Source organism: Ruegeria sp. BF7, assembly GCF_056538605.1.
In genome coordinates this window covers 1-56,687 of sequence record NZ_JBQFTM010000004.1, presented here as the reverse complement: position 1 = coordinate 56,687, position 56,687 = coordinate 1, and the positions used below count along the sequence as shown (strand labels likewise).

General features: G+C 57.6%; 52 protein-coding genes and 2 pseudogenes (1 of these 54 running past the window's edge). 27 read left to right on the top strand and 27 right to left on the bottom strand.

Annotated elements, in window-relative coordinates; translation table 11 throughout:
* Together ACR0IK_RS11055 and ACR0IK_RS11050 are read left to right on the top strand one after the other, a co-directional pair.
* Positions 1-2,029, top strand: partial view of a type I secretion system permease/ATPase gene (locus tag ACR0IK_RS11055; RefSeq protein WP_480641524.1) — the 3' portion only. It extends 119 nt beyond the left edge of the window; 2,029 of the gene's 2,148 nt are visible here — the last part of the coding sequence; its start codon lies beyond the left edge, outside the window; the stop codon is at positions 2,027-2,029.
* Positions 2,013-3,323 (top strand): HlyD family type I secretion periplasmic adaptor subunit, encoded by a 1,311-nt coding sequence (locus tag ACR0IK_RS11050; RefSeq protein WP_480641523.1) that lies wholly within the window; start codon positions 2,013-2,015, stop codon positions 3,321-3,323. The genes ACR0IK_RS11055 and ACR0IK_RS11050 overlap by 17 nt, the downstream gene beginning before the upstream one ends.
* A gap of 61 nt (positions 3,324-3,384) precedes the next feature.
* Here ACR0IK_RS11050 and ACR0IK_RS11045 read toward each other — a convergent pair whose 3' ends face one another.
* From ACR0IK_RS11045 to ACR0IK_RS11030, 4 genes are all read right to left on the bottom strand, one after another.
* Entirely contained in the window at positions 3,385-5,172 is a 1,788-nt protein-coding gene (locus ACR0IK_RS11045; RefSeq protein WP_480641522.1) for an ABC transporter ATP-binding protein, read from the bottom strand.
* A gap of 284 nt (positions 5,173-5,456) precedes the next feature.
* On the bottom strand, positions 5,457-6,158 hold the full coding sequence (locus ACR0IK_RS11040; protein WP_480594843.1) for a response regulator transcription factor: 702 nt from the start codon (positions 6,156-6,158) through the stop codon (positions 5,457-5,459).
* Complete coding sequence (locus tag ACR0IK_RS11035; RefSeq protein WP_480641521.1) at positions 6,158-8,053, bottom strand: PAS-domain containing protein; 1,896 nt, start codon at positions 8,051-8,053, stop codon at positions 6,158-6,160. The genes ACR0IK_RS11040 and ACR0IK_RS11035 overlap by 1 nt, the downstream gene beginning before the upstream one ends.
* Positions 8,054-8,128: 75 nt before the next feature.
* Positions 8,129-9,661 carry a sulfatase-like hydrolase/transferase gene (locus ACR0IK_RS11030; protein ID WP_480641520.1) on the bottom strand — a complete coding sequence of 511 codons (1,533 nt, stop codon included), beginning with the start codon at positions 9,659-9,661 and terminating at the stop codon, positions 8,129-8,131.
* A gap of 275 nt (positions 9,662-9,936) precedes the next feature.
* Between ACR0IK_RS11030 and ACR0IK_RS11025 the strand changes: the two genes are divergently transcribed.
* The 4 genes from ACR0IK_RS11025 to ACR0IK_RS11010 are packed head-to-tail and all read left to right on the top strand — an operon-like array spanning position 9,937 to position 13,835.
* Entirely contained in the window at positions 9,937-11,049 is a 1,113-nt protein-coding gene (locus ACR0IK_RS11025) for an MlaE family lipid ABC transporter permease subunit (RefSeq protein WP_480641519.1), read from the top strand.
* Between the two features lies 1 nt (position 11,050).
* Positions 11,051-11,857 (top strand): ABC transporter ATP-binding protein, encoded by an 807-nt coding sequence (locus ACR0IK_RS11020; protein WP_480641518.1) that lies wholly within the window; start codon positions 11,051-11,053, stop codon positions 11,855-11,857.
* A 14-nt stretch (positions 11,858-11,871) separates the two neighbouring features.
* On the top strand, positions 11,872-13,188 hold the full coding sequence (locus ACR0IK_RS11015; protein ID WP_480641517.1) for an MlaD family protein: 1,317 nt from the start codon (positions 11,872-11,874) through the stop codon (positions 13,186-13,188).
* Complete coding sequence (locus tag ACR0IK_RS11010; RefSeq protein ID WP_480594832.1) at positions 13,185-13,835, top strand: ABC-type transport auxiliary lipoprotein family protein; 651 nt, start codon at positions 13,185-13,187, stop codon at positions 13,833-13,835. Before ACR0IK_RS11015 ends, ACR0IK_RS11010 begins: the two co-directional genes overlap by 4 nt.
* 48 nt (positions 13,836-13,883) lie before the next feature.
* On the opposite strand, the gene ACR0IK_RS11005 is transcribed toward ACR0IK_RS11010, so the two are convergent.
* The 3 genes from ACR0IK_RS11005 to ACR0IK_RS10995 all read right to left on the bottom strand — a co-directional run bounded on the left by ACR0IK_RS11005 (position 13,884) and on the right by ACR0IK_RS10995 (position 18,048).
* A complete protein-coding gene (locus ACR0IK_RS11005) occupies positions 13,884-15,869 on the bottom strand; it encodes a vWA domain-containing protein (RefSeq protein ID WP_480641515.1) in 1,986 nt (661 codons plus the stop codon).
* Entirely contained in the window at positions 15,866-16,405 is a 540-nt protein-coding gene (locus ACR0IK_RS11000) for an RNA polymerase sigma factor (protein ID WP_480594830.1), read from the bottom strand. The genes ACR0IK_RS11005 and ACR0IK_RS11000 overlap by 4 nt, the downstream gene beginning before the upstream one ends.
* A 62-nt stretch (positions 16,406-16,467) precedes the next feature.
* The gene (locus tag ACR0IK_RS10995) at positions 16,468-18,048 is read right to left on the bottom strand and encodes an FMN-binding glutamate synthase family protein (RefSeq protein ID WP_480641514.1); all 1,581 of its coding nucleotides are present in this window, start codon (positions 18,046-18,048) and stop codon (positions 16,468-16,470) included.
* Between the two features lie 198 nt (positions 18,049-18,246).
* Here ACR0IK_RS10995 and ACR0IK_RS10990 point away from each other — a divergent pair, with 198 nt between their 5' ends.
* The gene (locus tag ACR0IK_RS10990) at positions 18,247-18,654 is read left to right on the top strand and encodes a fluoride efflux transporter FluC (protein ID WP_480641513.1); all 408 of its coding nucleotides are present in this window, start codon (positions 18,247-18,249) and stop codon (positions 18,652-18,654) included.
* A complete protein-coding gene (gene crcB, locus ACR0IK_RS10985) occupies positions 18,651-19,013 on the top strand; it encodes a fluoride efflux transporter CrcB (protein ID WP_480641512.1) in 363 nt (120 codons plus the stop codon). The genes ACR0IK_RS10990 and crcB overlap by 4 nt, the downstream gene beginning before the upstream one ends.
* On the opposite strand, the gene ACR0IK_RS10980 is transcribed toward crcB, so the two are convergent.
* Genes ACR0IK_RS10980 through ACR0IK_RS10955 form a run of 6 tightly spaced genes read right to left on the bottom strand, consistent with a single transcriptional unit; the run spans position 19,010 to position 25,521 of the window.
* A complete protein-coding gene (locus ACR0IK_RS10980; protein WP_480641511.1) occupies positions 19,010-20,533 on the bottom strand; it encodes a DHA2 family efflux MFS transporter permease subunit in 1,524 nt (507 codons plus the stop codon). The two genes, crcB and ACR0IK_RS10980, sit on opposite strands and share 4 nt — an antisense overlap.
* Complete coding sequence (locus ACR0IK_RS10975) at positions 20,530-21,513, bottom strand: HlyD family secretion protein (RefSeq protein ID WP_480641510.1); 984 nt, start codon at positions 21,511-21,513, stop codon at positions 20,530-20,532. The genes ACR0IK_RS10980 and ACR0IK_RS10975 overlap by 4 nt, the downstream gene beginning before the upstream one ends.
* A gap of 22 nt (positions 21,514-21,535) precedes the next feature.
* Positions 21,536-21,862: a cytochrome o ubiquinol oxidase subunit IV gene (locus ACR0IK_RS10970; protein WP_170446781.1), complete on the bottom strand. Its 327-nt coding sequence runs from the start codon at positions 21,860-21,862 to the stop codon at positions 21,536-21,538.
* Positions 21,855-22,487, bottom strand: coding sequence for a cytochrome c oxidase subunit 3 (locus tag ACR0IK_RS10965; RefSeq protein WP_480594822.1), 633 nt, complete (start codon positions 22,485-22,487; stop codon positions 21,855-21,857). Before ACR0IK_RS10965 ends, ACR0IK_RS10970 begins: the two co-directional genes overlap by 8 nt.
* Positions 22,484-24,568, bottom strand: a complete 2,085-nt coding sequence (locus ACR0IK_RS10960; protein ID WP_480641509.1) for a cbb3-type cytochrome c oxidase subunit I — start codon at positions 24,566-24,568, stop codon at positions 22,484-22,486. The genes ACR0IK_RS10965 and ACR0IK_RS10960 overlap by 4 nt, the downstream gene beginning before the upstream one ends.
* Positions 24,565-25,521 (bottom strand): cytochrome ubiquinol oxidase subunit II, encoded by a 957-nt coding sequence (locus tag ACR0IK_RS10955; RefSeq protein WP_480641508.1) that lies wholly within the window; start codon positions 25,519-25,521, stop codon positions 24,565-24,567. Before ACR0IK_RS10955 ends, ACR0IK_RS10960 begins: the two co-directional genes overlap by 4 nt.
* A gap of 182 nt (positions 25,522-25,703) precedes the next feature.
* On the opposite strand from ACR0IK_RS10955, the gene ACR0IK_RS10950 reads away from it, so the two are divergent.
* From ACR0IK_RS10950 to ACR0IK_RS10920, 7 genes are all read left to right on the top strand, one after another.
* Entirely contained in the window at positions 25,704-26,942 is a 1,239-nt protein-coding gene (locus ACR0IK_RS10950; RefSeq protein WP_480641507.1) for a lytic murein transglycosylase, read from the top strand.
* A gap of 400 nt (positions 26,943-27,342) precedes the next feature.
* Positions 27,343-28,971 (top strand): peptide ABC transporter substrate-binding protein, encoded by a 1,629-nt coding sequence (locus ACR0IK_RS10945; protein WP_480641506.1) that lies wholly within the window; start codon positions 27,343-27,345, stop codon positions 28,969-28,971.
* A 65-nt stretch (positions 28,972-29,036) separates the two neighbouring features.
* Positions 29,037-29,960, top strand: a complete 924-nt coding sequence (gene oppB, locus ACR0IK_RS10940) for an oligopeptide ABC transporter permease OppB (RefSeq protein ID WP_480594812.1) — start codon at positions 29,037-29,039, stop codon at positions 29,958-29,960.
* 10 nt (positions 29,961-29,970) lie between these two features.
* Positions 29,971-30,900 carry an ABC transporter permease subunit gene (locus ACR0IK_RS10935; protein ID WP_480594810.1) on the top strand — a complete coding sequence of 310 codons (930 nt, stop codon included), beginning with the start codon at positions 29,971-29,973 and terminating at the stop codon, positions 30,898-30,900.
* Position 30,901: 1 nt separating this feature from the next.
* Positions 30,902-32,707 (top strand): ABC transporter ATP-binding protein, encoded by a 1,806-nt coding sequence (locus ACR0IK_RS10930; protein ID WP_480641505.1) that lies wholly within the window; start codon positions 30,902-30,904, stop codon positions 32,705-32,707.
* 305 nt (positions 32,708-33,012) lie between these two features.
* A complete protein-coding gene (gene galU / locus ACR0IK_RS10925; protein ID WP_480594808.1) occupies positions 33,013-33,906 on the top strand; it encodes a UTP--glucose-1-phosphate uridylyltransferase GalU in 894 nt (297 codons plus the stop codon).
* A 184-nt stretch (positions 33,907-34,090) separates the two neighbouring features.
* Positions 34,091-35,167, top strand: coding sequence for a DUF2793 domain-containing protein (locus ACR0IK_RS10920; protein ID WP_480641504.1), 1,077 nt, complete (start codon positions 34,091-34,093; stop codon positions 35,165-35,167).
* A 33-nt stretch (positions 35,168-35,200) separates the two neighbouring features.
* On the opposite strand, the gene fcl is transcribed toward ACR0IK_RS10920, so the two are convergent.
* The 3 genes from fcl to ACR0IK_RS10905 form a co-directional block, all read right to left on the bottom strand.
* Complete coding sequence (gene fcl / locus ACR0IK_RS10915) at positions 35,201-36,178, bottom strand: GDP-L-fucose synthase (protein ID WP_480594804.1); 978 nt, start codon at positions 36,176-36,178, stop codon at positions 35,201-35,203.
* Positions 36,179-36,188: 10 nt separating this feature from the next.
* Entirely contained in the window at positions 36,189-37,313 is a 1,125-nt protein-coding gene (gene gmd / locus ACR0IK_RS10910; RefSeq protein ID WP_480641503.1) for a GDP-mannose 4,6-dehydratase, read from the bottom strand.
* Between the two features lie 204 nt (positions 37,314-37,517).
* Positions 37,518-38,402 (bottom strand): phytanoyl-CoA dioxygenase family protein, encoded by an 885-nt coding sequence (locus tag ACR0IK_RS10905; protein WP_480641502.1) that lies wholly within the window; start codon positions 38,400-38,402, stop codon positions 37,518-37,520.
* Between the two features lie 103 nt (positions 38,403-38,505).
* Here ACR0IK_RS10905 and ACR0IK_RS10900 point away from each other — a divergent pair, with 103 nt between their 5' ends.
* A complete protein-coding gene (locus ACR0IK_RS10900; protein WP_480641501.1) occupies positions 38,506-39,396 on the top strand; it encodes a LysR family transcriptional regulator in 891 nt (296 codons plus the stop codon).
* Here ACR0IK_RS10900 and ACR0IK_RS10895 read toward each other — a convergent pair.
* From ACR0IK_RS10895 to ACR0IK_RS10885, 3 genes are read right to left on the bottom strand one after another with little or no spacing between them, the layout of a single operon-like run.
* A complete protein-coding gene (locus tag ACR0IK_RS10895; protein ID WP_480641500.1) occupies positions 39,369-40,448 on the bottom strand; it encodes a helix-turn-helix domain-containing protein in 1,080 nt (359 codons plus the stop codon). The genes ACR0IK_RS10900 and ACR0IK_RS10895 overlap by 28 nt on opposite strands.
* 59 nt (positions 40,449-40,507) lie before the next feature.
* A complete protein-coding gene (locus tag ACR0IK_RS10890) occupies positions 40,508-41,254 on the bottom strand; it encodes a hypothetical protein (protein ID WP_480641499.1) in 747 nt (248 codons plus the stop codon).
* On the bottom strand, positions 41,251-41,787 hold the full coding sequence (locus ACR0IK_RS10885) for an RNA polymerase sigma factor (protein ID WP_480641498.1): 537 nt from the start codon (positions 41,785-41,787) through the stop codon (positions 41,251-41,253). Before ACR0IK_RS10885 ends, ACR0IK_RS10890 begins: the two co-directional genes overlap by 4 nt.
* Before the next feature lie 83 nt (positions 41,788-41,870).
* On the opposite strand from ACR0IK_RS10885, the gene ACR0IK_RS10880 reads away from it, so the two are divergent.
* The 3 genes and pseudogenes from ACR0IK_RS10880 to ACR0IK_RS10870 all read left to right on the top strand — a co-directional run bounded on the left by ACR0IK_RS10880 (position 41,871) and on the right by ACR0IK_RS10870 (position 43,141).
* On the top strand, positions 41,871-42,011 hold the full coding sequence (locus tag ACR0IK_RS10880; RefSeq protein WP_480641497.1) for a hypothetical protein: 141 nt from the start codon (positions 41,871-41,873) through the stop codon (positions 42,009-42,011).
* Positions 42,012-42,048: 37 nt separating this feature from the next.
* Positions 42,049-42,195: pseudogene (locus tag ACR0IK_RS10875) on the top strand (IS6 family transposase); the annotation flags it as partial.
* A gap of 316 nt (positions 42,196-42,511) precedes the next feature.
* Positions 42,512-43,141 carry a helix-turn-helix domain-containing protein gene (locus ACR0IK_RS10870; protein WP_480597000.1) on the top strand — a complete coding sequence of 210 codons (630 nt, stop codon included), beginning with the start codon at positions 42,512-42,514 and terminating at the stop codon, positions 43,139-43,141.
* Here ACR0IK_RS10870 and ACR0IK_RS10865 read toward each other — a convergent pair.
* The 5 genes from ACR0IK_RS10865 to ACR0IK_RS10845 are packed head-to-tail and all read right to left on the bottom strand — an operon-like array spanning position 43,119 to position 47,481.
* The gene (locus ACR0IK_RS10865) at positions 43,119-43,616 is read right to left on the bottom strand and encodes a GNAT family N-acetyltransferase (RefSeq protein WP_480596969.1); all 498 of its coding nucleotides are present in this window, start codon (positions 43,614-43,616) and stop codon (positions 43,119-43,121) included. The two genes, ACR0IK_RS10870 and ACR0IK_RS10865, sit on opposite strands and share 23 nt — an antisense overlap.
* Before the next feature lie 27 nt (positions 43,617-43,643).
* Positions 43,644-44,711 (bottom strand): heme-dependent oxidative N-demethylase family protein, encoded by a 1,068-nt coding sequence (locus ACR0IK_RS10860; RefSeq protein ID WP_480596972.1) that lies wholly within the window; start codon positions 44,709-44,711, stop codon positions 43,644-43,646.
* Between the two features lie 13 nt (positions 44,712-44,724).
* The gene (locus ACR0IK_RS10855) at positions 44,725-45,687 is read right to left on the bottom strand and encodes a PDR/VanB family oxidoreductase (RefSeq protein ID WP_480641496.1); all 963 of its coding nucleotides are present in this window, start codon (positions 45,685-45,687) and stop codon (positions 44,725-44,727) included.
* Positions 45,684-46,280, bottom strand: coding sequence for a dimethylamine monooxygenase subunit DmmA family protein (locus ACR0IK_RS10850; protein WP_480641495.1), 597 nt, complete (start codon positions 46,278-46,280; stop codon positions 45,684-45,686). The genes ACR0IK_RS10855 and ACR0IK_RS10850 overlap by 4 nt, the downstream gene beginning before the upstream one ends.
* A gap of 55 nt (positions 46,281-46,335) precedes the next feature.
* Positions 46,336-47,481 carry an aminomethyl transferase family protein gene (locus ACR0IK_RS10845; protein ID WP_480641494.1) on the bottom strand — a complete coding sequence of 382 codons (1,146 nt, stop codon included), beginning with the start codon at positions 47,479-47,481 and terminating at the stop codon, positions 46,336-46,338.
* A gap of 339 nt (positions 47,482-47,820) precedes the next feature.
* On the opposite strand from ACR0IK_RS10845, the gene ACR0IK_RS10840 reads away from it, so the two are divergent.
* The 7 genes from ACR0IK_RS10840 to ACR0IK_RS10810 all read left to right on the top strand — a co-directional run bounded on the left by ACR0IK_RS10840 (position 47,821) and on the right by ACR0IK_RS10810 (position 54,694).
* Entirely contained in the window at positions 47,821-49,194 is a 1,374-nt protein-coding gene (locus tag ACR0IK_RS10840) for an ammonium transporter (RefSeq protein ID WP_480596980.1), read from the top strand.
* 11 nt (positions 49,195-49,205) lie between these two features.
* Positions 49,206-49,421: a hypothetical protein gene (locus tag ACR0IK_RS10835; protein WP_480596982.1), complete on the top strand. Its 216-nt coding sequence runs from the start codon at positions 49,206-49,208 to the stop codon at positions 49,419-49,421.
* A gap of 147 nt (positions 49,422-49,568) precedes the next feature.
* Positions 49,569-50,498 (top strand): class II glutamine amidotransferase, encoded by a 930-nt coding sequence (locus ACR0IK_RS10830; RefSeq protein WP_480641493.1) that lies wholly within the window; start codon positions 49,569-49,571, stop codon positions 50,496-50,498.
* 1 nt (position 50,499) lies between these two features.
* Positions 50,500-51,183, top strand: a complete 684-nt coding sequence (locus ACR0IK_RS10825; RefSeq protein ID WP_480641492.1) for a protein GlxC — start codon at positions 50,500-50,502, stop codon at positions 51,181-51,183.
* A gap of 20 nt (positions 51,184-51,203) precedes the next feature.
* Positions 51,204-52,532: an FMN-binding glutamate synthase family protein gene (locus ACR0IK_RS10820; protein WP_480597002.1), complete on the top strand. Its 1,329-nt coding sequence runs from the start codon at positions 51,204-51,206 to the stop codon at positions 52,530-52,532.
* A gap of 80 nt (positions 52,533-52,612) precedes the next feature.
* A complete protein-coding gene (gene glnT / locus ACR0IK_RS10815; protein WP_480596988.1) occupies positions 52,613-53,941 on the top strand; it encodes a type III glutamate--ammonia ligase in 1,329 nt (442 codons plus the stop codon).
* 81 nt (positions 53,942-54,022) lie between these two features.
* Positions 54,023-54,694: a type 1 glutamine amidotransferase gene (locus ACR0IK_RS10810; protein ID WP_480641491.1), complete on the top strand. Its 672-nt coding sequence runs from the start codon at positions 54,023-54,025 to the stop codon at positions 54,692-54,694.
* A gap of 43 nt (positions 54,695-54,737) precedes the next feature.
* Here ACR0IK_RS10810 and ACR0IK_RS10805 read toward each other — a convergent pair whose 3' ends face one another.
* Complete coding sequence (locus ACR0IK_RS10805) at positions 54,738-55,169, bottom strand: group II truncated hemoglobin (protein WP_480596992.1); 432 nt, start codon at positions 55,167-55,169, stop codon at positions 54,738-54,740.
* A 92-nt stretch (positions 55,170-55,261) separates the two neighbouring features.
* On the opposite strand from ACR0IK_RS10805, the gene ACR0IK_RS10800 reads away from it, so the two are divergent.
* Entirely contained in the window at positions 55,262-56,143 is an 882-nt protein-coding gene (locus ACR0IK_RS10800) for an EamA family transporter (protein ID WP_480641490.1), read from the top strand.
* On the opposite strand, the gene ACR0IK_RS10795 is transcribed toward ACR0IK_RS10800, so the two are convergent.
* Both ACR0IK_RS10795 and ACR0IK_RS10790 read right to left on the bottom strand, forming a co-directional pair.
* Positions 56,128-56,403 (bottom strand): hypothetical protein, encoded by a 276-nt coding sequence (locus ACR0IK_RS10795; RefSeq protein ID WP_480641489.1) that lies wholly within the window; start codon positions 56,401-56,403, stop codon positions 56,128-56,130. The genes ACR0IK_RS10800 and ACR0IK_RS10795 overlap by 16 nt on opposite strands.
* Before the next feature lie 191 nt (positions 56,404-56,594).
* Positions 56,595-56,687: pseudogene (locus ACR0IK_RS10790) on the bottom strand (bifunctional methylenetetrahydrofolate dehydrogenase/methenyltetrahydrofolate cyclohydrolase); the annotation flags it as partial.

Sequence of the window (56,687 nt, the reverse complement as noted above, 5' to 3'; positions counted from 1 at the left end):
AATCGGCGCATCAGATGAACTTACCCTTCGCCACGCCATTGAGGTGGCGCAAAATGCTGGATTGCAAGCCGGGTATGGCAAACGCAGGTTGCAGGACTTTGACACAATCCTATCACCTGCACTGCTGATTCTGGAGGATGACAAAGCCGTTGTTTTCCACGGTCGAACACGGGGCGGCAATCTACTGGTTTTCGATCCAGACCTCGGGGACGGGATCGGCGAAGTGTCCCAGGACAAACTGAGCCGCACTTATACCGGATTCGCAATCCTGTTTCGTCGGAACCATCGGGCCGAGGTCCCGGGCTGTGAGGTTCCCGCATCCGATCATTGGTTCTGGTCGGCGATGGCGGCGAACAAATGGTCCTATACGCAAGTACTCCTGGCCGCGGCGCTCGCGAATTTACTGGGCCTGTCCACCTCTATTTTCATTATGGTCGTCTATGACCGCGTACTGCCAAACGAAGCTACAGAATCTCTGATAGCCCTAACTGCGGGTGTCGCCCTCGCCCTGGGGTTTGATTTTCTTTTGAAACTGTTGCGCGCCGGGTTCATCGATCGCGCCGGACAAAAGGCCGACATGCAGATGGGGCGGCGCGTTTTCGACCACGTGCTGAACATCCGCATGAAATCTCGCACTGGATCTACGGGTGCCATGGCAAGCACCGTTCGGGAGTTCGAAACCCTGCGAGAGTTCTTTACCTCGGCAACACTGGTTGCATTGGTCGACCTTCCTTTCATTGCGCTGTTTGTGTTTGTCATCCATCTGGTCGGCGGGCCGCTGGCCCTGATCCCTGCCCTTGCGGTTCCGATCGTATTACTGGCCGGGGTGGCCGTGCAGCCGGTATTGTCGCGTCTGGCCGAGAAGAGCTTTTCCGATGGCCAGTCCAAGCAATCTGTTTTGGTGGAAACCGTCTCGGGGCTTGAGACGATCAAGACCACGGCAGCTGCCAGGCCAATGCGAACCCGCTGGGAAAGCGCAATTGAACGCCAATCCTCGCATGGTGCACGCAGCCGTATGGTGACGCAGTTCGCCCTGAACCTGACCGGGTTCACCCAGCAGGCGGCACAGGTTCTGATCGTTTTCTACGGCGTGTTTTTGATTACTGATGGTCAGGCAAGCATGGGGGCTCTGGTTGCTTCAGTGATGTTGACCGGTCGTGCACTGGCACCTCTGGGACAGCTTGCCCAGACCCTGACCCGTGTCAACCAGGCCCGCAGCGCGTATCGCAACCTTAACGCACTGATGCAGGCCGAAAGCGAAAGACCTCGTGGGCACAGCTGGATCAGCCGAAACAGCTTCGACGGGCGCATCAGATTCAAGAATGTCCACTTCGCCTATCCGGATCACACCGAGGACACATTGGCGGGGGTGTCATTCTCGATCGAGCCTGGTGAAAAGGTTGGGATTTTGGGTCCGATCGGTTCCGGAAAAAGCACAATCTCGCGCCTGCTGCTTGGGCTATATGAGCCGCGAACCGGGTCGGTGATGCTGGATGGCGTGGATATTCGCCAAATTGATCCGGGTGATCTGCGTCGCAATGTCGGGTCCGTATTGCAGGACATCTGGCTGTTTTCCGGGACCGTACGCGAAAACATAAGGAGCGGCACTGTCAGACCGCGCGATCAGGACCTGATCCGCGCAGGCAAGGTAGCCGGAGTTGAAGATTTTGTCGCCCGTCATCCCAACGGTTACGATCTGAAACTGGCCGAGCGCGGCGAAGGTCTATCTGGTGGACAAAGACAGGCCATTGCACTTGCCAGGGCCTTGATTGGACGGCCCCCGATTCTGCTGTTGGATGAACCGACCAGTGCGATGGACGTCAAAACCGAAGCTGAGGTGATCCGTCGTCTGAAGCAGTCAACGCAGGACGCCACGATGGTCATCATCACACATCGCACCAGCCTGTTGGAATTGGTGGACCGTGTCATCGTGATCGAGGGCGGACGCGTGTCCGCCGACGGACCCAAGAGTATGCTCACCCAACACGCCCGCAAAGCAGGGAGGCATCTGAATGTCGCGGCATCCTGACCTCGCCACCCTCGCGCGCGAGATGCGCGGGCGTTCACCGATACGTGGATCCCTGCTTTTACTAGTGATCTCCTCGTGCCTGATCGCACTAGGCCTTTGGGCGCATCTGACTGAGTTGGATGACGTGACCCGTGTGGACGGGCGGATTGTTCCCTCAGCTGACATTCAGGTGATCGAAGCCACGGAACCCGGAGTTCTGCAGTCTTTGAAAGTTCGCGAAGGACAGGTGGTCGACAAGGGCACGTTGTTGATGGAGTTCGACACAACTCAAATCGACAGCCAATTCAGTCAGGAACAACAGCGCGCCTTCGGCCTAATGGCGCGAACGCAACGATTGCAGGCGGAAATCGACGGTAGTGCTCTGAGTTTTTCACCTGACCTGATCAAAGGCGCGCCCGAAGTCGTGCGATCGGAGACCGCATTGTATAAGGGACGGCAAACCGAGCTTCAGGCAGAGATCTCCATCTTGGAACGTCAACGCCAACAAAGGCAGCAGGAATACGAAGAAGGCCTTGTGGATCGGATCACCGCCGACGAAACGCTCAGGCTTTTAGCGGAAGAGCGCGCGATGATGGAACCTCTGGTGGAAAAACGGATGGAGCCCGCAACAACGCTTTTGACGCTACGCCGCGGTATGGCCGAGTGGGAAGGCCGGAAAACCCGGGCTGTTGCCGCGACCAACAGGCTAAAGACTGGTTTGGACGAGATAGACGACCGCATCCGCGCGTCCCGCAGCCGATTTCGCAGCGCCGCGCTAACCGATCTGGCGATGGCAACCACCGAACTTGCGACATTGCAGCCGGTTTTGCCCGCGCTTCGGGATCGGGCCGACAGGGCGCAGGTGCGGTCTCCGGTGCGTGGCATCGTCAACCGGATACATCGCAGCACAATCGGGGGATTGGCCCGCGGCGGTGAGGAACTTGTTGAAATCGTACCCTTGAATGACACACTGCTTGTCGAAGCATACGTTCGACCGGAAGACATCGCATTCCTGCATGCCGGACAGTCTGTCAAGGTCAAGATCACCGCCTATGATTTTGCCCGATATGGGGCTCTGGACGGCCAGATTACTCGTATCGGTGCCGACACAATCACCCGGCCCGAGCGAAATGACGAGGAGGTTTTCGTCGTGGAGATTGAAACCAGCAATGCGATGCTGGATGCCGATGGTGTCGCCGTCGAAATCATCCCCGGTATGATTTCCGACGTCGATATCCTTTCGGGCCGCAAAACGGTATTCGAATACCTGCTGCAGCCCGTAGTCAAAATCAAGGACAGAGCTTTGCGAGAATAGGTACCTCTACAATCGGTACAGGCCTTGCATCTGCCGACCGCGTCGCCCTGACGCCCAAACGCTATTGCGGAGAGGTTACCCTTTCGGACACCGGTTGTTTGAACTGATGGTCGAACAACTGACGGAACACCCCGTCCTTCTCGATCAGGGTTTCAAGATTGCCTTCTTCAAGGACTTCGCCCTCCTGAATGACGACGATTTTGTCCGCCTCGAGCACGGTCGACAGCCGGTGGGCGATAACAATGGTCGTTACATTCTCGGTCAGCCTGTCCAAAGCCTTTTTTACAAGCGTCTCGGATTCCGCATCGAGGGCACTGGTGGCTTCGTCCAGCAACAGGATTTCCGATTTGCGCAGAATTGCGCGGGCGATGGCGAGCCGCTGTTTTTGTCCCCCGGACAAAAACGCACCATTCTCTCCGACCGGCGTATCGTAGCCATATTCCAACTTGCTGATGAAGTCATGCGCATGGGCAGCACGTGCTGCCTCCATCACTTCTTCATTGGTGGCATCCGGGCGCGCAAACCTCAGATTATCCAAAACCGAGGCCGAGAACAAAAAAGTTTCCTGGCCGACATAAGATATCTTCTGACGCAGTGAGGCAAAAGTCACGCCCTGCAAGTCCTGATCATCAATCTCGACAGTCCCGGAATCGGGGTCGTAAAACCGCATGATCAAACCGAAGATCGTCGATTTGCCACCGCCGGACTGGCCGACCAGAGCCGTTGTCTTACCGGCTTCAAAGGTCAGGTTCATATTCGAAATGACCGGCGTGCCCCCCTTATATCCGAAAGTAAGGTCCTTAAGACGGATTTCACCCGGCCCCGTAACCAGGGTTTTGGCATCGGGGCTTTCCCGCATGGGGTCTTCTTCGTCCAGAAGTTCGAACATCATGCTGATCGGAACCAGCGTGGTCTCGATGACTACGCGCATCTTCGACAGGCGTTTTGCCGGCTCGTAAGCCATCAGCAAAGCCGTAATAAATGACATCAACTGACCAGCCGAGGTTGGCTCGCTGTCTCCGAAGCCGATTGTGCTTATTACCAGAATACCCGCGATCGCTAGACCCGCCAGAAACTCCATCAAGGGGCTGGCGATCGACTGCAGCTTGGAAATCGAATTCGCCCGTTCCTCGACCGACCTGATCGCCCCGTTCATGCGGTTCGTCATATGGTTTTCAAGGCCAAAAACCTTGATGATTGTGATCCCGCCCGACGTTTCCTGAAGAACCCTTATGATTTCAGACAATGCCATCATCTCGGATTGCATGATCGCTTTCACACGTTTCAACAACATGCGCACGCTGACCAACGCAACCGGGCCAACGACGAAAAACAGCACTGAAAGCATTGGCTGCTGGTAGATCATGACGAATACCAAACCAACCAGGGTCAGCAAGTCACGAACAAAGCTTGTCACGACGACGTCTACCAGCCTTCTGGCCGCCTGCGCACCCTGCGTAACCCGCAGCAACAGCCCCGAGGATTCATTACGTGAGAAAAAGCCGACACCGCGTTTTATCAGCCTTGCGTAGAGACGTTCTTGCTGAACAGCAATAATGCGGTTGCCTGCGCGCGCCAGAAAGATCGACTGAATGTACGAAGCTAGCGCCTTGCCAAGAAACAGTCCAATAACGGCGGCGGCGATCAGTGCGACCTTGGATCGCATTTCAGGCTCGGTCATCGCGTTGACAATGTTTTCCATCATCCACGCGGTACCCGCCGTTGTTCCGGCGACCCCAACCATGGCCACCATCGCGATCCCGTACAGCCAGCCCTGATTTCGGAGACTTTCGAACAGCAAGCGGCCAATATTACTAGACTTCCAATTGGCCCAGGTTCTTTTGATCATTCTATTCTCCAAAACCTTCAGCGGTTCCGATACCTGCCAGCGTCGCGGTCTTACCTTGTTCCCAAGCTGCGCCGTTGAGGCGACGATTGAACGCGGTGTTGTTAGTTATGCGCGACCGCGCCAAGAATCCATAGGCAGCGCGCAGATATTGAGGTCGATGTGTCCCGGTTGACATCAGGTGCAACCCTTGTTGGTTCAGTTCGCGTATAACAATATGTAATTGCTTGCCTATTTCATTATTATGACAACAATGGCGACCTTCCGTCCAAACCCTGATCGGCGTTTTATTGCCACTCGACATCCCCTAGAAAAATATATCCTGCCCCATAGATCGTCTTGATAAGGCGCGGATTTTTAGGGTCTTCGCCCAGTTTCGTCCGAAGCCGGGATATACGCACATCCATGGCCCGGTCGAAACTCTCACCTGCAGCACCGCCCAGAGCTTCCTGCATCTGAGCCCGGCTAATCAGCCGTTTGGGGCTTTCCAGAAACAACCGCAAAACCTCGCCTTCCGCGTGGCTAAACGGTATTTCTGTTCCGCTACCATCCTCAAGAACGTAACGATCAAAATACGCGGTCCAGCCATTGAAAATCGCCACATCCGACTGCGACACCTGCGTTCTCGGGGAACGCAGCCTTGCCCGGATACGGGCGACGACCTCGGCAGGATCAAACGGTTTGGTGATGTAATCATCAGCCCCAAGTTCCAGCCCGGTAACGCGATCCTGCACCTGCGCCCGACCCGAGATAATGATCACCGCCGCCCCTTGTTCCAGCGCCAGCCGGTGAACAAGCGCCAGGCCGTCGGTGTCAGGCAAAGAAAGATCGACAAGGCAAACGTCCGGCGTCACGCGTTTCAGCGCAGCTTCGAATTCTCGCGCGCGGGCGAAGCTCTGAGTGCGGAAACCCGCCTCTTCCAGCGCGTCAGTCAGAACGCGCCGGATTTCGGGCTCGTCATCTACAATCGTGACCAGTGGTTGTGTCATCAGGCAGCCTCGGTTCGGATCAGGGCGGACAGTTGCGCTCGGGTAAAGGGCTTGCTCAGCACGGGTGCCAGTGTCAGGGCCTGCCGGTGCAGCGGGTCGGAATGGGGCAATGAAGTCATCAGAATGCACGGCAAAGCGGGTTTAAGCTGTGCCAACAAATCCAGACCGGTCCCCTGCCCTTCCAGCCGAATATCCGACAACACAAACACGATATCGTCGATATCCGCCGTCAGCGCCAGCGCTTCGTCAACAGATGTTGCCTCGATCACCGAGAACCCAAGTTCGACCAGCATATCCCGGAATTGCCAGCGCAGATCGTCATTGTCTTCGACCAGCAGCACTAAACCTTCCTGTATCGGCGGCGCCGGACGATAGGGCAAACGCATGGCCACTGTTGCGCCCGAAGGAGTATTGCGGAGGTTCAGGTCGCCACCGGCAAGTTTCACGGTGTCATAAACCATGGGCAGACCCAAGCCCGATCCCTTGCTGCCTTTGGTGGTAAAGAACGGATTCAGCGCTTTTTCCAATCCTTCTTGGGAAAAACCCGAGCCGGTATCCGAGACCGCGATCTCGATCCAAATGTCGCCGATCTTATGAGCACTGATGGTGATCTGACCGAACCCTCCGCAAGCGTCGCGTGCGTTCAGAACCAAGTTCAGCAGCGCGTCCTGTACCATCCCCGGGTCCAGCATCAGCGCCTCGTCGGGCAGGGTGTTGACCACCGACAACCCGACACCGCGTGGCAGGGAGGGCGAGGCCAGAACACGCAGGTCCTCCAGCAGGCCACGCATATCGGTTGCTTTTGGCTGAAAGGTGCGGTTACCGGTCATGTCCGCAATCCTGTTCAGCAACTGACCACCGCGGCGGGCGGTTTGCTGGGTGGCGGACACCAACTCATGTGCCTCGGCGGAAAGGTCCATCTTTTCCAGCCTCGACTGCATTCCCAGAATGATCGTCAGCAGGTTTGAAAAATCATGCGCCAACCCGCTGGTCATCTGCGCCGCCATGGCCCGGCGCCGGGTCTGCTGCAAGGCAACACGCGCCTGGGTTTCCTCAGTGATATCGACCGACATCACATAGACTCCGCCCTCGCCATCCGGAGAAAACGACACGCGGATGCGGCGGGAATCCTGATCTTCGGTAAATTCGAACACCGAGGCTTCGCCGCCATAGGCCTTTTGCAGATGCGGTTCTACACGCAGGAAGGCCGCAGCGCCCAAGGCATTGGAAATATGCATACCCAGAATTTCAGACGGGCGGCCCGGCATAACCGAGCTGAGACGCCGGTTCGAATAGTCATACCGCCCATCCGGATCCAGATGGGCAATATGGGCCGGCATCATCTCGGTGGTCATGCGCGTGCGGGCTTCGATCTCGGTCAGCTGGCGCTTGGCCTCTTCCAGCGCGGCGTTGGTGGCGGCGAGTTTTCGGTTGGTAGCAGAAAGCTCTTCGGCCCTGTCCAGCAACTGACCCGACAATTCCTCGGACCGGGCCCGCAACAGGGCCTCGGCTTGTTTGGTGTTGGTGATATCGGTGTAGACCGAAACCCAACCGCCTTTGGGCAGCGGCGCTCCTTCGACCGAAATCACCCGCCCGTCGGCCCGAACACGTTCCATGTAGTGCGGCTCAAAGGTCAGCGCTTGTTGGACCCGCAATTCCACGGCGGCTTCGACGTCTGCATCCGTGCCGTATTCGCCACGCGCTGCCAGATAGCGGATCGTGTCCCGGAACTGCGCCCCGGGTCGGACCAGTTCATCCGGCAAATCGAACATCACCTGAAACGGTCGGTTACTGACAACCAGCCGCAACTGGCTGTCGTAGATCGACAGCGCCTGCCCGATCAGGTTCAGACCGGCGGTCGTCATCTCTTTTACGTGCTGTTCGGTAATGTCCAAATTCGCCCTCCCCTCAAGACATGCGTAACATTGGATTTGTCACAGGTGTAGGGGGGACGGACGCGACAGATTGGGTCAATATCGCGGTTTGGTCTTCGCCCCGTCCGAGGTCAGGGAACATAGGGACAGCGTGTGATCCATGTTACGCATCCGATGCCGCAGCATCATCCGACCCAGGCGCGCCAGGTCCGTGGCATAGTCGGGGTTTTTCGCAACGTTCTCCATTTCGCCTTTGCCCTGATGGTCGAACAGGAGCGGCGGCAAATCCGCGGCGAACTCGACCAGCGTAAACCGCTCATCCCGCAAGATGCCCAGACACGAGTCGCTGTTACTGGTACCCAGCTGCTGTTGCCACAAGCTCGGTTTTTCGGGGGCCGAGAAATCCAGTTCGCTAAACGAATAGCTGCGCCAATCCTCCGGGACCTCTCCTTGCAGCAAAGGCATCAGGGACCGCCCATCCATCGCGTTCGGAATCGGCAGTCCCGCCCAGTCGAGTATGGTAGGAGTAATGTCGATGGACTCTGTCGGCGCGGTCACCACGGTTCCCGCCTGATCCTGATTGCCAGGCATCCGGATGAATAGCGGCGTGTGATAGGCCGCGTCATAAACCGTCATCTTGCCCCAGGTGTGGCGATCGCCCAGCATCTCTCCGTGGTCGGCGGTGATCACGACAAGGGTGTCGTCATATTGACCGGTGTCCTTAAGGAATTGGATGACACGGCCGACATGATAATCCACCTCGGTCGCCAGCCCCAGATAGACCGAGCGCAACATCCGCGCGTTTTCGGGCGTCGGGTCCAGGGTATCAAACCCTTCGACGAAGTCTTTCGCTGATTGCTTCTCTATCGCGGGACCAAAGAAAGGATGCATCGCGCTTTCGTCGGCCACATTTGCAAACCCGGTCGGCAGGGGCAAAGACCCTGGATCGTACATATCATTGTATGGGGACGGCGCGACCAGAGGCGGATGTGGCCGGATATAGGTCAGATGAGCGAACCAGTTCTGATCGTTGAACGGCGCCATGTTGCTCAGGAACGCATCGGTCAGAAAGGCTGTGTCGCTGTCTTCGGCCCGATATAGGGCAGGATCGTTCAGGCGCGGCGCACCACCGTTTGGAGAAACCGGCTTGTAGACATCCCAGTATTTCTCGAACTCGTACCCCTTCTGCATCAGGTACGACTGCCAGGGATAGGACTCCTCCAACCGCATTTCGATGACTTCGTGAAATCCTGCCATAGGGTTTTCATAGGACTTCAGGATCGGGTCGCCCGGATCGAAGGCTCGCGGATCGGCAGAGGTATCAGTATAGCCGAACAGCATGGGCAGGTATCCGGCCTTACGCATCTCGCTCGCGATGCTTGGCGTATCGTGCCGAAGGGGAGTGCCGTTGCGAATTGACCTGTGGTTCATTGCGTATTGACCGGTCAGGATCGAGGCGCGCGACGGGCCGCAGGGGTTGGTCACCGAAAAGTGCCGGTCAAAGGTTACGGCCTCATTCATGAACGCGCGCAGGTTCGGCAGATCGACATGGGCCGCAAGGGTTCCGTTCAAACAATCTGCCCGCAACTGGTCAATGATGATGAACAGGACTTTTCCGGGTTTGTGCATGTGACCTAACCTGATTCCACCGAAGCATTTCAGGTGTGATCTTTGTCGCGGTTCCCCCGTTCGGGCAACCAGTTCCTGATGCGGGGTTTTGATCAGGCATAAAAAACTCAACTTAAACGAAAAGCAGGCTTGATATATGCGATCAGTCGCGCCGAGGCCCGGTCGATCCGAAACTGTCACACTACTGCTATTGTGCGGCGACAAATCCCGGTGAGGCGCAAAAATCCGTTGCAGGACAACGCGGTTTCACATCACATATCGCCATGACGCAGCCCATGATACATTCGGATCACGACGCCGACGGCGTCTGCTTGCGTATTTCGGGCGAAATGCTGACCCAATCTCTGGAAAAGGTGGAGCAGGCGTTCGCAGCGTTTAGGCCGCAGGTTGGCAAGGTCACCTTTGACCTGTCCATGGTCGAGGCTCTTGATACAGGTGGGGCCTGGCTGATTGCCGACCTGGCGCGCCGGGTGCGCACCGTCGGGGCCGAGGTCAAGTATGAAGGGCTAAGCCCCGCGCATTCCGCGCTACTTGATACCGTAGCAAAAAACATACCCGACGATCCGGGTATCGAGGCCGAACACGGTAGCTTTGTTGATTGGGTCGCAAGCATTGGTGAGCGCACGGTCGGTGCATGGAAAGACACGCTCTCGATGCTTGGTTTCCTGGGACTGACGCTGCATCGCCTTGTCCGCACCATTTTCATGCCATGGCGGCTGCGTCGGGCGGCGCTGGTGTCGCAGATGGAAGAAGTCGGGTTCAAGGCGATCCCAATTGTGGCCCTGATGGGGTTTCTGATCGGCGTCGTGCTGGCATTTCAGGGCGCCACCCAGCTGAAACAATTCGGGGCCGAGATTTTTGTTGTCGAACTGATCTCGATCTCGGTGCTGCGTGAACTGGGCATTCTGCTGACGGCCATCATCGTTGCAGGCCGGTCCGGGTCGGCCTTCACCGCATCGATCGGCTCGATGAAGGTGCAGGAAGAGATCGACGCCATGCGCACGCTGGGTCTGGACCCGATCGAAGTGCTGGTGATCCCGCGGGTCGTTGCCCTGCTGATCATGCTGCCGATCCTTGGTTTTATTGCCGATATGGCTGCCCTTTTGGGTGGCGGCTTGATGAGCTGGATCGATCTTGACATCAGCCCCGGCATGTTCGTGACCCGTTTGAAGGAAAGCACAGGTATCTGGCACTTTGCCATCGGCATGATCAAGGCCCCGTTCTTTGCGCTGGTAATCGGCGTTATCGCCTGCTGGCAGGCGATGCAGGTCAAGGGATCGGCCCAGAGCGTCGGCCAGAGAACAACCGCCTCGGTGGTTCAAGCCATCTTCTTGGTCATCGCGTTAGACGCACTGTTCTCGATCTTTTTCTCGGTGCTGGACGTCTGACATGGACGGGACCGTGCTGGAACAGACCTCGGACACCAACGCCCAGCGTGAGGCGGTAATCCGCGTCCGCAACCTGACCAATCGGTTCGGGCCACAGGTGGTGCATCAGAACCTCAACCTGAATGTCTGGCGCGGCGAGGTGCTGGGTATCGTCGGCGGGTCGGGCACCGGTAAATCGGTGCTGCTGCGGACGATTGTCGGGCTGAACAAACCTGCTGCCGGCAGTATCGAGGTGCTGGGCGTCGATGTGCTGAACGGCCCCGAAGAGGAGCGTCGACGCATTGAAAAACGCTGGGGTGTTGCCTTTCAGGACGGCGCGCTGTTTTCCTCGCTGACCGTTTTGCAGAACGTCATGGCGCCGCTGCGCGAGCATACCGGGATCAGCGAAAAGCTAATGCAGGCCTTGGGCAGCCTGAAGATCAGCCTTGTTGGCCTGCCCCAACTGAGCTGTGGCAAATTTCCTTCGGAACTTTCCGGCGGTATGCGCAAACGCGCAGCCCTGGCCCGCGCTTTGGCGCTGGACCCCGAGATCGTTTTTCTGGACGAACCCACTGCCGGGTTGGACCCGATTGGGGCTGCGGCCTATGACGAGTTGATCGGTGAATTGCAGCACGCCCTGGGATTAACCGTTTTCATGGTCACTCATGATCTGGACAGCCTTTACGCGATTTGTGACCGCATCGCGGTTCTTGCGGAAAAACGCGTTCTGGTTGAAGGACCGATTGAAGATATGACCAAAGTCGATCATCCTTGGGTGCAGGAATACTTCACCGGCCCCCGGGCGCGCGCGGCGCAAGAGAAGGGGTAGGACAGGTAGAGACCATGGAAACCCGAGCGAACTATATCCTGATCGGCGCCTTCACCCTTGCGGGTATTCTGGGCGCATTTGGCTTTTTCCTGTGGCTTGCGAAATTCGAGGTATCGCGGCAATACGCCTATTATGACGTGCTGTTCGACAATGTCTCGGGCCTGTCGGCTGCAGGTGGCGTCAGCTACAACGGACTACCGGTCGGGCAGGTGACCTCTCTGCAACTGGACGACACGGATCCGTCAAAAGTGCGGGTCAAACTCGAGGTCGACGCTGATATCCCTGTGACCGAGGATACAATCGCACAACTGCAATCACTGGGCGTGACTGGCGTCAGCTATGTAGAACTGACCGGAGGGTCATCCACCGGCACCAAATTGCCGGAAAACAGCGTGATTAAAAGCAAGCGCAGCGCAATCCAGTCCTTGTTCGAAGGCGCACCCAAGGTTCTGGACGAGGCCGTCACCCTACTTGAAAACCTCAATGCCGTGGTCGATGACAAAAACCGCAAATCGGTCAGTGACATTCTGGACAACGTCGCTTCGGCGTCGGGCAAACTGAACAAGACCCTTACAGATTTCGAGAACCTGTCATCGGATCTGGGCGGCGCGGCCAAGAAGCTTGGCGATTTTACAGATCGGCTGGACGAGTTGGCCGACACTGCCGAAAGCACTCTGACGGCGGGCACAGATACACTGAACAGCGTGAAAACGGCCTCGGAAACGGCCACAGCGGCTTTGGACAGTGCCAAGACCACTATCCAAACTGCCGACCGTGTCATTCAGCAGGATATCCGCCCGCTGATCGAACGGGTGACGACTTTGGCCGAAAACCTGAACGGCCTGTCGGGTGAGGCTGACGTGGCCCTGGCAACGATCTCGGAAACCTTCCTGAACGCCAACAAGACACTGGGGTCGATTACCGGTGCGATGGAGACTGCAAAAGGTACTCTGACCTCGGCAGAACGCGCATTCGACTCGGCCAACGAGGTCATAAACGAAGATATCGGCACGGTGATGAACGACATCCGCACGGCTGCGAACGAAGTGTCCTCGACCGTGAAAAACGTCACCGAACGGCTGGACGATATCTCGAACGATATCCTGAGCGCGTCCCAATCCGCCTCAGAGCTTTTGGGCACCATTGACGGTATCGTGCAGGCCAACCGCCGCCAGCTGTCGGACTTTCTGCGGGTCGGTCTGCCGCAGTTCACGCGTTTTGTAGAAGAATCACAGCGACTGGTCATCAGCCTGGACCGGCTGGTGGACAAGGTCGAGCGTGATCCAGCGCGCTTCCTACTTGGAACCCAGGCATCGGAGTTTCGTCAATGATCAGGCTTTTTATTGTGGTTTTTGCCCTTGTGTCGCTGGGGGGGTGCACAGGTTTGGAGACGCTCCGGCAAGCCTCCAAGCCAAACGACCTTTACCTGCTGACGCCTAAAAGCACGTTTTCTGCCTCGCTGCCGCGCATACAAAGGCAGATTGTTGTACAGGAGCCAACCGCCACCGCAGCAGTCAACACCGACCAGATCGCTATCCAACCCACGCCGTTGCAGGTTCAGTACCTGCCGCGCGCACGCTGGGTGGATCGTGCCCCGCTGATCGTTCAGGCGCTGCTGGTCGAAAGCTATGAAAACAGCGGCAAAGTCGCTGCAGTTGGCCGATCAACTGTCGGACTGCGTGCGGATTACGTCATCGTACCTGACCTGCGGGAATTTCAAGGAATAGTAATCAGCGATGCTAACGGCAACCAAACCATCAGGGTGGAAGTGCGTATCAACATTAAGATCATTGACGAGTTTGAAGACAAGATAATCGCCTCGAACTCGTTCCAGGAATACGTGATCGCGGCCAGCGATCAGACACCGGATCTGGTTAAGGCTTTTGATGAGGCTCTGGGCAAAACCATGCGGGATGCAGTGGAATGGAGCGTGCGTAGAATCAACACCCACACCGCCAACACTCCACGACAATTCTAGGGTCCGGCGAACGGGGCGCTGACGGACGCCAGCGCCTCGTGGCTAGTGTTATTGCACCAGCGTTTCGGCCAGGCGCATCAGGGTAACGGCCTCGGCCCGGTAGCCGAACGGATCTTGATCTTTGGCTCCATTAGCCAGCGCGATCGCATCCTCGTAAGACCAACCACCCAGATACTCCCCGCCACGCAGCAGCTGGCCAAAACCCGCGATGGCATATGAGAACCGGACATCCCCGGACACCTGTCCCTGCCCCGACAGGATGGGTTCCTCAATCAACTGACTTTCGGTCGCACCGGGCCGTTTGTAACGCATCTTGAAGAACCCGATTTCGTCGGTCCCATCGGCTGCCGGTTGTTCGGCATAGCGCAACGGACCATTTCGGATTGCATCCGAGCCGACGGGCGTTACCTCGTAGATCGCGGTCACGGTATGGCCAGCGCCGATATCCCCCGCATCCACCTTGTCGTTGGAAAAATCCTCGCGCCGCAGGGCACGGGTTTCGTATCCGATCAGGCGATACTCGGCGATTTGCGCGGGATTAAATTCGACCTGAATCTTGACGTCATTGGCAATCGGGAACAGGGCTCCGGTCAACTGATCTACCAGCACTTTACGCGCCTCACCCAGTGTATCGATATAAGCCGCCTGCCCGTTGCCGTTCTGCGCCAGAGCCTGCATGGTCGCGTCGTCCAGATTGCCGCGACCAAAACCCAGAACACTCAGAAAGGTGCCACTGTCGCGTTTACGGGCAATAAAATCCTTCAGGGCCTCGGGGTCCGACAAGCCGACATTGAAATCCCCATCGGTGGCCAGAACGACGCGGGTTACTTCACCATCTTCAGCCATGCCTTCCGCCACCTGATAGGCTTGTTGCAACCCGGCCTGTCCAGCCGTCGAACCACCCGCCTCCAACTGATCCAGCGCTGACAGGATTTGGTTTTTCTCCGACGCCGCTGTCGGCTCCAACACCTGTCCGGCGCTGCCCGCATAGGTGACGATCGAAACCTGATCCTCGGGCCGCAGTTCCGACAGCAACAGCCGGAAGGATTGTTTCAGCAACGGCAGTTTGTTCGCGTTGTGCATCGACCCGGAGGTGTCGATCAAAAAGACCAGGTTCAGCGGCGGGCGGTTCTCAATCTGCGGAAGCGCGCCCTGAATGCCAATATGGACCAGTTGTGTACCGTCGTTCCAAGGCGTTGGTGAAACGGTTATGGTCGGCCGGAACGGCGCGTCTCCTTCGGGGGCGGGGTAGCTGTACGGGAAGTAGTTCACCATCTCTTCCACCCGCACCGCATCTTTCTGCGGCAACTGGCCGTGCATCAGCGACGACCGGACAATCGAGTAAGAGGCCGTATCAACGTCAATCGAGAAGGTCGACACCGGGTCTTCCGCCGTGACTTTCAGCGGGTTGGTATCGGCATTGGCGAAAACTTCGGTATTCTGTTCGGGGGCTACATAACGATCATCCTGAACAGGCGAAGGCGCAATTGACGTTGTGCCGCCGAACAATCCCGCACTCGCCATAGGCTCTGCGGTGGCACCCAAACCATTCGCTTTCCGTTTGATTAAGTCTTGGGGAAGCGGTAGTGCCGGAGTAGCTTCATCAATCACCGCTGGCGTATCAAAAACTGGTTCCGCCAGGCCGTCCTGCAAAAGATCGCTTTCGACCGCTACTTCCTGATCCGCTTCCGCCGTTTGAACCGGCGCTTCGGCCCGGCGGCTTTCGGTCCAAGAAGTCGGGTTCACCACATAATCCCGTGTCTGCGGCAGGATCACAATCAGAGCCACAGCGGCGACGGCGGTTGTCGCGGTCAAAGCACCGCGATGCGAGAGGGCATTCAACATGGATTTCGCTCCTTCTGTCACGCGGGCTATCAGGCCTCGCTTGACAGTCGGACGCATGGCGTCGCGCGATCCTTGGGCGCGGGTAAAAGTTTTTTTCGCCTGTTCCATATTTTCCGCCCGCCGCCGCGCGTCCGGCGTGGGCGTAGCGGCATGTATCAGCGTTTTGAGGTTTTCTAGATCATCTGTCATTGAGCCAGCTCCTCTTGCCGCAGTGCTCGCAGGCGCTTGCGGATGTCCGACATGCGCCAGGACACAGTGCCCTCGGACACGCCCAGCACTTCGGCGGCTTCGGCATGGGTCATCTCATCTTCCAGCGTCAGGGCCAGCGTATCCTGCAGGTCCTGCGGCAGCGATCGCATGGCCCGCTGCAGCCAATCGACGGCTTCGGCGGTTTCCGCAGCCTCGGCCCGGCGCATCTGTTCGACATCGCCCCACCCTGCAGCAGCACGACTGTGGCTGGCCTGACGGCGACGCGCGTCCTCGGCGGCGTTCACGACGACCCTGTAAAGCCAGGTGGTAAATTTGGCCTGTGCACGGAATCCGGCAATCTTGGCGGGCAGGGCCGCGCAGATATCCTGCGTTAGATCCTCTGCCTGATCGGCACGCCCGGCAAGGCGAAAGGACAGGCGAAAAATCCGGTCGTAATGCCGCGCCAACAGGGCAGCAAACGCGTCAGCGTCCCCTTTTGTTGCGGCTTTGGCCAAATCCTCGTCCGAAGTTGTCATGCGCATCACGATGGGTAAGACGGATCAAAAAGGTCAATTCTTGGCGGCCGGGCAAAAAATAATCAGAAATGATCCGCCGAGGCTATTTTCCAATCCGTTGCAAACTCATCCGGGATCGAATCTGTCAGCAAGACCCCTTCGTCAATGAACGTGTACAGTTCGGCGTAGGTCCATTCCCTTTCATCCGCCGTACGGCGGCGGATATCGTCCGGGCGCAACTCCGAGACCTTTTCCTTACCCATCGCACCCAGAAGCTCTCGAAAACTCTCCAACGTGGCGTCGTGAAAGCGATGCACCCGTTTGCGTTTTTGCGGCACATGCACAGCCCGCCCACGGATCGGGTCCTGCGTCGCCACGCCCGAAGGGCAGCGGTTGGTGTTGCAGTGCAACGCCTGAATACAGCCCACCGCAAACATCATCGCCCGCGCCGCATTGCACATATCCGCACCAAGAGCGAATTTCTCAACCATGTCATAGCCGGTGGCGACCTTGCCCGAACAAATGATCCGGATCTTGTCGCGCAACCCTACACCACGCAGGCAGTTGTTGACGAAAATCAACGCCTCGTTCAGCGGCATGCCGAGTCGGTTGGTGAATTCAACCGGGGCTGCACCGGTGCCCCCTTCAGCCCCGTCGATGGTGATGAAATCGGGCAGGATACCGGTTTCCAGCATCGCCTTGCAGATTGCCATGAACTCGGACGGCCTACCGATACACAGCTTGAACCCAATGGGCTTACCGTCCGACATCTCTCTCAGGTGTTGCACGAAACGCAACAGGCCGGTTGGACCTTCAAAGGCCGAGTGGATGGGCGGAGAAATAACGTCCTGATGCTCGGGCACGCCGCGGATTTCCGCGATTTCTTTATCTACTTTGGCCGCAGGCAGCACCCCACCGTGGGAGGGTTTCGCGCCTTGGGACAATTTGATCTCAATCGCCTTGACCACATCCTTCTTTGCCTTTTCGGCGAACAGGTCCTTGTCGAACCCCCCTTCAGGCGTGCGGCATCCGAAATATCCTGTGCCAATCTGCCAGATGATATCGCCCCCTTCGGCCAGATGATGCGGGGACAGGCCGCCCTCACCTGTGTTATGTGCGAAAGAACCGTCTTTGGCCCCGCCGTTCAAAGCCCGGATCGCATTTGCGCTGAGCGCACCAAAACTCATGGCCGACACGTTCAGACGAGACGCACTGTAGGGTTGGCTGCATTGCGGGCCACCCAGAATAATCCTCTCTTCGCTTTCCGGAACCTCCTTGGGGGCAAGCGAGTGATTGGCCCGTTGATAGCCCACGGAAAGGATATCGTATTGGGTGCCAAAGGCCTGAGTGTCGACCTGCCCTTTGGCGCGCGAATAGATCAGGCTGCGAACGATCCGGTTGTAGGGGCGACCGCTTTCGTTGGTCTCCACGAAATACTGCCGGATTTCCGGGCTGACGAATTCCAGCATGTACCGGAAATGGCCCAGAACCGGGTAATTGTTCAGCACATTGTGCTTGGTGGTCAGCATGTCATACAGGCCAACCACGGCATAGGGGATCAGGATGATGAGCAACCAATGCGCTGGCGGCCAAAAAAAACCCCACAGCAAGGTCAGAGGCAGGCACACGTAACTAAGAAAATAGTAAAGTCTGCGTACAACCATTTCGTGCTCTCCTAACGTGCCGCCAAATCAACGTTGTAACAACCGTGGATCAAATCGGCGTTTGATTGCAAGCGATTGTACCCAGCCTCACGCGATCGGGCGGTTTTGTGAGGCAGGCAGAGGGGTTGGCCACAGTTGATCACCCTTGCAGCAATAGGTATGCCAAAACAGAGATTAACTTGGGCAGGATAACCGGCCGTGATACAAACCCGACCCGCCATCCGGACCACGGCAATCATGTTCATCGCCGTCTTCGTGGGCGGCGCTGCGGGGTCGCTGCTGCGCGAGGCTTTCTCGGCCCAGATCCCTGGCGCACCGTTATTGACCGCGACTTTCGGCATCAATGTCGTGGCCTGTTTCGTTCTTGGCTGGCTCTATGCGGTTCGGAACCGGGTCCACGCGCATGTGCTGCATTTGGGCGCGGTGGGGTTCTGCGGCGGGTTGTCGACGTTTTCCTCCTTCGTGGCCGAACTGGAACGAATGGCTGAAACGCAAATTTGGAATGCAATTTCGGCCGCCTCGCTTGAAATTGCCGTCGGCCTTGCCGCTGCCATTCTGGGCGAGGCCATCGGACGACGGCTTCACAGCCCGAGGTCCGCAGGATGAGCGCGCTTTACCTTCACGCCATGTTCGGGCTGGGGGGCGGACTGGGCGCGGTACTGCGGCACTGGATCGCCTTGCGGGTCCATCATGACCTGCCCCTTGCAACCCTGATCGTGAACGTCTTAGGCAGCCTGCTATTGGGTCTTTGGATCGGATACCTCGGCGGGCCGGTCGATCTGGGCGAAGAAGAAAGACGGCTGGTGTTCGGCTTCTGCGGTGGTTTCACCACATTTTCCAGCTTTGCTTATCAATCACTGGAACTGCGGAGGGAACGGACAATTGTGCTGGCTGCAGGAAATATTCTGCTGAGCCTCGCCCTGTGCTGGTTTGCCCTGTGGCTGGGTCTGGTACTGACGCGCTAATGCGCGGGAACGGCAGCCTGAGTGCCAGGTTTCGGTGCTTTACAGAAAAACAGCAGCGGTATCGTCGCCAAGGCCAGCAAACCAAGATTGTTGAACACGGTCAGATAGGAAATCAGCTCGGCCTGCTGGCTGATCACCTGTCCCAGAATGACAGCCCCTTCGGAACTTTCGGGCGTCAGACCAAGCGGCTGCAAATAGGCCTGCGCTGCCGGGTTGTAGGGCGTCACGTTCCGGCTCAGCACAGCCGTGTTCGTCTGCAACCCACGCACCACCCAAGTGCCGACCAGAGAAATCCCGACCGATGAACCCAACTGACGCGTCACGTTGAACAAGCCCGAAGCTTCGTCTTGCCGGGACTTCGAGATGCTTTCAAAGGCCAGAATCGACATCGGAACAAAAACCAACCCCATGCCCAACCCACTGACGGTCCCCGGCCAGGCCAGTTCCCAGAACCCCGCGTTCATGTTTAGCGCGCCCATCATGAAATTGCTGACGGCCGTCAAAAGCATCCCCAACCCGGCCAGAAAGCGCGGATCAAACCGCGACACAAGCACTGCGCCTGTCACAACCATCGATAACCCTGCCGTTATACCGCGCGGGATGAACAAATGCCCTGAGGCGATAACGGGATAATCCAGCAGGTTCTGCACAAAGGTCGGCAAGATCGCAATGCCGCCAAACAGCGAGATGGCAAAACCAGCGATAACCAGATTGCACAGGGCAAAGTTGCGATCTGCAAAAAACCGCAGATCAACAACCGGCCGTTTGGTTGTCAGTGCGTGAACGACGAACCCCAATGCACCCAGAACCGATGCGATCAGCGCCACCTGAATGACTCTTGATGACAGCCAATCCTTGGTCTCTCCCTGATCGAGGATGAACTGCAGACACCCGATGCCAATTGCCAGAAGGGCAAGGCCTGCCCAATCGATCCGCACCTCTTCGGTTTCGTCCTCAGGCAACTCACCCGCCAGCAGCAGCAATGCCATCGCCGCCACCGGGAGGTTGACAAAAAAGACCATCCGCCACGAGAAATACTCGGTCAGAAGTGCCCCGACTGTCGGCCCCAGCACGGGTGCCACCACGACGCCTAGCCCAAAAACAGCCATCGCCTGCCCGCGTTTTTCACGCGGGAAAGCATCAAACAGGATGGACTGAGACAGCGGAATCAGAAACGCGCCGAACATGCCTTGCGCGAGGCGAAAGAAGACGATGGTCTCAAGGCTCCAGGACAGGCCGCACATGATAGACATCGTGGTAAAGCCTGTGATGGCCGTCAGGATCAGCCGACGACGACCAACCCTGCGCGCGACAAAGCCGGTCAGAGGCATGACGACGACAGCCGAAACGATATAGCTGGTCAGAATCCACGTCGCCTGATCGGTCGTAGCCCCGAACGCGGCCTGTATATGCGGCAGTGCGACGTTGACGATAGTGCTGTCCAACACCTCGAGTATGGCGCTGAGCACAACGGCGATAACAATCACCGGATTGACGCGGCTGGCCGCCAGACCGTTCATTTTCCAGACTGATCCGTTGTGGTGTCCACTGTCACTTTGCTGCTGCCGCCCACACGCAACGGCACATCGGTCGGATCAAGCTCCACGCGCACCGGGAACCGGCGGGTCACCTTAACCCAGTTCCCGCTGGAGTTTTCGGACGGCAACAGCGAGAACGTGTCCCCCGACCCGCGCCCGATCGAGGCCACTTTACCGGTCAGCGTCACCCCCGGCAGCATATCAACCTTAACTGTAACGGGTTGACCCGGACGTATACGTGGCAGCGCGGTTTCCTTGAAATTTGCATCCACCCACCAATCTGAGGATTCGACGATGGAAAACTGCGGCGCATTTGCCGAAACGGCCGATCCCGGACGAAGGGTCAGGTTGGCGATCCAGCCATCTGCTGTGGCGTAAACCTTGGTCCAGTTCAGGTCGGCCTGTGCGATTTCAAGCTGCGCTCGTGCAGACAAAACTTCGTCCTGCTTCGCGGCGAGCCCGCTTTGCAGCGCCAACAGTTCGGATCGGCTTGTGGTCAGACGGGCCGAGGCCTCGGCAAACGCTGTTGTCGCCTGATCCAGTGAAACCTGCGCCAGATCGCCGTCCGAAAACAGCGCCTTGGACCGTTCAAAATTGTTCTTGGCGGTGTTGAAGGCCGATTGAGAGGACTGAACCGCCGCCTCAGCCGCGGTGATCTGATTGGAATAGGATTGGGCCTGTTGAAGCGAACTGTCCAGATCAGCCTGCGCCTGATCTACCGACGCCTTGAACTGGGTGTCGTCGATCGTGAACAGCAAGTCACCCGCCTTGATCGGCTGGTTGTCGGTGATGGGTACCTCGGCGACTTGCCCGGTCACTTGCGCCGCCACGTTGATGATATTCGCGCCCACATAAGCGTCCTTGGTCGAGGGATACTTTTCCTCGTGACGCCAATACAAAAACAGCCCGGCGGCGATGGCGATCAACATGGCTGCGACAGCGGCAATTTTGACGGGTTTCATGCGTTAGATCTCTTGCAGGTCGTTACATCGGATAGGTGTGCATCCGCACCGCCAGATTGCCCATGATCCAGACGGTCCCAAGGATGATGATCAACAGAACCAGTGTGGAAAACAGGATCAGATCAAGGTCTTCGCGGCTGCTGCGGCGGCGGTCGATATGCAGGAAATAGACCAGTTGCACAATCAGTTGTGCCAGCCCCAGTAATGCGATCGAGAGGTAAACCCCCTTGGTTTCAATGCCGTATTTGTAGGCGATCAAAAACACCGCCGCCGTTAGCAAAAGCGAGCCGCCATAACCGATGACATACCGCCGACGCTCGCGCCGGTGCATCTCGCTACGCTTATCCATAGGTCAGCCCTCCGAAATAAACGATGGTGATGATGCCGATCCAGATCAGGTCCAGGAAGTGCCAGAACAGCGCCAGCCGCACCACGCGCGACATCAACAAGTCGGTCAGACCAAACAGCCGCAACTGGATTCCCAGCACGATCAGCCACAAACAGCCTGCAGCGACGTGCAACCCGTGCAGCGGCACCAATCCATAAAACGCGGACAGGAACCCGCTGCGCTGAGGGATGCCGCCCTTTTCAGCCATGGCCATGAAGTCACGGATTTCCAGCACCAGAAAGCTGAGGCCCAAGACCAGTGTCACGCAGAACCAGAATACGATCCGCCATCGGGGCAAGTTATACTTCAACGCCAGCATCGCCAGTCCCACGGTCAGGCTGCTGGTCAGCAAGATCAGCGTCTGGGCAAAGATGCTGTACAGATCAAACAGCTCATGCGGACCCGGCCCGCCTGCCTGCGCGTCGATCATGGTGATGTAGATCGCGAACATCAGGCCGAAATAGACCAGGTCACTCATCAGAAAGACCCAGAATCCGAAGGTGACGACCTCGGTGGCCTGGTGGGCACTTTCATGGCGCCGCCCTAGGTTCAGGCCGGGATAGCTGTGGGTGGGCGCTCGCTTCATGTCGCGACCTCCAGATCGGGGCGGGCAAGGCCGCGGTTCTCCGGAGCTGTTTCATGGTCGCGGTCTACAGGTTTGGAGTTGCGCACCAGATCGAGCCAGGTTTCGTGCTGTTTACGCACCTCTTCGGCAGGGATGACCTCTTCAAAGTCGGTATTGAAGGTCCAGGCAATCAAGGCCGCAAGCATCAGAACCGCCATCAAGGCCGCCAGCCACCAGATCCACCAGACCAGCGCGAACATCCAGACACCGCTGAGTACACATAAGGTAAACCCGATCGCGGTATTGCGCGGCATCGAGATGTCCTCATAGGCGTCGGGACTGGGGTAGGCCTCGCCCCGCTCCTTGGCCGCGGCGAAGTTATCGCGGTCGGTCACCTGTGGGATGATGGCAAAGTTATATGGCGGCGGCGGTGACGGGATCGACCATTCCAGCGTGCGCCCGTCCCATGGGTCACCAACAGGGGCGCGGGTTTTCTCGCGATCCCGGATGCTGACCCACAGTTGGACGAGGATGGACAGCAGCCCGCAGGTGATGATCAAAGCACCGACAATCGCGACGAGCATGTAGGGGTGGAACGAGGCGTCGCTGTAACTGAAGGACCGGCGCGGCATCCCCATCAGACCCACGAAATAGAGCGGCATGAAAGTCAGCAGGAATCCGACCGTCCAGCACACGACCGAAACCCGGCCCCAAAACTCGTTCAGGCGGAACCCGAAGGCCTTGGGGAACCAGTAGTTATAGGCCGCCAGCAAGCCAAACAGTACCCCCGGCAGCAGCGCGTTGTGAAAATGCGCCACCAGGAACAAAGTGTTGTGAACCTGATAGTCAACTGTGGGATTGGCTAGGATCACGCCCGACAAACCGCCGATGACAAACAGCATCAGGAAGGCCAGGCCATAAAGCATTGGGACGGAAAACCGGATGCGGCCCCGATACAGAGTGGCCATCCAGTCATAAACCTTCACCCCGGTCGGAATAGCGATCAACATCGTCGCCACACCAAACACCGCATTGATCAATGCGCTTTGGCCCATGGTGAAGAAGTGGTGCAGCCAAACGGTAAAGGACAAAACCGCAATACACATTGTGGCAATGACCAGCGAGTTATATCCGTAGAGCCGCTTGGCAGAAAAGGTGGCGAAGACTTCGGAGTAGATGCCATAGGCGGGCAGAACCAACAGATAGACCTCCGGGTGGCCGAACAGCCAGAACAGGTTGGCGTAGTTCATCATATTGCCGCCAAGGTCATTGGTGAAAAAGTGAAAATCCAGATATCGATCTGCTGCCAGCATCAGCGCCGCCACACCAAGTGGCGGCATGGCAAAGATGATCAGGATCGAACTGCTGATGATCGTCCAGCAATACATCGGCAGCCGCATGAACTTCATCCCGGGTGCCCGCAGCTTGTAGATCGTGACAGCAAAGTTGATCCCCGTCAGCGTGGTTCCGATACCCGAGACGACGATGGCCCAGATCCAGTAATCCGGCCCCACCCCGGGATTGAAAGCCGCGCCCGTATAGGGCGGATAGGCCGTCCAACCACCTGTCGAGAAGTTGCCCACCACCAACGACACCATCAGCATCATGCCCGCCGAGACGGTCAGGCCGAGGCTGATCTGGTTCATCACCGGAAAGGCCACATCGCGCGCGCCGATCATCAGCGGCACCAGATAGTTCGCTACCCCAAACACAAAGGGCACCGCCACAAAGAACACCATAATTGTGCCATGGGTGCTGAACAGCTCGGCAAAATGTTCGGCCTCGAGGAACCCAGGGCCTGGTCCAGCCGCTTGCTGGGCGCGCATGACCACCCCTTCCAGCACGCCCCGCGCCAGCATGACAATAGCAAAGACAATATACATGATGCCGATCTTCTTGTGGTCAGCGCTGGTCAGCCAGTCGCGCCACAGCGGCCCCCACAGGCGGAACCATGTCAGCAATCCGACCACCGCAACGACACCCACAACCACGATGCCTGCAGCCGCGTTCGCCACGATCTCATTCGTGTTGGGCGTCTGGATCAGACCCGCGATAGGAAACGCGTCCCAGTTCAGGCGGCCAAAGAACCCAGTGTCGGTCATTGCGCGGCCTCCTGTCCGAATTCAACCGTTCCTGGCTGTTGATCTACCGACAGAGGTTTCCCACCGTGATAGCGGTGCAGGATCGAGTGAAACAGATCGCCCTCCTCCAAAGTGAAATACAAAGCGTTGAGCGGCATGAGGGCGGTTCCCAATGCCGCCTGTACCTCATCCCGATCCGAGCGCATGGCCAGCGTCCGATACGTGTCCTGAGTCAACGGGATGCCATTGGCGCGGACGCTTTCAACCCAGGCCGTGAAATCTTGAGGTTGCATTGCCTGGGTCAGAAACTTTTGCTTGGTGAAACCACGACCATTATATTGCGTGTTTTCACCCTGCATCGTCTTAGGCGTATCTGCCACAAGATGAAGTTTTGTCGTCATTCCGGGCATCGCGTAAATCTGACCAGCCAAAGCCGGGATCATGAACGACTGCATGACCGTGTCCGTGGTCAACGTCATCGCCACCTGCTGTTTAACCGGAATTCCCAACTCGCCCACGGTTGCAATACCGAGGTCGGGATAAATAAACAGCCATTTCCAATCGAGACCGACGACTTGCACGTTCAGCGCGGGAGTTTCGCCGAAAGTAGCCGAATAAGGGTCCAGTCGATGCGTCGCTTTCCACAGGTAGAAAGACAACAGTGCCACGATCACCACAGGCACGCCCCACATGACGAATTCCAGCTTGGCGGAAAAGTCCCATTTTGGCCGATACGCGGCTGTACCTCCCTTGCGTCGCCGATACCGTAAGGCAATCAACGGCACCAGAACCAGAACCGGAAGCACGGCTACCATGATCAGAACGGTTGCCCGCAACAGATGGGTTTTCTGAATCGCGGCTATCGGGCCCTGAGGGTCCATAAAACTGCCACTCGCCCACGCCGTCTGCACCGAAGCCACCGCTAAAGCGACCACAACCAGCACTGCGAGTTTTGAAGGTCTGAGTACCGCCACGCCTGATTGTCCTCTTGCGCCTTCGTTTCGGCCAACTATCGGCAGAGTCAGGAATTTTCTCAAGGTTTTTTCTGAAACTGGCAATTGTGTCAGGCGTGACCTGGTCAACCAGACCATTACGCGAACCCAATCGACACGAATACCACTGTTGACTAAGCTACTCGATCGGGCGAGACATTTTGATGATGCGTCGGATATTAATCGCTTTCAGTCTCTGGTGCCTGTCGACGGGTACTTACGCGCAGGATCGCGCAGCGGTCGAACGGCAATTCCAAGCTTGGCTGCAAAACACAGTCTGGCCGCTTGCCAAGGCCAAAGGCGTCTCACGCAACACCATGAAGCGGGCCTTTGACGGGGTGACGCTTAACTGGAAGCTGCCGGACCTTGTACCGCCGGGCCAGACGGCGCAGACGCCGAAACAGCAAAAACAGGCCGAATTCGGCTCGCCCGGGCGCTATTTCAACGCAGGCTCCGTTCAAGGAGCAACTGCCACAGGTCGACAGATGGCGCGCCGCCACGCGGCGGCTCTGACGCGCGTCGAGGCAGAGACTGGCGTGCCCGGCCGCATCATCCTGGCCATCTGGGGCCGCGAAAGCGGATATGGTCAGGTCCCCATTCGTCATAACGCATTTCAAGTGCTGGGCACCAAGGGCTTCATGAGCACCCGTGCCCCGTATTTCACCGACGAACTGATCGCCGCTTTGCAAATTGCCGAAGCCGGGCACGCCCCGCCCGGCACATTGAAGAGCAGCTGGGCCGGCGCTTTGGGCCAACCGCAGTTCATGCCCTCGAACTTTCTGACCTATGCGGCGGATGGCAACGGTGACGGGCGATCCGATATCTGGGCCTCACCCGAGGATACCATCGCATCAATCGGGAATTTTCTGTCCCAACACGGCTGGATCTCCGGGCGCGACTGGGGGTTCGAAGTGACCGTCCCGCCCTCGGTTTCCTGCGCCATGGAAGGGCCGGATCAGGGCAAGCCCATTCAGGACTGGGCCGCGATGGGCATAACCCGCGTGTCGGGCAAACCGTTTCCGAACCATGAACTGGCGGGCGAAGGATTTCTGATGATGCCCGCAGGGCGCAATGGCCCTGCCTTCATCGTCACGCCGAATTTCTATGTTCTGAAGGACTACAACAAAAGCGATCTCTATGCGCTGTTCGTCGGTCACGTCGGCGACCGCATTCAATATGGCGTCGGGGATTTCAAGGCGCGGTGGGGCGAGGTCGGCACTCTGTACCGGTCTGACGTAGCCGCCATGCAGAGGGCTCTGGAACACCAGGGCCATGATGTCGGAGGCGCAGACGGGTTGCCTGGCTTCAAAACCCGCCGTTCGATCGGGCGCTGGCAGCAGACCACAGGTCGCGCGCCCACCTGCTTTCCCGAATCCAGTATGAAAGCGGCCCTGAAACCGTAGCGATTCGCACTGTCCCTAACGTCACCGTGTCGGCAAAACGCCTTTCTTGGGGGTCAGCGAATATCGCGACCTTCACAAAAGTGTTAAGAACCGCGGAGGTTTCATTATTATATTTCGGAACCGACCCGGGTTTCATTCACAATCCACCTATGGTTGCCTATTTTTCAGGCAAAGGCTTTATCCTTTTTTGAAATAGTGCCACCTTCGGCGGCAGTGAAAGGCGACTTTCGCAAACACGTTCCCGACTTCAAACTGAAAGACTGCGACGCGGTGTTCCTTGCGATCTGACAGAGTATTCCTTGAACCAGTGGCGGTCTTTCTGGGTCGGACAAACATAGCGGTCAGCGACCATCCTGAATGGATGCGGTCGCCGTACCGCCAAAAATGGGAGTAGAACAAAATGAACAAGTACATTCGGACTTCTCTGGCGGGGCTGTTGACCTCGACCATGATCACCGGCGCCTCCTTTGCCGCCGGTACCCATCCTGAAACCGGCGAGGCGCTGGCGGATGACCAGACCTTTACCTATCGCATTCTGGATGAACACAGCTCGGTCGATCCACAGGTGGTCGAAGACGTAACGGGCGCTGAAATCGTCCGCGACCTGTTCGAGGGCCTGATGAACCAGGACGCAGACGGAAATCTGATTCCCGGCGTTGCCACTGGTTACACCACCAACGATACCAAGGACGTTTACACCTTTACCCTGCGCGATGACGCCAAGTGGTCCAACGGAGACCCGGTGACCGCCAGTGATTTTGTCTTTGCCTGGAAACGCGCAGTCGATCCCGCTCTGTCCTCGCCTTATGCCTGGTTCATGGAACTGATGTCGATCGAGAACGCATCGGAAATCATTGCGGGCGAAAAACCGGTGGATGAGCTGGGCGTGACCGCAATCGACGACAAAACGCTTGAAGTCAAGCTGAGTGCACCGCTGCCGTATTTCGCGCAGATGACCACGCATTCGACCACCTTCCCCGCCCCACAGAAAGTCATCGAAGAGTTCGGCGACGCCTGGACAAAGCCAGAGAACATCGTCTCGAACGGTGCCTATGTGCTGACCGAGCACCTGCCGCAGGAGCGCTCGGTCCGTGAGCGCAACGAGATGTACTGGGACAACGACAACACCATCATCGACAAGGTCGTGGCGCTGGTCATCAACGACGAAAACGTCGCCCTGACCCGCTATCTGGCCGGTGAGCTGGATCGCACCGAAGTTCCCGCAGGCCAATTCCCCCGCCTGCAGAAAGAGAACCCCGAAGAAGCCATCAGCTTCCCACGTCTTTGTAACTATTATTACACCTTCAACCTGTCCGAAGGTGGCCCCGAAGAATTCAAGGACCCCAAGGTTCGTCAGGCCCTGTCGCTGGCCGTTGACCGCGACATCATCACCAAGAACGTCAAGGCAGGTGGCGAGCCGCCCGCATACACATTCGTTCCCGAAGCAACCGCCGGTTTCACCGTCCCTGCCGTCGAAATGGCCTCGATGACTCAGGCCGAGCGCGACGAGTTGGCCAAGGAATTGCTGGCCGAGGCCGGGTATGGCCCGGACAATCCGCTGAGCTTTGAAATGGTCTACAACACCGACGAAGCACACAAGAAAGTGGCCGTGGCCCTCAGCCAGATGTGGAAGCAGAAGCTTGGCGTTCAGGTCGAGCTGGCCAACATGGAATGGAAAGTGTTCCTGGAAGAGCGCGGCAACCAGAACTTCGATCTGGCCCGCGGCGCCTGGTGTGGCGACTACAACGAAGCCTCGACCTTCCTCGATCTGCTTCAATCGGATTCCGGTTACAACGACGGCAAGTACAACAACGCACGCGTTGACGAACTGCTGGCCGAGGCGAAATCCTCAGATGACCCGGCCCCTCTGTACACCGAGGTTGAACGGATCATCGCGCAAGAGACCCCGGTTATTCCGATCTATCACTACGCTGGCGTCTACATGATGGACAGCGATGTCGGAAACTGGCCGGTCAAAAACGTAGAGCAGAACTGGTATTCCAAAGACCTCTACAAACGCGCCGAATAATCATCCTTAAAACACGCTTTGCCCCGAGTTTCTCATCGGGGCAAGGCCAATAATGGGGGCATGAAATGCTTGCCTATATCATCCGGCGATTGCTGGTTGCCGTTCCGACGATCCTGTTGTTGATCGTCGCCTGTTTCTTTCTGATGCACTTTGCGCCCGGCGGGCCCTTCACGTCAGAGCGGCCTTTGCCGCCGGCGGTACTGGCCAATATCGAGGCGCGCTACGGGCTGGACCAGCCGCTGTGGAAGCAGCTGTGGGACTATCTGTACAATATCGTGGTGCATTTCGACTTCGGCCCGTCCTTCAAGTTCAAGGACCGGGACGTGAATGACATCATCGCGCAAGGTTTCCCAATCTCGCTGACCTATGGCTCGTTGTCCTTCCTAGTGGCGACCGTCATCGGTGTAGGTCTGGGGATCGCCGCGGCAATCAAGCACAACAGCTGGATTGACTATTTCGCCGTCGGTCTCGGGATCGCTGCGCAGGCACTGCCGAACTTCATCATGGGCCCGATCCTGATCCTGACCTTCACACTTTGGTTGGGATGGCTGCCGGGCGGTGGCTGGAACGGTGGTCAATGGCAATACCTGATCATGCCTGTGATTGCGCTGGCGACCTCCTACATGGGGTCGATCGCGCGGATTACGCGGTCGTCGATGCTCGAGGTACTAAACTCGAACTTCATCCGCACAGCGCGCGCCAAGGGCCTACCAACCAGAACCGTGATCTGGCGACATGCGTTAAAGCCCACGCTGCTGCCCGTCGTGTCCTATCTGGGACCGGTCTTTGTCTATGTGCTGACCGGGTCGGTTTTCGTGGACATCTATTTCTCGACCGGCGGTCTGGGGCAGGCTTATGTCGGCTCGGCCCTGTCGCGGGATTACGCAGTGCTGCTGGGGGTTACGATCCTTTACGGCGCGCTGACCGTCATCGTGAACCTGCTGACCGACCTGGCTTATGCCTGGTTCGATCCGAAAATCCGCTACTGAGGGGCTGGCAATGCTTGGAAAATCACAAAAAGCCGCCCAATTGGCCGAAGATGTCACAGATTACACGGTCATTCAGGGGCGCTCGCTCTGGCAGGACGCGCGGATGCGGTTTGTCCGCAACAAGGCCGCGATGGCCAGTGTGTTCATTCTGGCGTTAATCGTTTTGTTCACGATCATCGGCCCGTATTTCGCCGTGTGGAACAACGAGGAGATCGACTGGAACGTCATGGGTGACGTGCGGGGCATGGGTATGCCATCCGTCGAGACCGGGCACTTTTTCGGGGTCGATGATTTGGGGCGCGACCTCTACAGCCGGGTCATTCAGGCAACGACCACCTCGTTGCTGGTGGGGCTGATCGGGGCGGCGACCGCACTGATCGTTGGCACCTTCTATGGAATCGCGGCCGGGTATATCGGCGGGCGCACCGACAGCGTGATGATGCGTTTCGTCGATATCCTACTGGCCATTCCGGCCACACTGATCATCATCCTTCTGCTGGTGGTCGCGGGGCGGTCGTTCTTCATGCTATTCATCGCCCTGGGTGCGGTGGGCTGGCTGACAATGGCGCGGATTGTTCGGGGGCAGACGCTGACCCTGAAAAACCGCGAGTTTATCGAGGCCGCGCGCGCCGCCGGGGTCAGTGAGTTTACCATCATGTATCGCCACATCCTGCCCAACCTGCTGGGTGTTGTGATCGTCTATGCCTCGCTGCTGGTGCCCGAGATGATCCTGACGGAAAGCTTCATCTCGTTCTTGGGACTGGGCATTTCGGAACCCTACACCTCGTTGGGTCGTCTGATCGCCGAAGGTGCGGGAACGATGGGCTATGGCACCCTGTGGCAACTGATGTTCCCCCTGACATTCTACGTCGCCATCATCATCACGATGTTCTTCATCGGGGATGGTTTGCGTGACGCTCTGGACCCAAAGGATCGCTGAGATGAGTCTGTTTTCTGTAAAGGACCTGAGCGTCCAGTTCGACACCCCTGATGGCGTGGTCGAGGCCGTCAAAGGCATCAGTTTCGACATCAGTCCCGGCGAATGTCTTGGCATCGTTGGTGAAAGCGGGTCGGGCAAAAGCCAGACTTTCATGGCCGCGATGGGGTTGTTGCCACCGGCCGGGCGCGCACTTGGCTCTGCCACTCTGAACGGCAATGAGATCCTGAACCTGCCCATAAACAAGCTGAACAAGATTCGTGGTTCGGACGTCGGCATGATCTTTCAGGACCCGCTGACCGCACTGACCCCGCATCTGCGGGTCGGCCAGCAAATGCGCGAGGTCCTGCAGGTGCATGAAGGACTGCAGGGCTCGGCCGCGCGGGCAAGATGTCTGGAATGGTTGGAACGCGTTCGCATCCCCGAGGCAAAACGGCGGTTGAACCAATATCCGCACGAACTGTCGGGCGGGATGCGCCAGCGCGTCATGATTGCCATGTCGATGCTTTGCAATCCCAGGCTGTTGATCGCGGATGAACCGACCACAGCGCTGGATGTGACCGTTCAGGCCGACATTCTGGACCTGATGGAGCGCCTGCAAAAGGACGAAGGCACCGCGATTGCATTGATCACCCATGACATGGGTGTTGTTGCACGGATGTGCGACCGCATTCAGGTCATGCGTCTGGGTCAGTTTGTCGAGGCCGGGGACACGCGCGAGATCTTCCGCGCGCCGCAGCATGACTATACCCGGACATTGCTGGAAGCGATGCCACGCATTGATGCGGGTGATGCACCCAAGGCGTTGGAAAAGGTCGATGTGCCGCTGCTCAAGGTCGATGACGTCAAGGTGCACTTCCCGATCCACGTCTCGGGCGGGCTATTCGGGCACAAGGTGCCGCTGAAGGCCGTCGATGGCGTCAGCTTTGACATTCGCAAGGGGGAAACGCTCGGCGTAGTGGGCGAATCCGGCTGCGGCAAGTCCACCCTGGCCCGTGCAGTTCTGCAACTGATCGAACCCAGCGCAGGCAATGTCAGTTGGCTGGGGCATCCGATCGTCGGGCTGAAACGGGCCGAGCTGAACAAGTACCGCAAAGACCTTCAAATCGTGTTTCAGGATCCACTGGCCAGTCTCGATCCGCGGATGACTATCTCGGCCTCGATTGCCGAACCACTGAAAACCTACCGCCCGGACCTGACTGATCGCGAACGCAAGGACATGGTCGCGCAGATGATGGAGCGTGTCGGCCTGAAGGCCAATATGATCAACCGCTATCCGCACGAGCTTTCCGGCGGTCAGAACCAGCGGGTTGGAATCGCGCGGGCCATGATCAACAAGCCCAAGCTGATCATCTGCGACGAGGCGGTCTCGGCCTTGGATGTATCCATTCAGGCGCAGATCGTGGAGCTTCTGCGCGAGTTGCAGCAAGAATTCGGGCTGTCGATGATTTTCATCAGCCACGATCTGTCGGTAGTGCGGGCAATCTCGAACCGGATCATGGTTCTGTATCTGGGCCGGATTGTCGAACTGGGTGACGGAGAGGTGATCTGTTCCGACCCGATCCACCCTTACACGAGATCGCTGATCTCAGCAGTCCCGATCCCGGACCCGGATGTCGAACGGACCCGCCAACGCCTTAAGCTGCCTGGCGAACTGCCCTCACCCATGGACCCGAAAGCTGCGCTTCGGTTTCTGCCCAGCCGGTTGGCTGCAGGGGAAACCGACTACGTCCCACAGCTGAGCGAGGTAAGACCTGATCATTTCGTGGCCGAGCATGACCCGCTGGATGCCATCATGAAGTCTGCCTAAACCCCCTGCCCCGAAGCGCTTAACTCGGCTTCGGGGCACGTTGCAGAAACATGAGCGACCGGACACTAGAATGCTGTTCAGGTGGCTACCGGTCGGATGCCTCATTTCGCCGCAAAGAGCGCAGAAAACCGCGATGCTTCCGCATGTGTGGCCCCATCGTTTTGACTTCTGCCCCCCCGGGTGGCACCATCTTGCGAAATCGCGGCTTCGTTACCCGTTGACGTTGAATAATCGCGCCACGGGTCATAAGAGGTCTGCTTAGTAAACACTCTGACATACATTGTTTTAGTAACTTGAGAGGTCAAATGGCACGTAAGGTCACAAAGGCGATCTTCCCCGTCGCGGGACTTGGCACCCGGTTCCTGCCAGCAACAAAGTCGGTCCCGAAAGAGATCATGACTTTGGTTGATCGCCCGCTGGTGCAGTACGCCATCGACGAGGCGCGCGCTGCCGGTATCAAAGAATTCATATTTGTAACGTCACGAGGCAAGTCCGCTCTGGAGGACTACTTTGACCACAATCTGGTTCTCGAGCAGGAATTGAAAGCCAAGGGCAAGGACAAGCTGCTGGAAACGCTGAACGCAACCAATATGGAAAGCGGCGCGATTGCCTATATCCGCCAGCACAAGGCGCTGGGTCTGGGTCACGCGGTCTGGTGTGCCCGGCGCCTGATCGGCGATGAACCCTTTGCCGTTATGCTGCCCGATGACGTTATCGCCGGTGACAAGCCCTGCCTGAAGCAGATGGTCGAAGCCTATGAGGAAACTGGCGGCAACATGGTTGCAGCCATGGAAGTTCCAGCCAACAAGACAAGCGCTTACGGCGTGCTAGATGTGGGCGAGAATATCGGTTCGGTAGTCCGCGCGCGCGGCATGGTCGAAAAGCCGAAACCCGAAGAAGCGCCATCGAACCTGGCGGTCATCGGGCGTTACATTTTGGGCCCGTCGGTCCTGTATAACCTGAACCAGATGAAAAAGGGCAGCGGTGGCGAAATTCAGCTGACCGATGCGATTGCCGAGGACATCGGAAACGGTGTGCCGGTCTTCGGCTACAAGTTCGAGGGTCAGCGTTTTGATTGCGGGTCCAAATCCGGCTTCCTGCAGGCCACGGTTGCCTTTGCGCTGGCCCGCGACGACCTGCGCGAAGATCTCAGCCAGTATCTGCACGACATCGTCGCCACGGGACAGGCTGCGCAGTAACAGGCTGCTTCCCAATCAGCTTATGAATTTTGGGCCGGGGTGTTAAACGCCCCGGTTTTTTTGTGTCCTCGAAGGTTAGCAAATGGTTTTTCGGGCGTCCGGCCCGGTCAGACGGGATTCATGCGCCACACGGCAGAGTAGCGCGCAATGCAATTGTCGGACCGACAGCCTCAGGAGGACGCCCGTGTCACAGAACTCACCCCGATTGAAACTGCCATTTCTGCAACCGTCGCAGGCGCAGAAACATGTCACCCATAACGAAGCGCTGCGGCAGCTGGACCTGATCACGCAACTGAGCGTAGCCTCGACAAATGCCACGACCCCGCCCGCCGTGCCGGATCAGGGCGAGGTTCACGCGTTGGGCGCAGCACCAACAGGGGACTGGATCGGGCAGGAAGGGATGTTGGCTGCGTGGCTGGACAATGCATGGCATTTCATCACGCCCGGCACGGGCTGGCGCGCATGGGACGAAACTACCGGGCACATTAGAATCTGGGACGGCGGTGCATGGATCGATCCTCCGGTCGCCACGCAAAATCTGGACGGCGTGGGGATCGCTACCGGGTATGACAGCACAAACCGTCTTTCGGTGCGGTCTCCGGCGACACTTCTCAGCCATGACGGCGGCGGGCATCAGTTGAAGATCAACAAGGCCAATGCGGGCGACACCGCCTCCTTGCTGTTTCAATCCAACTGGACCGGGCATGCCGAGATGGGCCTGTCAGGCAATACCGGCTTTGCGATCAAAGTCTCGCCTGATGGTGGCACATGGACCGACGCGCTGAATTTCGATCCCGCGACCGGGATCGCCAGCGGCGCAGCGGTTCAGGCCAGCGCAGATGACACCACCGCCGGTCGTCTGATGCGGGCGGATTACGGTTATGGTCCCGGCAATCTGCTGGGTGCCGTGGCACAGAGCGGCGGCACCGCGACCGGGGCCGTCATCGAACGAGGCGCGAATGCAGACGGCGATTACGTGCGCTTTGCTGACGGTACTCAAATCTGCACAATCTCGCTGACGGCCACGGGCTGCGCGAATACCGAAGGCGCCTTGTTCGCAAGCGATGCAGCGGTCTGGGATTTCCCGGTGGCTTTCGCTGTGGGCTCAACCGTTGCGGTCTTCGGCAGCGGAGGTGCAACCACCCGTTTCATGGGGTTTGACGCGCCAACTGAAACTCAGGTGGCGTTCAAGGTTCTGGCTACCTCAAGTGATGCGACAGCGCTGGAGCCAACGGCCATTGCGATTGGCCGCTGGTTCTGATCAACCCAACTGCCCGGGCCCGCGCCCGGGCAGTCACTTGGCGCGCAGGTCCGCGTCCGCCTGATCCAAGAACCAGGCATAGGTTTCGCGTATCCCGTCTTCGAGCCCGACCCGTGCGCGCCAGCCCATATCGGCCAGACGAGACACGTCCATCAGCTTGCGCATGGTTCCGTCCGGCTTGCTGACGTCCTGTGTGATCTTGCCACTGAATCCTGTAGTTTTCGCCACCAGCGCCGCCAGTTCCGCGATCGAAACGTCCTCGCCACAGCCCACGTTGATATGGCTCAACATCGGTTGGGTGTTCGCTTCATAGACATCGCGCGGCAAGTCGAGCACGAACAGTGACGCCTCGGCCATGTCATCCACATGCAGGAATTCGCGGCGGGGTTTGCCGGTGCCCCAGATCACGACTTCCTCCAGCCCATCCCGCTGCGCCTCATGGAACCGGCGGATCAGAGCGGGCAGTACATGACTGTTTTCCGGGTGGAAATTGTCGCCTGGTCCATAAAGGTTGGTCGGCATGACCGAGCGGTAATCGACCCCGTGCTGCCGGTTATAGCTTTCACACAGCTTGATCCCGGCGATCTTGGCCACCGCATATGGCTCGTTGGTCGGTTCCAGCACACCTGTCAGCAGCGCGTCTTCACGCATTGGTTGCGGCACCGCGCGCGGATAGATGCAGGAACTTCCAAGTTGCAGCAGGTTCTTCACTCCGGCGGCAAAAGCCTGATGGATCACGTTGCATTCGATCATCAGGTTGTCGTAGATGAAATCAGCAGGGTACGTATTGTTGGCGTGAATGCCACCCACCTTGGCTGCGGCCAGGATCACGACGTCCGGGCGTTCGGCCTGCATGAAATCGCGCACGGCGGCCTGATCGGTCAGGTCCAACTCAGCATGTGTGCGGGTGACCAGCTCGAGCGCTTCGCCCGCCGCTTTCCGATCCTGCAAGCGGCGCTGGATTGCTCCGCCAACCATGCCGCGATGGCCTGCTACATAGATCTTGCGCATGGCGACCTCCTCAGCCGTTTTCCAAGCTTACCGGCAACTCATAGCCATGCTCTTTCAACAGCGCATGGCGTTTTGCGGTCTTGAGGTCTTCGACAACCATCTCGGCGCACATTTCCTGAACGGTCAGTTCGGGCTCCCAACCCAGCTTGTTCTTAGCATTCGACGGATCGCCCAGCAGCGTTTCCACCTCAGCCGGGCGGAAATATTGCGGGTCGATGCGCATGATTATATCACCGGGTTTCAGGGCCGGGGCGTTGTCACCGTCGATCGACTTGACTGTAGCAATCTCGTCCACGCCTTCGCCCGAGAATTCCAGCGTGATGCCCAGCTCAGCCGCCGACCATTCGATGAACTGACGGACCGAATACTGCACGCCGGTCGCGATCACGAAATCTTCGGGGTTGTCCTGCTGCAGCATGAGCCACTGCATCCGCACATAGTCTTTTGCGTGGCCCCAATCGCGCAGGCTGTCGATGTTGCCCATGTACAGGCAGTTTTCGAGACCTTGGGCGATATTTGCCAGGCCGCGCGTGATTTTGCGTGTCACAAAGGTTTCGCCACGACGCGGGCTCTCGTGGTTAAACAGAATGCCGTTGCAGGCATACATGCCATAGGCCTCGCGATAGTTCACCGTGATCCAGTAGGAATAGAGCTTGGCCACCGCATAGGGCGAGCGCGGGTGGAACGGTGTCGTCTCGCGCTGCGGGATTTCCTGCACCAGACCATACAGTTCCGAGGTCGAGGCCTGGTAAAACCGGGTTTTTTTCTCCAGCCCCAGAAAGCGAATTGCTTCCAACAGGCGCAGCGTGCCGATAGCATCGACATCGGCGGTATATTCCGGAGATTCAAAACTGACCGCCACATGGGACTGTGCGCCGAGGTTGTAAACCTCGTCCGGCTGCACTTCCTGAATGATTCGCGTCAGGTTCGATGTGTCGCTGAGGTCGCCGTAATGCAGATACAGATTTGGGTTGGGAACATGCGGGTCCTGATAGATGTGGTCGATCCGCTGCGTGTTGAACGAGGACGCGCGGCGCTTAATCCCATGAACTTCATAACCTTTTTCCAGCAAGAATTCGGCCAGATAAGACCCGTCCTGTCCGGTAATACCGGTAATCAACGCCTTTTTTGTCATCATTTTTTCCCACGGAATACTGTGTGCATATTTGACGTCTCAGAAACAGCAAGAATTCGCAGAATGCAACCCAAGGCAAGAAATGGCTTGAAAACCGGCGGCAGGTTCCTACCTGCACACCGGTCAGGGAAATCAAACGATAACGGAGGTTTCGCAACAGGCGGCGGTACAGGTGAGGCCAGCCCCGAACGCTGTTAGGTGTAGTCAGCTTGCCCCGTACAGCGGAACCGCGCTTTCGGCCCCATCCGCCAGTGCCTTACTCTGGTCCCGACGCACCTGATCGTAAAGGGCCAGCGCCTGGTCCGAGAACAGGTGGCTCGGTGGCTCGACATGCACAAAATTAGACTGCCCGTCCTGCCCGCGCGCCAACATGGCATAATCACGATCCGCAACCAGCTGCTTTGCATTGGGGTTCAGGTAACGGATTGCCAGACCGATCCTACGATCCCCGGACCGGTTAGGACCCGAACCATGAATGGTCAGCCCGTGGTGCAAGGACATCTGCCCCGGCGCCAGTTCGATATGGGTCTTGTCCTCCTCGGCTACATCGACGGCAACTTCCTGCCCGCGCGACAGCAGGTTGGTTTCGGAATAGGTATCGTTATGCGGCAGGATCGGGTTCTTGTGGCTGCCCTGCACAAAATCCATGCAGCCGCTTTGAACCGTGGCCGGGGACAGCGCGATCCAGGCGGTGACCTGATCCGGCGTTTCACCCATGCCCCAATAGGTCAGATCCTGATGCATACCAACAATGTGATCGGTATGTGCCTCTTTGATGAAAAACTCGGCTGACCAGACCATGATATCCGGGCCCAGAACGCCCTCGACCACGTCCAATACCCTGGGGTGCAACGCGATCCTGGCCGCCAGCGGGATCACCAGATGTGCGTTTACACGCTTGTAGGTGTTCAGCGGCAGGGGTAAATCCGCAGCCAGCCAATCCTGTTCGAGCTGTTCCAGCTCTGCGCGAATCTCAGCGGTTTCTTGGGCTGAAAAAATCGTCAGCGGAAAAAGAAACCCGTCTTCCCAATACTGTGCGGATTGGGCTGCAGTCAGCGCGGTTTCAGACTTTGGGGCGGTTTGCGGCATGTCGTACCTCTTGGATGCGTGTCGCCGAAGGATAGGGCACAAACCTATCGGGCCAGCGCGCAACCTCTTGCCCGTGAGGGTAAGTTCAGCTTAGCCTTTGTTCATGTCGTCCCGCATCCCCTCTCTCAACTGGTTGCGCGTGTTCGAAGCCGCGGCCCGTACCGAAAGCTTTGCCCGCGCTGCTACTCAGTTGAACATGTCGGCAGCAGCCGTCAGCCAACAGGTCAAGGCGTTGGAGACACGGCTGGGCACGCCGCTGTTTCACCGCCACGCCCATGCGGTGACCCTGACCGAGGCGGGACGGGCCTATCTGCCGTCGGTTCAGCAATCTCTGCTGATGCTGGAAACCGCCACTACAGGGCTATTTGGCGAAACCCGGGCACAACGGTTATTTGTACAGTCCGTCCTGTTGTTCGCGCATGGCGTCATTGCCGGTGGCTTGTCGGAATTTCAAACAGCGCATCCTCAGATCAACCTATCCCTGACCACTGGAAATCTGGTGTCGGACTTTGCCAACCAGTTCACCGATTTGCAGATCGTCTTCGGCAACCCGGCGCTCTACGGGGCTGAAAGCGATAGGCTGCTGCATGAAACCCTGTATCCGATGGCCCCGCCCGAGATTGCAGCGCAGATCCAAAACCCACAGGACCTGTTTCAGTTCCCGCTGATCGAGGTCTCAACCCATCGCGCAAGCTGGCTGCACCTGTTCGAAACCCTGCGTCTGCCCCCTGGTCAGGCGCGTTATTTCTTTGCCGACAATTCGCTGATGGCGGCCGAGCTTTCGGCCAGCGGCTGTGGCATTGCGCTGGCCCGCGCGCCTGCCTCGAATCGTATCATGCAGCTGTCGGGCCTGGTTCCCTGCCTGCCGGACCTTCAGGTTGCCGGGCAGGAAGCGTATCATCTGGTCTATCCCGCGCGCGCTGCGCTGCGCCCGCCGGCGCGCGCTTTTCGCGACTGGTTGCTGGATCACAGCGCCGCAGTCCAGACCCGGTAACGCCCCTGCCCCGTCACTTCGCGGATCAGGCCGCGGCGGGTGAATCGGTCGATATTGCGTTGCACTGCTGCGCGCGAGGCTTTTGTCAATTCCTCGGCCAAGGGCGCCGAGACCATGGGCCATGCGGTCAGAACGTCAATCAACAAGGGCGGCGTTCGCCCGCTGAGCCCGCTGGTGGCCTCGCGCGCGCGCTGGTCCCAGGCGCTAACCCGGTCCAGATGCATCAGCGCCGCCAGCGCCGCCTGCCCTGCCCCCTGGACCCAAGCCGAGAGCTTTTCGTCCACCTCCCCTGCCCCGCGCAACGCGCCCGGGCCGGACAGGGCCAGCGGCATGAACATCGCCCCACCCCGCCCCATTGTGGCCGCATGTCGGGCCGCGATGATGGCGGCCTCGGTATCCTGCCCAATACCTTGCGACAGCGCGCGCCAGGCATGAAACGCCATGGCCGCCTGCGTGACCGGGTGCAACCCTTCGGAATTGCGCATCACTTCAGCCAGATCGGCCACCGCCTCGGGGATGTCCTCGATTCCCGGCGCCATCCGATCCAGAAACGCAGTCAGGCCGGTCTCCCACCCGCCCTCAGAAGGGCCGGGGCCTGCTGTCAGCCGCCGCACCGCCCATCCGGCGCGGAACAGCGCCTGAACGTCGTCTCCGGTCGCACCGATGCGCAAGCCCGTCCACAGCGCCAGCCGATCCACGCTGATGCGGTCGCCGGTCCACCAGCCCAGATCGGACACATCCATCAGGGCCAGCCGATGGGTCCACCCATCCGGTCCCGCGCGCAACCGTTCGTCCAACGCACCGAAGATCGCGGCCAGATCGGCCAGTTCATAAGACAGCTCGGCCTGTGCTGCACGCCAGTCCCGCGGATCGAACAACAGGCGGTGATCGGCCTTGGGTCCGGGGATCAGGTAATCCTCGACTGCCTCTTCATCCTCCGGCGGTAGAAACCACAGATCATCGTCTTCGGGCGGGTCCGCGTCATAGATACTGGGAGGACCAACCGCCTCGGCGTCCTCATCCGGATCAGGTATGACAGGTTTTGTCGTCATATCCGGTATATTTCGGGGAATTGCCGCAGTTCACAAGGCGTTTTTGCGCCCCCGCGCCCTCAGCCTGGGAAACTTGTGGTCAGGATGTCCAGCTGCCCGGCCAGATCGGTCTGATCCCTGGCGCCGATCAGCATGTAACCATACCCATCCTGCGCCCAGGTTGCCGTGGCCAAACCACTAAGAACCGCCTGCTTCAGTTCCCTTGTCGGTGCGCCTTCGCCCTGCCGGATCACACAAAAGGCAAAAGGCTGGCCCTGTTCATCGGCAAACACGACTTGAACCAGCGGCTTGCCCTTGAAGGACAGAATCTGCGCGCGCTTCAGCTCTCCGCCCGGCAGCGCCTCAAGCGCCGGGCGGTTAAGCGACCGCCCCAACTGTTCCTCGGCCAGTGCAAACTGTTCGTCCAGCGCCTGGGGCGAGCTGTCCAGCGACGCAATCGTGTCCGGCGTATAAAGTGACTGATAGATCGCGGCCTGCGCGGCCCAACCCAAAGGTTTCGGACGTGTGGCCCAGTAGGTTGCAGACACGGCCACAATCGCTACCGAGGCCGCAACGGCAAGCAACCGCAACCCGCCGCCCGCAGGCCGAACGGGCGCAACAGCCACAGGTTCGGGCAGATCGAACAAAGGCGTTTCGGCAGGGACGCGCTCGAACACCGACTGCACTACGGGCGCAAACGGGTCCAGCGCCATCAGGCGCTGTTCCAGCTCTGGGTTGGCCTCAACCGCGCTTTCGATAGCGCGTGCCTCGGCCTCTTCCACATTGCCTTCCAGATACGCCAACAGCGTCTTATCGGAGAACTTCATTTGCCACTCCGTCGCACTGTGTCTGCCACCTCATGCTGCATAACGGTTTTCAGTTTCTGCCGGGCGTTGGACAGCCGGCTCATTATCGTTCCTATCGGCACCTCCAGCAAAGCTGCGGCCTCGCGATAGCTATAGCCCTCGACGAACACAAGCATGACCGTCTCCCGCTGCGCTTCTGGCAGTTGCATCACTTGAGTAAACACTTCAGCAGCGAAAATATTCGTTTCCACATCAGGTCCGGCGGCAATCAATTCCGCTTCAGACGTAACCGAAAGCGCCTGAGCCTTGCGGATCGAGCGCGACCGGACCTCATTCAGCCAGATCGAGCGGCAGATCGTCATCAGCCAGCTGTCCAGCCGGTCGTGCGAGGTGACCTGATGGTGACGCTCCAGCGCGCGCAAACATGTGGATTGCAGCAGATCGTCGGCTACATCCGATGCACCGGACAGCGCCAACCCAAAACGCCAGACGCGTTTCGAATGCGTCTGGATCGCGCCGCGCACGGCCTGTTCCGAGCTTATTTCACCATCCATCGACTAAATCGCGACCTGTGTGTGTCTTCATTCACGGACCGGGCCCGCGGACTCAGATTTGACATAAACCGCGGAGGAATGAAATGAAACTTCTGTTGTATGCAGTCACGATTGTGTCGGCAATTGTTGCAACCCCGGCGTTTGCCGAAAGCTCGAAACTGGCACCCCAAGGCGGTTCTGTCGCAAACTTTTTTAGCTCACTGTTTGAATTGAAACACCGGTGATTTCGTCGGCCCGAGTTTCGACTGGGGAATGCGTAAGATGGCGATTTCATTCGAAGGTATGTACTTTCCAATGGAAGTGATCTTGCACGCGGTCTTCTTTTACCTTTGTTGCGGTGTTTCATACCGGGATCTGGAAGAAACCCTGGCCGAACGTGGCGTTGACTTGGATCACGCGACATTGAGCTGCCGGGCAAGTCGATAAGCTGGTTTGGTGACTGTGATCAGCCCTTGTGCGACCTACGAACCGGATTCTGCTAATTCTAACTTGCAGTCCCCAACGGTTCTATCATCGAGGGCAAGCATGCCATCCGAAAGTCGTTAAACAACAGGAATCCGATTTTAAAATTTTTCTCTCAGAGCGATTATTTTACTATCAGGAAAAATTAATGCTAAGATTGTCCCGGTTGGATTACGTATTGCGCATCGCCTGCTTGCAGAACCGGTTTGGACAAGTGTAGCAAGACGTTGAAAGAGTGAAATTGAAAAAACGCGACAAAGAAATGGCGGCAGATCTGACGCAGGACCCACATTCCGTTCGTTCGGGTGACAGAGAAAAAGTTCTTGAAGTCGCCATTGGCCGTGAAGTTCGCGCCTTTCGAAAACAGCAAAACATAACGGTCGCCGAGCTGGCCCAGCTAACCGGATTGTCGATCGGCATGCTGTCCAAGATCGAAAACGGCAATACGTCGCCTTCGTTGACGACCCTTCAGTCGCTGGCGGATGCACTATCAGTACCTTTGACAAGCTTCTTCAGGCAGTTTGAAGAGCGTCGCGAGGCAGTTCATACAAAAGCGGGTGAAGGCGTCGAGCTGGAGCGTGAAGGAACACGCGCCAACCATCAGTACAATCTGTTAGGTCATATTGGGGCCAACGGATCAGGCGTAATTGTAGAACCATACTTGATCACCCTGACCGTTAAATCCGACGTGTTCCCGACATTCCAACATGGCGGGATCGAGACGATTTACATGCTGGAAGGCGAGGTAGATTACCGTCATGGGGATCAGATTTACCCCCTGAAGCCTGGCGACACCCTGTTCTTTGATGCCGACGCACCGCATGGTCCGGAACGGTTGGTCAATCTGCCTGCGCGCTACATTTCAGTGATCAGCTATCCGCAGACGAACTGATCGGCTTGCGCAATAAGAAATCAGTGGGTCTGTCGTAACCTTCGTGGCTGCCCGTGCTCACGATCATAAATCCCAACCTCGAAAACACGCGATGGTTTTCAGTTAGTTCCACGCGCGTTTCAAGTTCCAATGCGGGCAGACCAAGCTCTGCTGCACGGCTTGCCGCGTGATCCACCAATGTGCGGCAGATACCCTGCCCCCGCAATCCAACCTTCACCGCCAGCTTTCCAAGGTACAAGCTGTCGGGTTTGGGCGTCAGGAACATACACGCAAAAAGCGGTCGACCCATAGCCCAGATTTCGCCTCCACTCAGGCAGTGCGCCTGCATCTCTTCCACAGTCAGTTTATGGATAGAAGACGGAGGATCAATCCGGGCATCCATGTACTGAAATGACGCGCGAAGCAACGCAAGCGCGTCATACAACGCGATATCATTGCTCGGAATGAGCCAAGGTGTTTTGTCCGGATCAGCCATAGAGCCAAGACACTTCGCTATGCGCGATCACTTTGACAAAGGCGGTTCCGTTTCCAGATCGGGCCAGACACCGGGTGAGGTCGGCAATCCATCGTCAAACTGACTGAGATAGTCCAGCATCATGGGACGGTTGTCGATGAAACCTTTGTAAGTGGCCAGTTCTACCGGCAGGTCCCGGATGACGCGATGCAGGCGACGGCCCCATTTGGGAACGGTCATCAGATCCTGAAAACTGCACAAATAGCAGCGGATCGGGAACACCAGCGCGTTGGACCGCGGCAGGCGGAAGAACGTTTGTAACTCGACGCGCAGATGCTGCTTGTGCGCGATGTTCTCGGGCGTCAGCGTGGTCTTCTGGATGCCCCATTTGTGATAGTTTTCCGGGCTGGTATCCAGTAGTGGATTTACCGTCATGGTCCAGTTCAGACGCCGTGCAGGTGCTCCCTGCTGAATGTTCAGCAGGAACTTCAGAGCCCGCTGAAAAATACCCATTTCATGGGCTTTCGGAACCGGCGCGTGCCACTCGAAAAAGTTCATGCCGATGTCGAAATCCAGGCTCCAGTCCGCTTGAGTCGTCACCATACCCGCATCCATCCACAGCATTTCGTCGCGCTGGTCCAGTACGGCGAAATCGCCCTGCGCTTGACGGGTGATGTATTCCATCGGTCCGTAGGGGAGCGTGGTTTCGTCCATGAAGGTAAAGCTGTGATCAATGCCTAACGGCTTGTTAATCCAGCGCCACTGATTGCCGTTTCGATGCAGCTCGAACAGGTCCGGGTAGTCTTCCGACTTGCTGACCATGATAAGTTCCAGCAAATCCCAACCGGCCAAGGTCATATGCGGCAATGACTGGCAGCGCAGCGGGTCCTGGTCCAGAACGATGGCGCGGTCCTTCATCTCTGAGACATAGTGCTCATCAACATCGAACCGCATCTCGTAGACCGAGCCTTCCGGCCCGCCGCGATGCTGTTCCATGTTGACCGAATACATGTAGCTGTCTTCGTGAAACGGGAACGGAAAGCGTTTGATCGCCCAATCCGAGTTGTGAAACGTATAGTCGTCGCGGAAGGACTCGTCGTTGAATTGAATGGTCATGTTGGGCTTCCTCTCAGCGGTCCAGCACGAGGGACTTGCCCTCGAAACGCGATACGCAAGGCATGATTTTCTTGCCTGCTGCCTTTTCTTCATCGGTCAGCCAGTGATCGCGGTGAACAAAATTGCCGTCATGATCCAGCACAACGGTTTCGCACTGACCGCAAGCTCCGCCGCGGCACAGATACGGCGCATCCACGCCTTCACGTTCGATGGCTTCCAGCAGGCTTTCGTTCTCACCCACATGAATGACCTTGTCCGTGGCTGCCAGTCGCACCTCAAACGGTTTACCGGGCCGCGGCGCCAGAAACTCTTCGTAATGCACGCAATCTTCGGGCCAGCCGTCGGTGGCAGCAGTGTTGCGTACCCAGTCGATCATGCCTTTGGGGCCGCAGACATAGACATGCGTGCCCAAAGGCTGCCCACTCAGAAGATTCTCCAGATCGATTTGCTGGTTCTGATCGTCGTAGTACAAATGCGTTTCGTTCGGATGCCGGTCTGTCAGTTGATCGGCATAAGACGCCAATGCATTGTTGCGACATGCGTAATGCAGTTCCCAATGACCGTGCAACAGTTCAAGCTGTTTGATCTGCGCCAGAAACGGAGTGATGCCGATACCCCCGGCCAGAAACAGGTGCTTGCGGGCCCTCAAATCAAGCGAGAACAGGTTAACCGGGTAGCTGATGGTCATTTCATCGCCCAGCTTGACCTGACGATGCATGAAAAGCGAACCGCCCCTGCCCTCATCATCACGCCGGACCGAGATCGTGTAGGATGACTGATCGAACGGGTCGGACATCAGAGAATAGGGGTTGAGCCGCGTAATGCCACCATCCTGCATTTCGACAACGGTATGCGCCCCACCCGAAAAGGTCGGCAATTGGCCTCCGTCTATACGTTCGAACCGGAATCGCGTCACCAACTCATTCAACGGGGTTATTTCGGTGACTTTGACCTGGATTTTCTCGGCACCGCTCATTCGTAAATCCCCTTTGGCTTGGGCACGTTGCCATGATCTTCGGCGTCGACACGGACGCCCTGATAGGCGGCAAGACGGCGAGAATAGTGATCGCGCACGAACAGGTTCAGCCCGCAATGCGAACAGACAAACGGATCAATCTCGACGTTTTCGGTGATGCCTTTGCAGTGCACGCATTGCATCCGACGCGCGACCGAACCGCGATGCTCGGTCTGGATCGCCGTATGTGGCAGGCCAACCGCCATCACCTCATTCATGGCCTGACCCATCATGCCCTCAGAACCGGTCAGATAGACCTGTAATCCCATATGCGCGTCCTCCAGCACACGGCGAATGCGTTGCAGCGCGGCCTCGTAGGACGGGCCTTCGTAGAATTGCGCGGGGTTTAGCGCCTGCAGCCTTTCGGAAAAATCCGTGCCTTTAGGAATGTAGATCAGATGGGTTTTGGCCATCAGGCCAGGTGTCGCGATGTCAAGAACGGCCTCGGCCCCTTCGGCCTCGGCGATCATGAGATGGTGTTCGCCCGGGCGAACCTCTAGCGTGCCCCAGACCGGGCGGCTTGCGATTGACTTGGGAAATTCGAACTTCGACATTGTGCCCTCAAATAGCAAAAAGGCGCCACGGTGTGTCCGTCGCGCCCCCTTAAACTCAGCCCTTTGCGGTTCTGATAGATTTGTCCTGATCGTAGAACGGCATCTCTTCCGCAGTCGCTGCTATTTCCGTCCCATCACCATTGCGCACCGTCAGTTTAGTGCCGGGCGAAGCACAGGCGACCGGCATCCGCGCAATGCCCACATTGTGGCCATTGATCTCGGAATACATGCCGAACGTGACAACACCGACCTTTTCACCGTTCTGCAGAAGGTCAGCACCCTCGTCCGCCGGGGTCGTGCCGTCGAGTTTGACGCCATAGATCTTGAACCGTTCCTTGCCTTGAGAGGCATAATGGTTTTCGGCCCCGATGAATCCGGTTTTGCCCGGTGAGACGGTGAATTCCAGACCCAATTCCCACAGCGTATCGCCGCAGGTTTCATCGTTGAACGGATAGGTTTCCGAGTTATCGCCTGGATAAAACAGAAGGTAGCTTTCGGTACGTAACAGATCGAGCGTCGAGAACTGGACCGGAACAATGCCCATATCCTTGCCCTCAGCCAGAATGTTGTCCCACAGGTGTACGGCATGCTTGGCCTGGCAGAAAATCTCGTACCCGCGCTCACCTGTATAGCCGGTCCGCGAAATCATCACCGGGCAGCCATAGAGCTTGGTCTGCATGATACCGAAATAGGCCAGATCGCGAATCCCAGGGATGTGTTTGGCCAGGAAATCTACGGCCACAGGTCCCTGCAGGGACATGTCGTGCATGTCGTCGTCAAAAATGACCGAGCAATTCTTGCCCGCAGCCACCGAGGTCAACTGCTCCATGCCCGTTCCTGTGCCGTGCACCACAAGCCACGTATTCACCGAAAGGCGATAGATGATGCAGTCATCAACAAACTTGCCTTCGGCATTCAGGATCGAGGCATAGGTTGACCGCCCCGGCATGATCTTTTCCACATTGCGCGTCGTGACACGGTCAATGACATAGGCAGCATCTTCACCGACCACGTGGACCTTTTTCAGACCAGAAACATCCATAAGACCAGCTTTGGTACGGATCGCTTCATAGTCTGCTTTGGCGCGTTCAGGGCTGTGGTCATAGAACCAGGCGGTCCCCATTCCGTTCCAGTCCTCAAGTTCGCCACCGATCTCGGCATGGCGCTGCGCAAGGGCTGACGTCCTCCAAAGAATGGCCATGGTTCAGGTCTCCCGTTGATTGCTTTTTGTTGCCCATATTGAGGCCGATGTCAGATTGAAAATCAATACTTGTGTGCAGATTTTTTTCCTGATGGGAATATTTGCCTTCAAATTGTGAACCCTGAAGTAGACTTCCGGAGCTGCGTAAAACGGTTTTTTTGCAATACGTTACAACAAAAACCGATCCTTCATTAAGCGCCCGCGGCACCGTCGTTAAAGATGTTTGCCCCATATATCTATTGACAGGTCGTCAATGAAATTGTCCCCTGAGTACATAAAATTTCCCAGCAGGAAAAACTGGAGAAGAACCTCCTGCTGCAACAACAGGGAGACTACGAAGTGGATGGTAATCTAAACGCACTTACGACGGTCTTTACCGAGTTTTACTACTGGGTAACGGTCGTTTTCATGTTCCTCATCCATGTGGGCTTTTGCATGTACGAGGTCGGCGCCAGCCGGGCCCGTAACCATATGCACACATTGATGAAAAACATCATGATCATCCCGTTGGTGACGGTCACATTCTTCTTCTTTGGATGGTGGATTTACTGGGCGTTCCCGAATTTCCCGTTCTGGGGCGGTTTGGACGCCGAGGCGGGCGCCGCGAACCTGCCTTGGGCCGACACAATGGCGACAAACCTGGGAGATAGAATCACGGGGGTCTTCTGGGCCGCCTTCCTGCTGTTCTCGTGGACTGCAGCCTCAATCGTTTCGGGGTCCGTGATAGAAAGGATCAGGTCTTCAGCCTTATGGGTTCACGCCGTTATGATCGGATCTGTCTGGTGGATTATCGATGCCGCATGGGGCTGGCACTATGGCGGCTGGATGGTACGAATCCTAGGTTACCATGATGCTTACGCCTCTGGTGTTATCCACGCGATCGCAGGCGGTTACGCCTTGGGTGTCATCATGGTTCTGGGACCGCGCCTTGGCAAGTTCGCCAAAGACGGCACGCCGCGGGACATTCCGCCACACAATCCCTGGCTGCTAACAATCGGGATTTTCCTGATCTACACCGGGTTCTGGGGGTTCTACGCCGCATGCAATGTGCCTGCGATTTCGCCCGAAGGGATCGACGGACAGATCACCGGCGTAACTTGGACAGCAACCAACATCTATCTGGCCCCGACCACGTTGTCGGCGATCACCTTCAACTTCCTGATGTCACTGTCGGGTGGTTTGATGGCGGCTTATGTGGTGTCCAAGGGCGACGCCTTCTGGACGTTCTCGGGCGGTCTGGCAGGTATTATCACTGCTTCGGCGGGTAACGATCTGTATCACCCGATCCAGGCGATGATTATTGCCGCAATCGGTGTCGTGATCGTCTACAAGCTGCACTATTGGGTTGAACGTCGATTCAAGCTGGACGATGCCGTTGGTGCCGTTGCCGTGCATGGATATGCAGGGTTCGTTGGCCTGGTGATCTCGGGTTTTGTCCTCTGGGGCGTACCGTCTTCGCCATACGAAGGCTATGCAACGATTAACCCGGTCGGACAGATCACCGGTGCCGTTATCATGTTCTTTGTGCTTGGTTTCCTGCCAGGTTGGATTCTGGCGAGGCTTCAAGCTGCGGCAGGTGTGCTTCGCATCCCGGAAGAGGTTGAACTTCAGGGTCTCGATTATGCAGAACACCATGCCTACGAAGATGCGAAAGCAGCAATCATTGCGGCCGATAAAGAAGAGCTCGCCGCCCGTGGCGTAGCAGCGAAGTAAGGGAGAAAGATATGTCTACGAATGGATATACAAGCTGGGCTGTTGATCTGGCCGAGGTCGGACCGATCTACCCCTTCCAGGGCTATGAGTTCCTAATGGTCATCATCGGCGTCGCTTTCTGGATTGGCTGGCACCGCATCCAGTTCGTCCGGGAAGGTGAGCACTTAGAGAAGGCGCGCCATACCGGTGACGAAGAAAAGGTGAAGGCACAGCTGGAACGATATTGATCCAGCATTGAAAGCTAGCAATGGGCGCGAAATCAGAGATCGCGCCCATTGCCTCTAAGGAAAAAAACTTTCCTATGATTATTGATGTCCTGCTCATTTGTTGGTACCGTCGAATCGTAACGAAACACACAAGGAGATCTGCCAGCCATGTGCGGAATTGTTGGATTATTCCTCAAAGACCAGTCTCTTGCGCCCCAACTGGGCAATATGCTGACAGACATGCTGATCACTATGACAGACCGTGGCCCCGACAGCGCCGGTATTGCGATCTATGGCGCAGAATCGGAAGGCAAAACCAAGATTACGGTTCAGTCCCCCAACCCCGAAAACGACTTTGTCGGCTTGGCTGATGAGTTGGGCAAAAGTTTGGGTGCAACCGTTGGTCAGACAAACAACGACACTCATACCGTTCTGGAAATTCCCCGCGGTCAGTTCGAAGCCGCGCGCGCTTCGCTAGCCGAGATCCGCCCATCGGTTAGGATCATGAGCCGCGGCGAAAGCCTCGAAATCTACAAGGAAGTCGGCCTGCCCAAGGATGTCGCCGAGCGCTTCAGCCTCAGCGGTATGAGTGGCACCCACGGCATTGGGCACACCCGCATGGCGACGGAATCCGCCGTGACAACAATGGGCGCCCACCCGTTCAACACAGGATCCGATCAGTGTCTGGTTCATAACGGGTCGCTATCCAACCACAACTCATTACGCCGTAAGCTGCGCCGCGAAGGCGTGACCATCCAGACCGAAAACGACACCGAGGTTGGCGCGGCATACCTGACATGGAAGATGATGAAAGGCGCCACTCTGGGTGAAGCTCTGGAATCCAGCATCGATGATCTGGATGGGTTTTTTACCTTTGTTGTGGGCACCAAAGACGGGTTCGGCGTCGTACGTGACCCAATCGCCTGTAAGCCTGCGGTGATGGCCGAAACCGACCAATATGTGGCCTTTGGTAGCGAATACCGCGCCCTGGTAAACCTGCCAGGCATTGAAGACGCCCGGGTGTGGGAACCTGAACCGTCTACCGTCTATTTCTGGTCGCACAATGACAGCCCCACAACCCACGAAAAGGCCGCCTGATATGCAGACCTATGATCTAGAGGCAGACGGGCTGCGCGGATTGAATTCGTCCCTGCAGGCTCAAAGCACCGAGAGCAACCAGACCCGTTGGGAAATTGTAAATCCCAAGGGCAGCCACGCGATTGCCGTCGGGCTGGACGCACCCATCGAGGTAACTGTCAAAGGCTCGACCGGTTACTACTGTGCCGGGATGAACCAGCAGGCGACTATCAAGGTTGAAGGGTCCGTTGGGCCGGGTGTGGCCGAAAACATGATGTCCGGTCAGGTCATCGTGGATGGTGACGCCAGCCAATATGCCGGGGCGACCGGCCATGGCGGGTTGCTGGTGATCAAGGGCAATGCAAGCTCGCGCTGCGGTATTTCGATGAAAGGCATTGACATCGTCGTGCATGGCAATATCGGCCACATGTCCGCCTTCATGGCGCAAGCCGGAAACCTGGTGGTTTGCGGGGACGCAGGCGATGCGCTGGGGGATTCACTTTACGAAGCGCGTCTGTTTGTGCGCGGTTCGGTCAAGAGCCTTGGCGCTGATTGCATTGAGAAGGAAATGCGCCCCGAGCATCTGGATATCCTGAGGGATCTGCTGGATCGCGCGGACAGCGACGCCAAGCCGGAAGAGTTCAAACGCTATGGTTCGGCCCGTCAGCTTTACAACTTCGACATCGACAATTCCGCCGCTTACTGAGGAAGAAGGGTATGAAAGATATGGACGATCAGATCCCCCGCACCCTGCCGACCCAGTCGGCGACGTTTTCCAATCCAATCAATGCCGAGATCCGACGCGCCGCAGCGACGGGAATCTATGACATTCGTGGCGGAGGGGCGAAACGCAAGGTACCGCATTTCGACGATCTGCTGTTTCTGGGGGCGTCGATCTCGCGCTATCCGTTAGAAGGCTATCGCGAAAAATGCGAAACCAAGGTGACGCTGGGCACCCGCTTTGCCAAGAAACCCATAGAACTGGATATCCCGATCACCATCGCGGGCATGAGCTTTGGTGCTCTATCCGGTCCGGCGAAAGAGGCTTTGGGTCGCGGCGCATCAGCCGCTGGCACGTCGACCACAACCGGCGATGGCGGCATGACGCCCGAAGAGCGTGGCCATTCAACAAAGCTGGTCTATCAGTACCTGCCGTCGCGCTACGGCATGAACCCGAATGATCTGCGCAAGGCGGATGCGATTGAAGTCGTGGTCGGCCAGGGTGCCAAACCCGGCGGCGGAGGTATGCTGCTGGGTCAAAAGATCAGCGACCGTGTGGCCGAGATGCGGACCCTGCCGAAGGGGATCGACCAGCGTTCCGCTTGTCGTCATCCCGACTGGACAGGGCCGGATGATCTTGAGATCAAAATTCTCGAACTTAGGGAAATCACAGACTGGCAAGTGCCAATCTACGTCAAGGTTGGCGCCACCCGCCCCTATTATGACACCGCACTGGCGGTGAAAGCCGGAGCAGACGTTGTAGTCATGGATGGCATGCAAGGCGGGACCGCAGCAACACAGGACGTGTTCATCGAACATGTCGGGTTGCCCACGCTGTCCTGCATCCGCCCGGCCGTTCAGGCATTGCAGGATCTGGGCGTGCACCGCGAGGTTCAGTTGGTTATTTCGGGCGGCATTCGCACCGGAGCCGATGTGGCCAAGGCTTTGGCGCTCGGAGCCGACGCGGTCGCCATTGGCACAGCCGCTCTGGTGGCCCTTGGGGACAACGATCCCAAATGGGAACCCGAGTACCAGAAGCTGGGCACGACAACCGGTGCATATGACGACTGGCACGAAGGTCAGGATCCGGCGGGGATCACCACACAGGACCCCGACCTGGCTGCCCGTCTGGATCCGGTTGATGCGGGCCGCAGGCTGCGCAACTATCTGAAGGTGATGACGCTTGAGGCACAGACCATTGCGCGCGCCTGTGGTCACAATCACCTTCACAATCTCGAACCTGAAGACCTGTGTGCCCTGACAATGGAGGCCGCCGCCATGGCGCGGGTGCCGCTGGCGGGAACCAGTTGGTACCCGGGCAAGGAAGGGTTCTGAAATGATGCTGCGCGGCTCCCTGATGGGGGCCGCGTTTTTGCTTTGAAAAACTAGAATTCAACAGGGAAAGGAAAGCCATCGTGACAACAGATCTCGCAGCTTTCGCAAAAGAAAATGGCGTCAAATACTTCATGATCTCGTTCACCGATCTGTTTGGTGGACAGCGGGCCAAACTGGTACCCGCGCAGGCCATCGCCGAGATGCAGGAAGACGGCGCAGGATTCGCAGGGTTCGCCACCTGGCTGGATATGACTCCGGCGCATCCCGACATGCTGGCAGTGCCGGACCCTTCATCTGTCATTCAATTACCGTGGAAGCCCGAAGTGGCCTGGGTGGCAGGCAACTGCGTCATGGAAGGCAGCGATGTCGCGCAAGCCCCGCGCAACGTATTGCGCCGCCTGATCAACGAGGCTGCGAACGAAGGCATGCATGTCAAGACCGGTATCGAGGCCGAGTTTTTTCTGCTGACACCGGACGGTGAGCAGATTAGCGACCCATTCGATACGGCAGAGAAGCCCTGCTACGACCAGCAGGCGGTCATGCGTCGCTATGATGTCGTTCGTGAGATCTGCGACTACATGCTGGAGCTGGGTTGGGGGCCCTATCAGAACGATCACGAAGACGCCAACGGCCAGTTTGAGATGAACTGGGAATTTGACGACGTTCTGCGCACTGCAGATAAGCACTCTTTCTTCAAGTTTATGACCAAATCGGTGGCAGAAAAGCACGGTCTGCGGGCAACCTTCATGCCGAAACCGGTCGAAGGTCTGACGGGTAACGGTTGTCACGCTCATATCTCCGTCTGGGATGCGCCGGGTGATGCGGCCAAGACCAATGTGTTTGCAGGCGAAGGCGAAGGCCCCACTGGTGAGGTCGGTTTGGGAGAGCGCGGCAAACACTTCCTCGGCGGCATCATGAAACATGCCTCAGCACTTGCTGCGATCACCAATCCCACGGTGAACAGCTACAAGCGCATCAACGCGCCGCGCACAATGTCAGGTGCGACTTGGGCGCCCAATACTGTGACATGGACCGGTAACAACAGGACTCACATGGTACGTGTCCCTGGCCCAGGACGGTTTGAGTTGCGCCTGCCGGACGGAGCAACCAACCCCTATCTGCTGCAGGCCGTCATCATCGCAGCTGGGCTGTCAGGTATCCGATCCAAGGCAGATCCCGGCAAGCGCTGGGACATCGATATGTATGCCGAAGGCCATAAGGTACGCGGCGCACCGAAACTTCCCCTGAACATGCTTGATGCCCTGCGTGAGTATGACAAGGACAAAGACCTGAAGGCCATAATGGGTGCCGAGTTTTCGTCTGCTTTCCTGAAGATGAAGCATCAGGAGTGGAATTCTTTTGTGTCGCATTTCTCGCGCTGGGAAAAGGAAAACACGCTGGATATTTAAGCCGGGCATCAGGATCGGGTGTTTGGGCCGCGGCGCAAGCTGCGGCCCGGTTTCTTTTGATCAGGGCAACAGAGGCAAATCATGAACGTTCTCATATTCCAGCATACCCAAGGTGAGGGTCCAGGTACGTTTTGTGACCATATTGCCCGTCATGAAGATGCAATGCAGATCGTGCACCTCTATAAAGGGCAGTCTATTCCGCCGATGGATGTTTGGGAGACCGAGACCTACCCTTGGCTAAAAATTGAAAAGCAGGCCATCAAGACGTGGGTACGTGATCTCAATCGGCCATATTTTGGTATATGCCTGGGACATCAAATATTGATAGATGCGCTTGGCGGCACCTGCGCCCGCATGCATTTCCCGAAAATCGGCGTGCTGCCTGTCGAACTGACCGACAACGGACTTGAAGATCCCCTGTTCGGCTCTCTGCCCCGGCAGTTTCCTGTGCTTCAGTGGCATGGGGTGGCCGCCGCAGAACTACCATCCGATACGGCCGTTCTGGCAGGATCAGATGGATGCTCAGTTCAAGCGATACGCGTGGGGGACCGTGCGTGGGGCGTTCAATTTCATCCCGAAATTGTTCAGGGCACGATCAGCGCCTGGATGGGGGATCAAGCAAATCATCAATGCGCAGTTGACTGGCTAGGATCGGCCGACGCAGCGCTTGCCATGGAAAATGAAAGCGATCAGATCGCCGCCGATCAGTTCAGGATGACATCTGAAATCTATTCTGCTCTGCGCCAATCCTGATCAGAAAAACTGAATGGTTGGTGTGATGATCGCAGCGTTTCGTTTACATTTGCCCGGCATCAGCGTCTGAATCTGCTTCTAACCGCCAGTCAGAAACGTCGTTGACCAACATGAGCGCCGCCCTGCGAAGCGTTGCGCGCATCTTGTCGACCACCGGACCGGTCATCGCGCAATCTTCCAATGCAGCATCGAATGTATCCAGCCAAAGCTCTGCATCGGCCTCCCGTATGGGGATATGCGCATGAATTTCCCGCAGATCCATATGGCCGAAACGTTCGCGGTAATAGGCGCGACCACCCAGAAATCCGCTGAGAAACTCAAATTGAGCTTGCCTGGTGTGGTTTAGCCCATGTCCCCGAAAATGCAGCCTGTGCAACGAATACGCTGCCGGATCTGTTTCCATTCGGTCATAGAAACGCTCGACCAGAGCGCGCAGTCGGGTCTCACCACCAAGTTGCTCAATCGCGGATTTCATGTCCTGCCTTTCTTATCTCTGGCATCGCCAATATTGCATAACAGGAAAATAAGTTTATCAACAGTGACATATTGACGTACTCAGGTTCAGAGGTGGATCTACGTGAAACCGGTGATGGTGATGAAGGAATGAATGCGCTGGCGCTCGGCCTGCTGGCCGCTCTTTGCTGGGGTATACACGATCTTGCGGTGCGCTATGTCAGCCAGTCTGTCAGCGTAATTGCATCGCTTATGGCTGTGCTGATTTCAGGTGCGGTGCTTCAGTTCGGCCTGGTGGCAACGTTGGGTGCCTTTGATCCGATCCCCGGTACCGCAACGATCAGCGCGGTTGCAGCCGGCGGTTGCTATCTGTTGGCGGGCGTCAGTATGTATGCTGCCTTTCAGCGCGGTCCGGTCCGGTTGGTTGCGCCGCTTGTCGCGAGCTATCCGGTCCTGTCCGTATCGCTGGCCATCTGGCGTGGTGCAAGTGTCAGCCCACTACATTGGCTGGCTGTCATAGCGATCGGTGTCGGAGTTTCCGTCGTCGCGGCCAAATCTGAACGCGACACGACTTCTTACCCAGCTGCCGGCCCAACAGCGGTGCTGTCATTACTTGCAGCAGTTGGGTTCGCCACCGCCTTTGCGCTTGGACAATATGCAACTGAGCTGAGTGATGAATACACGGTCTCTCTGGTTAGCCGGCTGACTGCAATCTTTGCTCTGGGAATGATCGCCTTGGCATCGCGCAGGTCAATCTGGCCCGGGTCACAAGCCCTGCCGCTTTTGTGCGTGATGGGTGTTCTGGATGCGGTCGCCATCCTTAGCGTGATCGCAGCGGGTGGGTTGCCCAACGCACAATTTGCCTCGGTCGCGGCGTCGGTTTTTGGGTTGCTGACAGTTGTGCTGGCATGGGCAGTATTGCGCGAAGAAATGGTGATACGCCAATGGCTGGGTTGTTTCGTCGCGTTTGCAGGTATCGGCTATCTGGCGTTTTGATACGACGGGCCAGAAAGCGCTGAATTATGAAATCGATGTGCCGCAATCGCGCTGTCAACAATGCTGTCTATTTCGCCCGGTCGTACCGGTCCCGCACAATGCCACGCGCCCGGTCGCATCAGATCCTTGTGGCGATGCAAGTCCGCCCTCAGAACCGTCATATCGAGGTGTTCCGGCACATCAGGCAGCACCAAAACCGCAAAAATGCTGTCAGAGTTATTTAACTGCTGCAGCAATGACCGACAGGTCTCCTGAGACATGTGATGCCCCCAGACCTCCTGATCCAGAGGCATTCCGATACGCATGGCGCGAGCCATAACAGCCCGAGTCCGCGCAGCATTTGAGACAGATTCACCTATCGAAATGATCGCCAGACGCGTGTTGCGCCCGGCATCGCGCCAATACCGATTGGCCGCAGTCGCACTGTCCGGCATAACCCGCGACGCCATTACTAGGCGGTCAGGCCTTCTGGTTCTGGTAGTTTGTTTGTGCGGCAGCATGCTGTGAGAGTGTTGGCCAGCAGGCATGCGATGGTCATGGGGCC

Bases quoted from the DNA above. Each gene is read 5' to 3' on its own strand.
- ACR0IK_RS11050 (WP_480641523.1), top strand. From the start codon at position 2,013: ATGTCGCGGCATCCTGACCTCGCCACCCTCGCGCGCGAGATGCGCGGG.
- ACR0IK_RS11045 (WP_480641522.1), bottom strand. From the start codon at position 5,172: ATGATCAAAAGAACCTGGGCCAATTGGAAGTCTAGTAATATTGGCCGC.
- ACR0IK_RS11040 (WP_480594843.1), bottom strand. From the start codon at position 6,158: ATGACACAACCACTGGTCACGATTGTAGATGACGAGCCCGAAATCCGG.
- ACR0IK_RS11030 (WP_480641520.1), bottom strand. From the start codon at position 9,661: ATGCACAAACCCGGAAAAGTCCTGTTCATCATCATTGACCAGTTGCGG.
- ACR0IK_RS11025 (WP_480641519.1), top strand. From the start codon at position 9,937: ATGATACATTCGGATCACGACGCCGACGGCGTCTGCTTGCGTATTTCG.
- ACR0IK_RS11020 (WP_480641518.1), top strand. From the start codon at position 11,051: ATGGACGGGACCGTGCTGGAACAGACCTCGGACACCAACGCCCAGCGT.
- ACR0IK_RS11015 (WP_480641517.1), top strand. From the start codon at position 11,872: ATGGAAACCCGAGCGAACTATATCCTGATCGGCGCCTTCACCCTTGCG.
- ACR0IK_RS11010 (WP_480594832.1), top strand. From the start codon at position 13,185: ATGATCAGGCTTTTTATTGTGGTTTTTGCCCTTGTGTCGCTGGGGGGG.
- ACR0IK_RS11005 (WP_480641515.1), bottom strand. From the start codon at position 15,869: ATGACAGATGATCTAGAAAACCTCAAAACGCTGATACATGCCGCTACG.
- ACR0IK_RS11000 (WP_480594830.1), bottom strand. From the start codon at position 16,405: ATGACAACTTCGGACGAGGATTTGGCCAAAGCCGCAACAAAAGGGGAC.
- ACR0IK_RS10995 (WP_480641514.1), bottom strand. From the start codon at position 18,048: ATGGTTGTACGCAGACTTTACTATTTTCTTAGTTACGTGTGCCTGCCT.
- crcB (WP_480641512.1), top strand. From the start codon at position 18,651: ATGAGCGCGCTTTACCTTCACGCCATGTTCGGGCTGGGGGGCGGACTG.
- ACR0IK_RS10980 (WP_480641511.1), bottom strand. From the start codon at position 20,533: ATGAACGGTCTGGCGGCCAGCCGCGTCAATCCGGTGATTGTTATCGCC.
- ACR0IK_RS10975 (WP_480641510.1), bottom strand. From the start codon at position 21,513: ATGAAACCCGTCAAAATTGCCGCTGTCGCAGCCATGTTGATCGCCATC.
- ACR0IK_RS10970 (WP_170446781.1), bottom strand. From the start codon at position 21,862: ATGGATAAGCGTAGCGAGATGCACCGGCGCGAGCGTCGGCGGTATGTC.
- ACR0IK_RS10965 (WP_480594822.1), bottom strand. From the start codon at position 22,487: ATGAAGCGAGCGCCCACCCACAGCTATCCCGGCCTGAACCTAGGGCGG.
- ACR0IK_RS10960 (WP_480641509.1), bottom strand. From the start codon at position 24,568: ATGACCGACACTGGGTTCTTTGGCCGCCTGAACTGGGACGCGTTTCCT.
- ACR0IK_RS10950 (WP_480641507.1), top strand. From the start codon at position 25,704: ATGATGCGTCGGATATTAATCGCTTTCAGTCTCTGGTGCCTGTCGACG.
- ACR0IK_RS10945 (WP_480641506.1), top strand. From the start codon at position 27,343: ATGAACAAGTACATTCGGACTTCTCTGGCGGGGCTGTTGACCTCGACC.
- oppB (WP_480594812.1), top strand. From the start codon at position 29,037: ATGCTTGCCTATATCATCCGGCGATTGCTGGTTGCCGTTCCGACGATC.
- ACR0IK_RS10935 (WP_480594810.1), top strand. From the start codon at position 29,971: ATGCTTGGAAAATCACAAAAAGCCGCCCAATTGGCCGAAGATGTCACA.
- ACR0IK_RS10930 (WP_480641505.1), top strand. From the start codon at position 30,902: ATGAGTCTGTTTTCTGTAAAGGACCTGAGCGTCCAGTTCGACACCCCT.
- galU (WP_480594808.1), top strand. From the start codon at position 33,013: ATGGCACGTAAGGTCACAAAGGCGATCTTCCCCGTCGCGGGACTTGGC.
- fcl (WP_480594804.1), bottom strand. From the start codon at position 36,178: ATGCGCAAGATCTATGTAGCAGGCCATCGCGGCATGGTTGGCGGAGCA.
- gmd (WP_480641503.1), bottom strand. From the start codon at position 37,313: ATGACAAAAAAGGCGTTGATTACCGGTATTACCGGACAGGACGGGTCT.
- ACR0IK_RS10905 (WP_480641502.1), bottom strand. From the start codon at position 38,402: ATGCCGCAAACCGCCCCAAAGTCTGAAACCGCGCTGACTGCAGCCCAA.
- ACR0IK_RS10900 (WP_480641501.1), top strand. From the start codon at position 38,506: ATGTCGTCCCGCATCCCCTCTCTCAACTGGTTGCGCGTGTTCGAAGCC.
- ACR0IK_RS10895 (WP_480641500.1), bottom strand. From the start codon at position 40,448: ATGACGACAAAACCTGTCATACCTGATCCGGATGAGGACGCCGAGGCG.
- ACR0IK_RS10890 (WP_480641499.1), bottom strand. From the start codon at position 41,254: ATGAAGTTCTCCGATAAGACGCTGTTGGCGTATCTGGAAGGCAATGTG.
- ACR0IK_RS10885 (WP_480641498.1), bottom strand. From the start codon at position 41,787: ATGGATGGTGAAATAAGCTCGGAACAGGCCGTGCGCGGCGCGATCCAG.
- ACR0IK_RS10880 (WP_480641497.1), top strand. From the start codon at position 41,871: ATGAAACTTCTGTTGTATGCAGTCACGATTGTGTCGGCAATTGTTGCA.
- ACR0IK_RS10870 (WP_480597000.1), top strand. From the start codon at position 42,512: ATGGCGGCAGATCTGACGCAGGACCCACATTCCGTTCGTTCGGGTGAC.
- ACR0IK_RS10865 (WP_480596969.1), bottom strand. From the start codon at position 43,616: ATGGCTGATCCGGACAAAACACCTTGGCTCATTCCGAGCAATGATATC.
- ACR0IK_RS10860 (WP_480596972.1), bottom strand. From the start codon at position 44,711: ATGACCATTCAATTCAACGACGAGTCCTTCCGCGACGACTATACGTTT.
- ACR0IK_RS10855 (WP_480641496.1), bottom strand. From the start codon at position 45,687: ATGAGCGGTGCCGAGAAAATCCAGGTCAAAGTCACCGAAATAACCCCG.
- ACR0IK_RS10850 (WP_480641495.1), bottom strand. From the start codon at position 46,280: ATGTCGAAGTTCGAATTTCCCAAGTCAATCGCAAGCCGCCCGGTCTGG.
- ACR0IK_RS10845 (WP_480641494.1), bottom strand. From the start codon at position 47,481: ATGGCCATTCTTTGGAGGACGTCAGCCCTTGCGCAGCGCCATGCCGAG.
- ACR0IK_RS10835 (WP_480596982.1), top strand. From the start codon at position 49,206: ATGTCTACGAATGGATATACAAGCTGGGCTGTTGATCTGGCCGAGGTC.
- ACR0IK_RS10830 (WP_480641493.1), top strand. From the start codon at position 49,569: ATGTGCGGAATTGTTGGATTATTCCTCAAAGACCAGTCTCTTGCGCCC.
- ACR0IK_RS10825 (WP_480641492.1), top strand. From the start codon at position 50,500: ATGCAGACCTATGATCTAGAGGCAGACGGGCTGCGCGGATTGAATTCG.
- ACR0IK_RS10820 (WP_480597002.1), top strand. From the start codon at position 51,204: ATGGACGATCAGATCCCCCGCACCCTGCCGACCCAGTCGGCGACGTTT.
- ACR0IK_RS10810 (WP_480641491.1), top strand. From the start codon at position 54,023: ATGAACGTTCTCATATTCCAGCATACCCAAGGTGAGGGTCCAGGTACG.
- ACR0IK_RS10805 (WP_480596992.1), bottom strand. From the start codon at position 55,169: ATGAAATCCGCGATTGAGCAACTTGGTGGTGAGACCCGACTGCGCGCT.
- ACR0IK_RS10795 (WP_480641489.1), bottom strand. From the start codon at position 56,403: ATGTCTCAGGAGACCTGTCGGTCATTGCTGCAGCAGTTAAATAACTCT.